This window comes from Pseudomonas japonica, from assembly GCF_900188455.1.
Classification (GTDB): Bacteria; Pseudomonadota; Gammaproteobacteria; order Pseudomonadales; family Pseudomonadaceae; genus Aquipseudomonas; species Aquipseudomonas japonica.
Window position 1 is genome coordinate 1 of record NZ_FZOL01000008.1, and the last position, 57,671, is coordinate 57,671.

Below are 57,671 nucleotides of genomic sequence, written 5' to 3' on the forward strand. Positions count from 1 at the left end.
TTCAACCTGACGAGAATAACCTCCTGCATCAGGTCAGACACAACATACAAGGAGCGAGCGTGCTCGCGATGCGCCGCGCGGGCGGCGCTCGATCTTGAGGGCACTGCAAGACTCAAGACAGACACCTGGCAGCCCTGATTCGGTGTCCCGGCAAGCCCACAACGGATTGCGGATCAGAAATGGCTGGTCACCGACACCCCATACGTCCGCCGATCCCCCCGCGCATCCCAGGCGACATCGAACGGCAGCGGCACGCTGTCGGTCTTGTAGCGCTTGTCGGTGAGGTTGTTCACGTAGGCACTGACGTCCAGGTCCTGGCGCCCGCCAAAATGGTAGGTCAGGCTGGCATTGCCCAGGGTATAGCCGCCCTGCGACACGCTGTGGTCCTCCTGCGCGGTCGGCAGGAAGTAGATGCGGCTCTGGTAGCGCCAGCTGTTGTCCAGGGTCACGGCATCACCCCCTTCCAATGGAATCCGATAGCTCGCCCCCACCGACAGGGTCCGCGACGGCGACCGGGCAATGCGGTTGCCGGAATAATCCGGCCCGCCCGGCGACGAGAAGTCCTTCAATTCGGTATGCAGCAACCCCAGCGAACCCCGCAGTTGCAGGTTCTGCAACGGCAGCGCCTGGACTTCGAACTCCGCCCCGCGAATCACCCCGGCGCCGCTGTTGGTCAGCAGCGAGATCACCTGACCGTTGCTGACCGAAACGTTGTTCACCTGGATATCGGCGTAGTCGTAGTAGAAGACGTTGGCGTTGGCGACCAGGCGCTCGTCGAACCATTCGCTCTTGATCCCCAGCTCGTAGGCATCGACGTTCTCCGGCGCCACCACCGAGGCCTCGACCTGCACCGTCGCCCCGCCGTTGAAGCCGCCGGAACGGAAGCCCTTGGCGTAGCGGAAATACACCCGGGCGTTGTCGTTGAGCTGGTACTCGGGGGTGAAATCGTAGGTCAGCTTGTTCCAGGTGCGCTTTTCGTCCTGGCTGGCGACCGTGGCCAGGGCACCGGTGTATTGCTTCCACCAGCCCTCGACGCCGCCGAAGGACACGTCGGCGGCATCCGTCGCGGCAACCCGGTGCAGGTCGATGTCCTTGGTCTCGCGGGTCCAGCGCAGGCCGAGGGTCAGGCTCAGGTCATCCGTGGCCTGCCAGGTCGAGCTGCCGAACAGCGCGTAGCTGGTGGTGGTCTGTTCGAGGTCGGTACGGCCATAGCTGGCAACGCCGAACGGCGCGTTGTAGGCCGTGGGCAGGATGGCGCTGCTGTTGGCGCTGTCGAGGTTCTCGTGGAACAGGTGGGTGCCGACGATCCAGCTCACCGGCTGGTTCCGCGCCGAGGACAGGCGCAGTTCCTGGGACACCTGGCGCCAGTGATCGTCGCCATGGGAACGGCCGAATTCGTAGATGCCCATGTTCGGCCCCTGGGCCTTTTCCTGGATATCGTCGAAGGCGGTGATCGAGTCCAGGGTCAGTTCGCCCAGCGCCCATTGCAGGTTCAACTGCACACCGTTGTGCTGGATACGGTCTTCGGCCTTGCCGGTGAACGCCGCTTCGTCGTCGTCCACCGCCGGCGCCGGGCCGAACAGCGTGGTCCCGCCGGGCCCGGCGCCCCAGGCGCGGGTGGCGATGCCCTGGCCCTTGTAGTCGCGGGAGCGCAGTTGCAGGGTGGCGTCGAGGTCATCGCTCAGGCGCGCGAGGAATTGCGCACGCACGGACTGGTCGTGAACATCGCCGACGGTGTGATCATCGACGATGTTCTTCAACTGGCCATCGCGGCTCTGGTCGACGAAGGCCACCCGCGCGGCCAGGCGATCCTCCACCAGCGTGCCGCCGTAGGCACCTTCGTACTGGCGCGCGTCGTAGTTGCCGGCATCGACCTTGAAGTAGCCGTTGCCCTCCTCGAACTGCGGCTTGCGCGAGACGAAGTTGATCGCCCCACCGGTGGTGTTCTTGCCCCACAGGGTGCCCTGCGGGCCGCGAAGGATTTCCACCCGTTCCAGGTCGTAGAGCGGAGCGCCGGTGGCGATATGCGGGCTGATATAGGTGTCGTCGAAGTAGATGCCCACCGGGTAGACCGTGGTCGAGGCCATGTCCCCCGAGCCCATGCCGCGGATGTACCAGCGTGGGCGCTGGTTGCCGGCGAACTCCGGGGCGATGGCGTTGGGCACATCGCGCAGGGCCTTGCCGGCGGTGAAGCCGCCACCGGTTTCAAGGATGCTCTTGCCGGAAACCGCGGACACCGCGGCGGCGACATCCTGCAGCGATTCCTCGCGCTTCTGCGCGGTGACGGTCACGGTGGGCAGGGCGTCCGGCTTTTTCTCCGGGGTGTCGTCAGGTTCGGCGGCCAGCAAGGGCTGGGCGGGCAGCAAGGCGGCAGTGATCAGAAGCGCCAGGCGATGGCGGCGAAACGGGAGGGTCATGGGCAGCTCTCTTTATACGGATGAGAGCAGCATGGCAATGGCCGTGCCAGGGGCTGGAGGCCTTGCAGGACGGGGGTTGTGCTGGTTATCGGGGGCGGATTGCTGCGTCAGGAGCAAGGGCTCAGCAACCCGTTGCTGCCTTGGACGCAGGTGAATGTGTGGGAGGGAGCTCTTCGAAGGCTTGTCGGGGGACCGCATCAAGGCGCCAGGTGCCTGTCTTGAGTGTTGTAGCGCTCTTGAGATCGAGCGCCGCCCGCGCGGCGCATCGCGAGCACGCTCGCTCCTACATTTTTTGCAACGTGCCATGGCCTGTGAGAGCGGCGTTGCCAGCCTTTGGCGCTTGGCGATTTATCGCGGGGAAGCTGTTGGGTCGACGCGATACCGCGTCGTGCACACAAGGCGGTCAACCATGGCCTGTCAGGCATAGGTACGTTGCAAAAAATGTAGGAGCGAGCGCGCTCGCGATGCGCCGCGCGGGCGGCGCTCGATCTCAAGAGCGCTGCAAGCCTCAAGACAGGCACCTGGCGGCCTTGATGCGGTCTCCATGAAAAACCCAAAAAAAACGCCCCGAAGGGCGCAAGAGGCAATTGCCCTCTCAATGGTCCGAAAGCGCCCTGGCCACCTGGTCCAGGTTGGATTCGTTAAGTCCGGCGACGCACATGCGCCCGCTGCGGATCAGGTACACACCATGCCGCTCGCGAATGCGATCGACCGCCGCAGCGCTCAATCCGGTGTAGCTGAACATGCCCTTCTGCCGCAGCAGATAGTCCAGGTCGAGAGGTTTCACCCGCTCGTACAACGCCCGCCGCATCGCCAGCATGCGCTCGCGCATGGCATCCAGCTCTTCGCGCCACAGCGCATTCAATCCGACATCCGAGAAAATCGTCGCCACCAGCTCCGCGCCATGCCGTGGCGGGTTGGAATAGTTGGTCCGCACCGTTCCCTTCAACTGCCCGGCCACCCGCCCGGCGATCTCGACGCTGTCGCAGACCACCGACAACGACCCGACCCGCTCGCCATACAGCGAGAACACCTTGGAAAACGAATTGCTCACCAACCCGGTGATCCCGGCCCTGGCCAGCGCGCGAATGGCGTAGGCGTCTTCATCCAGCCCCTCCCCCAGCCCCAGGTAGGCGGCGTCGAGAAACGGGATCAGCGAACGCTCGCGGCACACCGCGTACAACGCATCCCACTGCCCCGGCGCCAGGTCCACACCGGTGGGGTTGTGGCAGCAGGCATGCAGCAGCACGATGCTGTTGGCCGGCAGCGTGGCGAAGACCTGCAGCAGCCGCTGGAAATCTACCTGCTGGCCGCTGGCGTCAAGGTACGGATAGCGGTTCACCCCGAAGCCCGCGCCCTGGAAGATCGCCAGGTGGTTGTCCCAGGTCGGGTCGCTGACCCAGACCTGCGAATCCGGGTACCAGCGCTTGAGAAAATCCGCACCGACACGCAACGCTCCGGAGCCACCGACGCTTTGCAGGGTGACGATGCGCGGGTTGTCGCTGTCGGCGAACAGGTAGCGCTGCACCGCCTCGCGGAAGCCGCCGTGGCCGTCCATGGGCAGGTACAGGTTGGCCGTCTCCGCCCGCGCCTCCAGCAGCGCCCGGGCCTGGCGCACCGAGGACAGCACCGGCACCTGGCCCGCGCCGTCGTAGTAGAAGCCGATGCTGAGGTTGACCTTGTCCGCCCGCGGATCGCGCTGGTAGTCGTCCATCAACGACAGGATCGGGTCACCGGGATAGGTCTCGACATGTTCGAACATCTGCAACTCCTTACTGGGCAAAGGTCGGGTGGAGGAACTGCCACGGGCTGGCATCGCTGCCACGGGGCACGCTGACCTCGATCAGCACCGGACGCTCCGCGGCGAAGGCCTGCTCCAGCACCGGACGCAACTGCGCCGGCGAGGCCACGCGCAAGGCCTGCACGCCGAAGGACTCGGCGAAGCGGACGAAATCCGGATTGACCAGCTCCGAGCCGAGCAGGCGGCCGCCGAAGCTTTCCTGCTGGTCGCGGTAGACGTTGCCGAAGGCGTTGTTGTTGAACACGATGGTCACCAGGTTCAGCCCGTACTGCACCGCCGTGGCCAGTTCCTGCGCGGCGAACATGAAACCGCCGTCACCGCAGATCGACACCACCGCCTTGTGTGGATGCGCCGCCTTGACCCCCAGCGCGGTAGGGAAACCGAAGCCGAGGGTGCCCTGGTGCCCCGAGGTGACCAGGGTTCGCGGCTGGTACACCGGGAAACCGAAGATCGAGGTGAAGCCCACCTGGGAGATTTCCTCGACGAAGAAACCGTCCCGGGGCAGCACGTCGCGGATCACCCGCAGGTAATCCAGTTGCGGCTGTACGCACTGGATGGCCTGCTCCGCCGCGGCCTTGGCCTCGGCGACTTCGGCATCGCGACGCCGTGGCGGGCCGGCACGCAGCACCGCCTCGGCCAGGGCGCCGGCTCCTTCGGCGGCGTCCGCCAGCAGGTTCACCTCGGCGGGAATGCGCCGCACCTCGGCCGGGTCGATATCGATACGGATCAACTTCAGCCCGTCCGGGCGATGGCGCCAGCGAATATCCAGGAGCTCGAAGCGCGAGCCGATCACCACCGCCACATCGGTCTGTGGCCACAGGCGCGCACCGGCCGCCACGGTAAAGCCCAGCGGATGGTCGTCGGCGACCACGCCGCGACCGCCCCGGAAACTCACCACCGGCGCTCCCAGCACCTCCGCCAGTTGCCCGACCTCGGCGCTGGCCTCCAGGGCACCGGAACCGACGAAGATCATCGGCGCCTTCGCCGCGCTCAACAGCTTTGCCGCACGCTCCACCGCATCGGTATCCACGGGTGGCTTCGCTTGCAGGGCCAGCGGGGCCTGCAGGCGCACGGCGGCGCTGCGGGTGAAGAAGTCCCACGACGCCTGCAGCGACACCACGCCCGGGCGTCCGGACTGCATGGCCTGGAATGCCTGGGCCACCCGCCACGGCGCATCCGCCGGCTGCTCGATGTGGGCGGCGTGCTTGCCGATGCCCTGGAGGATTTCCAGCTGGCGCGGCAACTCGTGCAACTGGCCGCGACCGCGATCCTTGAAACCGCTCATCACATCGCCGGTCAGCGCCAGCACCGGCGCATTGCAGCCATGCGCCGTGAGCATCGCGGCGCTGGCATTGAGGATGCCGGGGCCGGGCACCACGCTGAACACGCCCGGGCGTCCGCTGGAACGGGCGTAGCCGAAGGCCATGTAAGCGCTGGTCTGCTCATGGCGGGCGCCAAGGGTGCGAATGCTGTCGGCATTGCGCGCCAGGGCATCGGTCAGGCCGTAGATCTGCGCACCGGGCAGTGCAAAGACGGTATCGACACCGTGCAGCTTGAGGCTTTCGACCAGGGCTTCGCCGCCCGTGAGCTGTTGAACAGCTGGGAGTTCGCTTTTCATCGTTATTACCTGTTGCGGATTATTCGAAATGCAGGGCGCCGGACTTGCTGGCGTGATATTTGCGGTACGTGCCGTATATCAACATCAGCCAGAGCGGAATCAACCAGACGGAAAGTTGCATCGAGGGAATGAAGGCCATGATCGCCATGATTGCGCCAATAAAAACGATGCACAGATAGTTGCTCAAGGGAAACAGCGGGGACTTGTAACTTGTACTCTCCCCCGCCACCTGTTTGGCCCGGCGAAACTTCAGGTGGGTATAACTGGTGAGCATCCAGTTCATGATCGTGGTGGCAACCACCAGGGCCATCAGCAGTTCCAGGGTACCGTTGGGTGAAACCCAGTTCAGCAGCACCGCCAGCGCCGTCACCGCGGCGGTGACGAACAACGCATTCACCGGAATCCCGTTGCGGTTGAGCTTGAGCAGACGCCGCGGCGCATGGCCCTGCCCGGCCATGGCGTGCAACTGGCGCACGGTGCAATAGACCACCCCGTTGTACACCGACAGCGCCGCGGTCAGCACCACCAGGTTGAGCACATGGGCGGCGGCGCCGATGCCCAGCAGGTCGAGGATCTTCACGAACGGGCTGGCGCTGTACGGATCGCCGCCGGCCGACAGCGAGGCCACCAGGTCGTCCCACGGCGTCAGGGCCAGCAGCACCGCCAGGGCGCCGATGTAGAACAGGCCGATGCGGTGCAGAACCTTGTTGATCGCGCTGGGAATGGTGCGCTGCGGATCACGGGCCTCGCCGGCGGTGAAGCCGATGAACTCCAGGCCGCCGAACGCGAACATGATCAGCGGCATGGCCAGCAGCAGGCCGCCGACGCCGTTGGGCACGAAGCCGCCATGGCTCCACAGGTTGCTGACCGCCGCGCCCGCGGGCGGTGTCGGACCGAACAGCAACCAGGCGCCGAGGGCGATCATCAGCAGCACCGCGGTCACCTTGATCACCGCGAACCAGAACTCGGTCTCGCCATAGATCTTCACCGCCAGCAGGTTGAGGCCGTTGACCAGCACGAAGAAGAACGCGGCACAGGCCCAGGTGGGGATTTCCGGCCACCAGAACTGCACGTACTTGCCCACCGCGGTGAGCTCGGCCATACCCACCAGGATGTAGCCGGCGGTGTAGTTCCAGCCGGCCAGGTAGCCGAGGAAGCCCGAACAATACTTGTTGGAGAAATGGCTGAGGGAGCCGGACACCGGCTCGTCCACCAGCATCTCGCCGAGCTGGCGCATGATCAGGAAGGCGATCAGGCCGGCGAAGGCGTAGCCCAGCAACAGCGAAGGCCCGGCCAGTTTCATCACCCCGGCACTGCCAAGGAACAGGCCGGTGCCGATGGCGCCGCCGAGGCCGATCATCTGGATATGGCGATTGGAAAGTCCCCGCGCCAGGGCGGAGTCGGAAGTTGTGGCTCTGCTCATCGTCTTGTTGTCCATATTGTTTTTTCGGGCGCGGCAGGGTCCGCACCCGACGATAGTTCGGCAGGTTGGATTGCAATGTCTTATTGGCTGCGAAGTTGTCGTTGCACTTCGTCGACGTTCAAGTTAACAGCAACGTGCTTGATGAACAGCCGGCAATATTGAATGGCAACTATGCGAGGGCTGGATAGTTTCAGGCACCGGGGCTGAGAAACTGCGAGCCCCGGCAATGGTCATGGATGAACTTGCGAAACCACTGCTGCTCCGCCGACCCATGGGTGCGGCTATGCCACACCACCCAGTAGCGGAATGCATGCTGGACAAAGGCCAGTGGCCGATAGCAGACCCCGGCCTGCTCGGCCCATTTGCGCGCAATGTGCTCCGGCAGCATCAGCAGCATGTCGCTGCCGCGCAGCACCGCCAGCGCCGCCGAGTAGTACGGCACCGTCAGCTTGAGGTCGCGGTGCAGGTTGTGCTTGCGCAGCCAGGCATCGACGAAGCTGTCCTTGTCGCCGCCGGTGCTGATCTTCAGGTGCGGCCAGGCGAGGAACTGCTCGACCCCCAGCGTCCCGGCCGTCGCCAGCGGATGGTCCTGGCGCATGCAGCACACCGCCATGTCCTCGCCGATGACCCGACCGTGAAACTCCGCCGGGGTGTCCTCGATCATGCTGGTGGCCAGGTCGATCTTGCCGCTGGCCAGCCAGTCGAAACGGTTGGCCTCCCACGGGCGGAAGTCGATGCTGACCCGTGGCGCCACCTGGGCCAGGTCGCGCAGCAATTCGGGAAGAATGTACTGGGCGACATGATCGGACCCGGCCAAGGCGAAACGCCGCTCGCAGGTAGCCGGGGCAAACCGCGACGGCGTCCCCAGATCCTCCAGTTGGCCAAGCACGGCCCTGACCGGCTCCAGCAACTCCAGGCCACGCTCGCTGAGGATGTACTGGCGGCCCTGGCGCACCAGCAGCGGATCGCCGAAGGCCTCGCGGAACTGCGCCAGATGCCGGCTCAGCGCCGACTGGCTGGTGCCCAGGCGCGTCGCCGCGTGGCTGAGGTTGCGCACTTCCAGCAGCGTCAGCAGCACCCGCAACTGACCGATGCTGAGGTTGTTGAAGGCCGGGCCCATGGCGGGTCCTCAGACGAGGTCGAGGGTCAGGGTCGGCTGCCCGCTGTGCAGCACCCCGTGGCCGACACACTCGCCGCCACAGAAGCGCGCCACCAGTTCCACCAGGTCGGCCATGGCCGCCTGCACATCGGCAGCGCTGGTGGGCGGCAGACCGTCGATATCGAAGAACACGCAATCGGTGTCGGCCAGGGTGCGGGTATCGGCGGCCTGGCGCCAGGTCCAGCGCCGGGTCAGGACGCGAGCACCGGCGGCCAGCACGATCTCGCCACTGGCGATGTTTTCCGGCTCCACGCCTTGTTCGACCAGGAAGCGGTCATCGTCACAGGCCTTGCGCAGCTCGATTTCGCGCGACTGCAGCGCGATGGGGTGCACGCCGGCCGGCAGCAGGTAACGCAAGGACAGCAGGTTGCCGATATCCACCAGCGGGTTGATGTCCGGCAGGCTGTCGGGCTTGAGCACGCGGCGGCTCAGGGCCTCGATGGCGCTGCGATGTTCCGACGGCTTGGCGCCGAAGCGTCGATAGGCCTCGCGCCAGGCGGCGATCTGCGGGAAGTCGGCGGGGTTGCCGGAGATGCGTTGGCGCAGGCCGTCTTCGCTGGCGCGCAACTGAGCGGTGAGTTCGACGTCGGGGTGGCGGTTGTCGAGGTTGCGGAACACCACGACGCCGCGGCGGTAGCCGGGGTGGTCGTGGAAGATCTCGGGGCTGACCGAATAGGTGAAGGTGCTCACAGGCGCTCCTTGTGCGAGGCGGGAATCAGGCAGCTTGGCCAAGCCGGGTGGCGCGACTATAGCACCCGTCCGGGTGCGGCGAAGTCACCGCTTCGTGCATGGCAGCTATGCGCGAAACGGATACTCCCTCGCTGCGGCACCTGATATTTCTGTCAGTTTCGCGGGGCTCGCCGCTCTGTTCCAATGGCGCTGTCGTCCACCCTACAGGAGCAGCGGAAATGGCGGACAAACACAGCGAAGAGGTCATCCGATTCCTCGTCGAGCACTTGAACCTGAACCGGACCCCGACAGCTCAGGACAGGTTGATGGACCTGGGGCTGGACTCACTGGACGTCGTGGAAGTGCTCCTGGAGCTCCAGGAGCAGATCGCAAGCAGGATCCCCGACAATGCCATTTCAGCGGAAACCACTGTCGGCCAGCTCATCGCCCTGACGAAAAAATAGTCCCTGTCCATCACGCTCAATAGTCGTACCGGTCAACGGCCCGCCTGCGCTCGTTGTCGTCGCGCATGTCGTAGTTGGCGGTGGTCTGGATGTTGCTGTGGTGCGCCAGCTTCTGCGCGATGGACAGGTCGTGCTCCTCGATCACCCGGGTGATGAACGAGCGGCGGAAGTCGTGGGGCATGATCTTCACCCCGACCTGCTGGCCGCGCTGGCGGGCGATGTAGTAGATGGCGTGCTTGGTGATGCGCTCGCGGGTGATATGGCTGCCGCGGCGGATGCGGTTGAACAGGAACGCATCGTCGGTCTGCCCCGCCGGCAGGTGCTCGCGGCGCAGCTTGAGCCAGGCATCGAGTTTTTCGAACGCCCACACCGGCGCGTACTTGACCAGCTGCTTGTTGCCCTTGCCCAGCACCCGCAGGCTGCGCTCGACGAAGTCGACCTGGTCCAGGTCGATGTTGACCGACTCCGACTTGCGCATGCCGGTGCCGTACAGCAGGGCGATCACCGCCGCATCGCGCAGGCCCTGGGGCCGCGGGTCGGCGGCGCAGACGTCCATCAGTTCGCGGATCAGGCTGCGCTTGAGGTTGCGCCCCACCGGCAGGCGGCTGCCCTGCACGCCCTTCACCTCTCGAATGCGCAGCAGCCGTTCCTGGTCGATCAGGCCCAGGCGCCAGGCTTCGTTCATCACCCCGCGAATGGCGTTGACGTACAGCGAGGTGCTGTTGGGCGCATAGCCGTCGCCACGCAGCGCCGCCACCAGGTCGGTGACATGGGCGGGATCGAGGCCGTGCCAGGGCACGTCGAGGATGTCGATGTCCGCGAAACCGAGGCGGTCGGCGGCATCCTGGAGCACGTACTTCATGGTCAACTGGCTGGAAGGTGCCAGTCGGGCGAGATATTGCGACAGCGGATTGGACAGTGACTCGGGCAAACCTTGGGGTTCCTCGACAGCGTGGGTGACCGAAGCGGCGCAGGATGACCGAGCGCGGCGGCAGCGGCAAGCCCCTGCGACGCAACGCCGACGCGCGGGGTAACGTCTACAGTTGCCGGAACCACCCGCGCACCGAGGTCACATGACATTCCACAAACTGGCTCGTACCCATCCCCGCCTGAGCATCGCCGCGCTGATCGGGCTCCTCGGCGGGCTGTTCATCCCCGCCGAGGACAGCGTCCAGCATGTGCTGCTGGGGTGGAACATCGCGGTGTGGATCTACCTGCTGCTGGTCCTGCACCTGACCCTGAAGGCCAGCGCCGACGCGGTCCGGCGCACCGCCGACGTGGAAGACGAGAACGCCGCGCTGGTGCTGTTCGTGGTCAGCATCGCCGCGATCGCCAGCCTCGCCGCGGTCACCCTGCAACTGGTCGGCAGCCAGCAACTGCACGGCCAGGCGCTGCTTCTGCACTACGCCTGCACCGGGCTGACCGTGGCCGGCTCGTGGCTGCTGATCGGCACCATCTTCAGCCTGCACTACGCCCGCCTGTTCTATACCTGCGACGGCAAGGAGCCACTGCTGCGCTTCGCCGACGGCGAGCGGCATCCCGATTACTGGGACTTCCACTACTTCTCCTTCACCATCAGCGTCGCCGTGCAGACCTCCGATGTCGGCATCGCTGGCCGCCGCATGCGGCGAGTGGTGCTGCTGCATTCGCTGATCGGCTTCCTGTTCAATACCGCGATTCTCGGCTTCACCGTGAACATCGCCGCCGGCCTTCTCAACTGAAACGTTTGCGCCGGAATGACAGGCATTTGCAATCACGCCATTGGTCGGAAACTTTGGATCCAATCAGTGGCGGCGACCGCCGGTATTCCGTCGCGGTGTCCCGGTCGGACGGATGAAAGCGGCGGAGAAAACGTTTGCGCAAAAAATCGCTAGCGGACGCGAATGTGACAACGGTCATGGAACGGTAAAAAGCAGCGGGAATTATTCCTTTTCCTACAAAGTAATACTGCTATGGTTAGCCTCGGGCTGGAAAAGGCCTACAGATTCATCCGAGGTCATCGTCGCGCGGTACAAGGAGGCCTGCATGAACAAACTCACGTTCCCTGGCGCATGCCAGATGATGCGCTGGCATTTTCACCCTCTGGGCTTCGAAGCGAGCATGGATGCGCCGCGCAGTATGGTCGCCCGCCTCTTCGACCGGGCCACCGGCGAAACCCTGCTGGCGATCGCCGGCATCCCCTGCTCCACCGTCATGGCCGCCCACGATGTGGAGCGGATCATCGAGGCGGTGGAAGACGAACTGGAAGCCTTCCAGCCGTCCTGCGCCATCAGGCGTTCGGCCTGACGCTCAGACGCGCGCCTGGGCCGCCTTCACCCGCTCGATATCCTTGAGAAAGCGCTCGGCCGGTACCGGCTGGCCGAGCAGATAGCCCTGCAGCGAATCGCAGCCCAGGCGGGTCAGGAAGTCCTGTTGGCGATCGGTTTCCACGCCTTCGGCGACGATACGCAGGCCCAGCGCCTGGCCCAGGGCGACGATGGCCGAGACGATCGCGGCATCGTCGCTGTCCTGCTCCAGGTCGCGAACGAAACCACGGTCGATCTTCAACTCGTTGGCCGGCAGGCGCTTGAGGTACATCAGGCTGGAATAGCCGGTGCCGAAGTCGTCGATCGACAGGTCCACGCCCATGTCCGACAGACTCTGCAGCACGCACAGGCTGGCGTCGGCATCGCGCATGGCGGTGGTCTCGGTGATTTCCAGGGTCAGGCTGTTGGGTGCCAGGCCGTTGCGCTGCAACGCCGCGGCGACGCTGTCGACCAGCCCGGCATGGCAGAACTGGATGGCCGAAAGGTTCACCGCGATGCGCCAGTCGCTGTAGCCCTGGTCGACCCACTCGCGCATCTGCCGGCAGGCCTCTTCCAGCACCCATTCGCCAATCGGGATGATCAGCCCGGTCTTTTCCGCCAGCACGATGAAACGGTCCGGCAACAGCAGGCCCATGCTCGGGTGATCCCAGCGCAGCAAGGCTTCGGCGCCGATCGGATGGCGGCCGATGGCGTCGTACTTGGGCTGGTAGAACAGGCGGAACTGCTTCTCTTCCACTGCGGTGCGCAGGTCCTGCAGCAGTTGCAGTTGCAGGCGCGCGTTGCTGTTCATCGACACGTCGAAGAAGCTGTAGCCGTTCTTGCCGCCGCTCTTGGCGTGGTACATGGCGGCATCGGCGTTGCGCAGCAGTTCGTGCTGGTCGAGGCCGTTGCCGGGGTAGAGAACGATGCCGATGCTCGCCGAGATCTGCAGGCTCTGCTCGGCCACCTTGAAGGCCCGGGATACCAGATTGACCTGCTTGGCGGCGACGTTGACCGCGTCGTCCGGGTCGTCCAGCTCCACCAGCAGGACGAATTCGTCGCCGCCGATACGCGCCAGGGTGTCCTGGCTGTGCAGGTGGCCGCGCAGGCGCACGGCCACTTCCTTGAGCAACTGGTCGCCGGTGTGATGGCCAAAGGCGTCGTTGACCGGCTTGAAACCGTCCAGGTCGATGAACATCAGGGCGAAGCAGCCGCCCTGCTCCGCCACCTTGCTCATCGCCTGGTCGATGCGGTCGGCCAGCAGGGTGCGGTTGGGCAGCCCGGTGAGGGTGTCGTGCAGGGCCAGTTGGGTCAGTTCCTGGTTGGCCAGGGTCAGCGAGCGCGCAAGCTCGGCGGTACGGGCCTCCAGGCGGGCATCCAGCACCGAGGTCAGCAGCGCCACCGCCAGCACCGCCAGGGTGGTGATCAGCACCAGGTAATCGAGGCCGTCACCGTTGAAACCGCTGTCGAAGGCGCCGCAGAAACTGCCTTCGGGGAAATTCGCCGCGGCCATGCCGGTGTAGTGCATGCCGACGATGGCCACGCCCATCAGTACCGCCGCGCCGCCGCGCACCTGACGCACGTAGGGGGTGTTGCGGCGCAGGCGGAAGGCGATCCACAACGCCGCCATCGAGGCACCGACGGCGATCAGCAGGGACAGGCCGAACAGCAGCGGGTCGTACTCGATCCCCGGCTGCATGCGCATCGCCGCCATGCCGGTGTAGTGCATGCAGGCGATCCCCGCGCCCATGATCGCGGCGCCGAGCAGCAACATGCGCAGCGGCAGGCTGCGCTGGCTGACCAGCCACAGGGCGAAGCCCGAGGACAGCACGGCGATGACCAGCGACAACAGGGTCAGGGTGATGTCGTAGCCCAACTGGATCGGCAGGCTGAAGGCGAGCATGCCGATGAAATGCATCGACCAGATACCCATGCCCATGGCCAGCGCACCACCCGCCATCCACAGGAAGGCGGCACGCCCCTTGGCGGTGGCCAGGCGTCCGGTGAGATCGAGGGCGGTATAGGAGGCGAGGATCGCCACGCACAGGGAAATCACTACCAGAGAGGGGGAATAACTGCCGATCAGCATGAAGGAATCCAGGACGGGTACGACGGGGGCAATGTGCCAGCCCAAAAATCCGATGATTGTACTCAAGCTTTGGCGAAACGCACGGAGTTTCAGTGATGGCCAGATGAAACGACTGCACGCTGGCGTTCACTGGCCGGCGTGCCTGCGAGGCTGGGCTGCGCGCCCCCTGTAGGAGCTGGCTCGCCTGCGAAGGCCTGCAGAGCAGGCCTAATCCAGTCTCCGCAGAATTGGGACCGCTGCGCGGTCCTTTCGCGGGCAAGCCACGCTCCTACAGCGCCGGTAGCCCGTCACTCCTCGGCGAACGCCGCCTGCGCATCCCAGCCGCCACCCAGCGCGGCGATCAACTGCACGCTGGCCACCAGCCTTCCCTGCAGCAGGGTCAGCACGCTGCGCTCGTTGCTCAGCGCGGTGGTCTGCACGTTGACCACATCCAGGTAGCCGATCAACCCGGCCTTGTACTGGTTCTCGGTCAGGCGCAGCGACTCCCGCGCCGATTCCAGTGCCTGCTGGCGTATCTCGGCCTCGTCGGCGTAGACCTTGAGCTGCACCAGGTAGTTCTCCACCTCGCGGAACCCGTCCAGCACGGCCTGCCGGTACTGCGCCACGGTCTGGTCATACACCGCCACGCTGCGGTCGACTTCCGCCGAACGCTTGCCGGCATCGAACAGGGTCATGGCCAGGCTCGGCCCCACCGACCAGAAGCGGTTCGGCAGGCTGATCCAGTCACTGAAGCTGCTACTGCTGTAGCCGCCGCTCAGGCTCAGGCTCAGGTCCGGGAAGTACGCGGCGCGGGCCACGCCGATGTTGGCGTTGGCCGCCATCACCTTGCGCTCCGCCGAGGCGATGTCCGGGCGCCGCTCCAGCAACTGCGAGGGCAAGGCCAGTGGCACCTGCGGCAGCCCCGGAATATCGCGGGTCGGCGCCACGGCGAACTCGGCCGGGAGCTTGCCGAGCAGCACGGCAATGGCGTTTTCCAGCTGCGCACGCTGCCAGACCAGGTCCACCAGGTCGGCCTCGGTGCTCTTCAGCTGGGTCCGCGCCTGGGCCACCGCGTCCTTGCCGGAAACCCCGGCCTGGTACTGGTTCTCGGTCATCTTCAGCGAACGCCGATACGCCGCCAGGGTGGCTTCGAGCAGACGCTTCTGTTCGTCCATCACCCGCAACTGCAGGTAGTTCTGCACCAGTTCCGACTGCAGGCTCAAGCGTATCGCCGCCAGGTCCGCGAGGCTGGCCTGGGCACTGGCCTGGTTGGCATCGAGGCCTTCGCGCAGCTTGCCCCACAGGTCGATTTCCCAGCTCACCCCCAGTTGCGCGTTGTAGGTGTCGCGGATCCCGCTGCTGCTGTTGCTCAGGCTCGAACTGCTGCTGCCGGTGCCCTGGCTGGAACGGGTCTTGCCCGCGCTCAGGTCGAGACTGGGAAACAGCGCCGCCCGCGAGCTGCGCACCAGAGCCTGGGCCTGGCGGTACTGGGCGGCGTACTGCTGCACGGTCTGGTTGCCGGCATTCAACTCCTCGACCAGGCCGTTGAGCTGCGCATCGCCGTACAGCTCCCACCAGGCGCCGCGGGCCAGGGCGTCGGAAGGATTGGCCCGGGTCCAGCCCTCGGCATGCTTGAACGGCACCTCGGTGTGCATCTCGGGGCGCTGGTAGTCCGGGCTCAGGGTACAGGCGCTGAGCATCGCCAGGCACAGCCCGGCGCCCAGCAGGCGCGAGCCGCGAGCACCGAGCAGGCGCATCAGCGAAGGGTCGGAAAGAAACGAACGTTGGCTCATAGCGGGGTTTCCAGGGCAGCGTCGGTCCGCACTCCGCGCCAGCGGTTGAAGCGATGGCGCAGGCGGTCCAGGTAGAGATAGACCACCGGGGTGGTGTAAAGCGTGAGCACCTGGCTGAAGACCAGGCCGCCGATGATGGTCAGCCCCAGCGGCTGGCGCATTTCCGAGCCTTCGGCGCTGCCCAGCAGCAGCGGCAAGGCGCCGAGGATCGCCGCCAGGGTGGTCATCAGGATCGGCCGCAGGCGCAGCAGGCAGGCGCGGCGGATCGATTCGTCCGGGCTCAGGCCGTCATTGCGCTCCAGTTGCAGGGCCAGGTCGATCATCAGGATGGCGTTCTTCTTCACCACGCCGATCAGCAGGAACAGGCCCAGCAGGGAGATCAGGCTGAACTCGCCTCCCGTCACGTACAGGGTGAGCAAGGCCCCTACTCCGGCCGACGGCAAGGTTGAAAGGATGGTCAGCGGATGAATGTAGCTCTCGTAGAGAATGCCCAGCACCAGGTACACCAGCACCAGGGCGCCGAGAATCATCAGCGGCTGGCCTTCCTGGGTCTTGGCGAAGGCGTTGGCGGTGCCGCCGAGCTTGGCGATCACCGCTTCCGGCAGGCCCAGTTTCGCCACCGCGCGCTCCACCGCGGCCAGGGCCTGGTCGGTGCTGTGGCCCTCGGCGACATCGAAGGAGATGTCCTCGGAGGCGAACTGCCCTTCGTGGCTGACGCGGTCGTTGGCCAGGCTGTTCTCGTAGCGGGCGAAGGTCGCCAGCGGCACCCGCGCGCCGTCGGCGGTGATCACCTGGACCTGCTCCAGGGTGCTCGGGTCCTGGGCGTATTTCGGGTTGATCTCCATCACCACCTGGTACTGGTTGAGGCTGTCGTAGATGGTCGAGATCTGCCGCTGGCTGTAGGCGTTGTTGAGCACCGCGGTGACCATGTTCATGTCGATGCCCAGGCGCTTGGCCTGTTCGCGGTCGACCACCAGGGTCACCTGCTGGGTACCGCTGCCGTCGCGGGCGTCGATGGCGGTCAGTTCCGGCAGCGCGCGCAGCGCCGCCACCACTTTCGGGTACCACTCGCGCAGGGCCGCGAGGTCGCCGCTCTGCAGGGTGTAGAGGTATTGCGAGGTGGTCTGGTCGCGACCGCCGCCGCCCAGTTGCAGGTCCTGGTCGGCCATCAGGAACAGGCGTCCGCCGGGGACCAGCGGCATGTTCTTGCGCAGCCGCTCGATCACCGCCTGGGCGTCGAGCTTGCGCTCCTTGATCGGCTTCAGGCGCACCAGGACCATGGCGTTGTTGGTGCCGCTGTTGCCGCCGATGAAGCCGGCCACGCTCTGCACCGCCGGGTCGGCGAGCAAGGCGCGGCGGTAGATCTCCATCTTCGGCTGCATGACGCTGAACGACAGGCCGTCGTCGCCCCGGATGAAACCCTGCAACTGGCCGGTGTCCTGCTGCGGCATCAGGGTCTTGGGCACCACCACGTAGAGGGCGATATTGACGCCGACGGCGACGAACAGGCTGAGCAGGGTCAGGCGCCGATGACGCAGGGCCCAGCCCAGGCTGCGGTCGTAGCCGGCGACCATGCGCTGGTTGACCCGGTCGCTCCAGCGCTGCAGGCGGGTCGGCCCGGCGTCGCGCGCATGGGGCTTGAGCCAGCGCGCGCAGAGCATCGGGGTCAGGGTCAGGGACACCAGCAGGGAGACGACGATCGCCGCCGCCATGGTGATCGAGAACTCGCGGAACAGCGCGTTGACGATGCCGCCCATGAACAGGATGGAAACGAACACCGCCACCAGCGAGACGTTCATCGACAGCAGGGTGAAGCCCACTTCCTGCGCGCCGAGGTAGGCCGCGCGCAGCGGCGGCTGGCCGTCCTCGATATGCCGGGAGATGTTCTCCAGCACCACGATGGCGTCGTCCACCACCAGGCCGGTGGCGAGGATCAGCGCCATCAGCGACAGGTTGTTCAGGGAGAAACCGCACAGGTACATGACCGCGAAGGTGCCCACCAGCGACACCGGCACCGCCAGGGTCGGGATCAGCGAGGCGCGGAAGTTGCCGAGGAACAGGTACACCACCAGCACCACCAGCACCACGGCGATCAGCAGGGTGTGCTCGGCTTCCTTGAGGGTCGCCTTGATCACCGGCGAGCGGTCCATGGCGATGTCCAGCTTGACGCTGGACGGCAGCAGCGACTGCAGGGCCGGCAACTGTGCCTTGATCTGCTCGACGGTCTCGATGATGTTGGCGTTGGTCTGCCGGTTGATCACGATCAGCACGGCCTGCTGGTCGTTGAAGAAGCCGCTGTTGTAGCGGTTCTCCACCCCGTCGCTGACCTTGGCCACATCGCTCAGGCGCAGCAGCGAACCGTCCTGGTAGCGGATCACCAGCGGCTCGTAGTCCCTGGCCTTCTCCAACTGGTCGTTGGCGCGGACCTGCCAGTTGCGCTCGCCGTCCTCGACGAAGCCCATGGGCCGGCGCTGGTTGGCCGCGGCCACGCTTTCGCGCACGTCCTCCAGGGCCAGGCCGTACTGGGCGAGCAGCTTCGGTTGCAACTCGATGCGCACCGCCGGCAGCGAACTGCCGCCGATCTGCACCTCGCCCACCCCGGCAACCTGGGACAGGCTCTGCGACAGGATGGTCGAGGCCAGGTCGTACAGCTGGCCCTTCTGCAGCACGTCGGAGGTCAGCGACAGGACCATGATCGGCGCCTGCGACGGGTTGATCTTCTTGTACGTGGGCATGCTTTTCATGCCGCTGGGCAGCAGGTTGCGCGTGGCGTTGATCGCCGCCTGCACTTCCCGCGCGGCGCCGTCGATGTCGCGACCGAGGTCGAAACCGAGGATCACCCGGGTCGAGCCCTGGCTGGAGCCGCTGGTCAGGGTGGTGACCCCGGCGATGGTGCCGAGCTTGCGCTCCAGCGGCGTCGCCACCGTGGCCGCCATCACTTCGGGGCTGGCCCCGGGCAGGCTGGCCGAGACCACGATCACCGGGAAGTCCATCTGCGGCAGCGGCGCCACCGGCAGCAGGCCGAAGCTCACACCGCCCAGGAGCATGATCGCCAGGCTCAGGAGCATGGTCGCCACCGGGCGACGGATGAAGGGCGCGGACAGGTTCACGACAGGCCCCCGCTCAGTCGGCGAACGGCGCTCATGCGTGTTCTCCCGCGGCATCGGCCTGCGGTTTGAAGCGCCGGGCCAGACGGTCGAAGTACAGGTAGATCACCGGCGTGGTGAACAGCGTCAGGACCTGGCTGACCAGCAGCCCGCCGACCATCACCAGGCCCAGCGGCTGGCGCAGCTCGGCGCCGGAGCCGGTGGCGAGCATCAGCGGCACGGCACCGAACAGCGCCGCCAGGGTGGTCATCAGGATCGGCCGGAAGCGCAGGAGCGCGGCCTGGTAGATCGCCGTGCGCGGGTCCAGGCCCTGGTGCCGCTCGGCCTCCAGGGCGAAGTCGATCATCATGATCGCGTTCTTCTTGACGATGCCGATCAGCAGGATGATGCCGATGATCGCGATCATGCCCAGGTCGTTGCCGCTGAGGATCAGCGCGAGCAAGGCGCCCACCGCCGCCGACGGCAGGGTCGAGAGGATGGTCACCGGGTGGATGTAGCTCTCGTAGAGCACGCCGAGGACGATGTACATGGTCACCACCGCGGCGAGGATCAGCAGCAGCGTGCTCGACAGCGAGGCCTGGAAGGCTTGCGCCGCGCCCTGGAAGCGGGTCTGCACGCCCAGCGGCATGCCGATGTCCTGCTGCACCTGCTCGATCAGTTGCACACCCTCGCCCAGGGACACGCCCTCGGCCAGGTTGAACGACATCATCACCGCCGGGAACTGGCCGATATGGGCGATCGCCAGTTGCGCCTGGCGCTCCTCGACCTTCGCCAGGGCCGACAGGCGCACCTGGCTGCCGGCGGCGGTCTTGACGTAGATCTGCTCCAGCGCCCTGGCCCCGAGGCTGGACGCCGCCTCGGCCTGCAGCACCACGCGGTACTGGCTGGCCTGGGTATAGATGGTGGAGATCTGCCGCTGGCCGAAGGCGTCGTACAGGGCGTTGGTGATTTCCGCAACGGTCACGCCCAGGCGGCTGGCGGCGTCGCGGTCGATCACCAGGTAGACCTGCAGGCCCTTGTCCTGCAGGTCGCTGGCCACATCGGTGAGCTGCGGGTACTGCTGCAGGGTGTGGACCAGCTTGTCGCTCCACTCGGCGAGCATCGCCGCGTCCGGCGAGGACAGGCTGAACTGGTACTGGGTGCGGCTGACCCGGTCCTCGATGCTCAGGTCCTGCACCGGCTGCATGAACAGGCGGATGCCGCTGAGGCGGTCGACCTGCGGTTGCAGGCGGGCGATCACCTGGGCCGCGGTCAGGTCGCGCTCACCGTGAGCCTTGAGGTTGATCAGCAGGCGTCCGCTGTTGAGCGTGGCGTTGTCGCCGTCGACGCCGATATAGGACGACAGGCTCTCCACCGCCGGGTCCTGCAGGATCAGCGCGGCGAGTTCCTGCTGGCGCTGGCTCATGGCGGCGAAGGACGTCGCCTGCGGCGCCTCGGAAATGCCCTGGATCACCCCGGTGTCCTGCACCGGGAAGAAGCCCTTGGGCACGGCGAGGTAGAGCAGCACGGTAAGCCCCAGGGTCGCCACCGCCACCAGCAGGGTCAGCGGCTGGTGCCGCAGCACCCACTGCAGGGCGCTGCCGTAGCGCTCGATCGACCAGTCGATCCAGGCACCGCTGGCGCGGTAGAAACGGCCCTGCTCCGCCTCTTTCGGCTCGCGCTTGAGCAGGCGCGCGCACATCATCGGGGTCAGGGTCAGGGACACCACCAGGGAAATCAGGATCGCCACCGCCAGGGTGATGGCGAACTCGCGGAACAGCCGCCCGACCACGTCGGCCATGAACAGCAGCGGAATCAGCACCGCGATCAGCGAGAAGGTCAGGGAAATCAGGGTGAAGCCGATCTGCTTCGCGCCCTTCAGCGCTGCCTGCAACGGCGTTTCGCCCTCTTCTATATGCCGGGAGATGTTCTCCAGCATGACGATGGCATCGTCCACCACGAAGCCGGTGGCGATGGTCAGGGCCATCAGGGTCAGGTTGTTGATGGAGAACCCGGCCAGGTACATGACGCCGAAGGTGCCGATCAGCGACAGCGGCACGGCGATGGACGGAATCAGGGTGGCGCTGACCCGGCGCAGGAACAGGAAGGTCACCATCACCACCAGGGCGATGGCGATCAGCAGTTCGTGCTGCACGTCCTTGACCGAGGCGCGAATGGTCTGGGTGCGGTCGGTGAGCACCACCACATCGAGGCCGGCCGGCAGGTTGTCGGTGATCTCCGGGAGCATGCTCTTGATCCGGTCCACCACCTCGATGACGTTGGCTCCCGGCTGGCGCTGGATGTTCAGCAGCACTGCCTGGTTCTGGTTGGCCCAGGCCGCCAGGCGCTCGTTCTCGGCGCCGTCGACGATCTCGGCGACATCCTTCAGGCGCAGCGGCGCGCCGTTGTTGTAGGCGAGGATGAGGTTGGCGTATTCCTCGGGGGAGCGCAGCTGGTCGTTGGCGTCGAGCATCGACACCCGGGTCGGGCCGTCGAAGTTGCCCTTGGGCTGGTTGACGTTGGAGGCGCCGATCAGGCTGCGCACGTCGGCCAGGTTGAGTCCCGCCGCGGCCAGGGCCTCGGGGTTGACCTTGATCCGCACCGCCTGGCGCTGGCCGCCGGCGATGCTGACCATGCCGACGCCGCTGATCTGGGCGATCTTCTGCGCCATGCGCGTGTCGACCAGGTCGTTGAGCTTGGGCAGCGGCATGGTCTTCGAGGAAACCGCCAAGGTCAGCACCGGGGTGTCCGCCGGGTTGACCTTGTTGTACACCGGCGGTGCCGGCAGGTCGCTGGGCAGCAAGTTGCTGGCGGCATTGATCGCCGCCTGGACCTGCTGCTCGGCGACGTCCATGTTCATTTCCAGGCTGAAGCGCAGGGTCAGCACCGAGGCGCCGCCGGAGCTGGTCGAAGCCATCTGCTCCAGGCCCGGCATCTGCCCGAACTGGCGTTCCAGCGGCGCGGTCACCGCGCTGGTCATCACCTGCGGGCTGGCGCCGGGGTACAGGGTCATGACCCGGATAGTCGGATAGTCGACCTGCGGCAAGGCCGCCACCGGCAGCAGCTGGTAAGCGATCAGGCCGGCCAGGACGATGGCCAGCATGCTCAGGGTGGTGGCGACCGGGCGGAGAATGAACAGGCGCGAGAGGTTCATGCGCCAGCCTTGCCGTTGCGCGCCGGGGCCTCGGACTCCGAGACATCGGGCTTGTCCTGGCCCTGCAGGTGCTGGCCGGGGCTGGCCGGGACCTGGGCGGGATCGTCGACCACATCCACCTTGGTGCCGTCACGCAGGCGGTCGGTGCCTTCCAGCACGACCCGCTCGCCCTTGGCCAGGCCTTCCTCGATCACGGTCTGGTCGCCATCGCTGGCGCCGACCTTGAGCTTGCGGATATGCACCTTGCTCTCCCCGTCGACGACATAGACGAAGGTGCCGTCGGTGCCGAACTGGATCGCCGCCGACGGGGCCAGGACCACGTCCTTGCGGGTGTCGGCGAGCAGCCGCACGTTGACGAACTGGTTGGGGAACAGCGCCTCGTCGTTGTTCTCGAAGCGTGCCTTGAACTTCAGGGTGCCGGTGGTGGTGTCGATCTGGTTGTCGATGCTGTTCAGCACGCCGCTGGCCTGCTGGCGGGTGTCGCCGCGGTCCCAGGCTTCCACCGGCAGCGGCGCGCCGCTGCGGAAGCGACCGAGCACGGTGTTCAGATCGTTTTCCGGCAGGGTGAAGGCCACGGTGATCGGCCGGGTCTGGGTGATCACCACCAGCGCGGTGGCGTCGTTGGCCGCCACCAGGTTGCCGAGGTCGAGCTGGCGCAGGCCGAGGCGGCCGCTGATCGGCGCGCGGATCCTGGTGAAGTCGAGATTCAGCCGGGCATCGCCGACCGCCGCCTGATTGGTCTTGATCGTGCCCTGGTACTGGGCGACCAGCGCCTCCTGGGTATCGAGGGTCTGCTTGGCGATGCTGTCTTCGGCGTACAGGCCCTTGTAGCGGGCCAGGTCGATCTGCGCGTTCTTCAGTTGCGCCTGGTTCTGCGCCAGGGTGCCTTCGGCCTGTTGCAGGGCGATCTGGTAGCTGCGCGGGTCGATTTCCGCGAGCAGGTCGCCGGCCTTGACCTGCTGGCCTTCCTGGAAGTGGATCTTGACCAGCTCCCCCGCCACCCGGCTGCGCACGTTGACCGTGTTGGTCGCGGTCACGGTACCGAGAGCCTTGTAGTAGAGCGGGAAGTCGCCGACCGTGGCCGGCGCCACGCGCACCGGCACACTGGCCGTGGACGAGCCGAAGCCCGGCCGTCCCGGACCGCCCATCGGACCGCGGCGACCGCCGCCCTGGGCCTTGGCTTCGCCCTTGGCGGCCGGCGCGGTGTGGCTCGCCGGCGCAGGCCACAGCCACCAGCACAGGCCGGCGATCACCAGGAGAATCAACAGGCTGAAGAGCCAGCGACGGGAGGAACGGGAGGAAGATTGCATCGGGTTCTCGACCATGAGTACGCAGGAAACTTTGAAGGAGGCTGAACGATAAGCACTTGAGACGCTTTAGCAAAGCGCCTTTACCGGCAATTTACCGATCGCTGACGTTGCCAAGGTCCTGAACTGTAAACAAAAACGGCCTGGACAGAGCCAGGCCGTTTCAATGTTTTACATTTGTCGGCGAAGGATGCCGACCGCGCCCTTTATTTCAGGGCAGCCAGCGCTGCGTCGTAGTTCGGCTCGTCGGCGATTTCACCAACCAGCTCGCTGTGCAGCACCTTGTCGTTCTCGTCGACCACGACCACCGCACGGGCAGCCAGGCCGGCCAGAGGACCGTTGGCGATGGCCACGCCGTAGTTTTCCAGGAACTCGCGGCCGCGCAGGGTCGACAGGTTCTTGACGTTGGTCAGGCCTTCGGCACCGCAGAAACGCGCCTGGGCGAACGGCAGGTCGGCGGAGATGCACAGCACGACGGTGTTGGCCAGATCGCTGGCCTGGGCGTTGAACTTGCGCACGGAAGTGGCGCAGGTCGGGGTGTCGACGCTCGGGAAGATGTTCAGCACTTTGCGCTTGCCGGCGAAGTCTTTCAGCGACACGTCGGCCAGGCCTTCGCCGACCAGCGAGAACGCCGGAGCCTGTGCGCCGGTCTTCGGCAGCTCGCCATTGACCTGAACCGGGTTGCCTTTGAGAGTCACTTGAGCCATGAGCGGAGTCCTTATGCGGGGATTGAAGGACCCAGAGTTAAGCACGAAAGTGCGCGCGCACCTATGGGGGAATGCAAATTGTTGAATTTCCAGACAATGTTTGTGGACAATCCGCCAGCTCATTGCCGAACAATCGGGCCTGCTGTCGCAGGCCTTCCCGAGCAAGCTCGCTCCCACAATGACCCGTTCGCCTGTGGGAGCGAGCTTGCTCGCGAAGGACCGCGACAGCGGGCCCGATACCTCAAGGCAACAGCGAGTACACCACCGACGACAACGCCACCAGCCCCACCACCACGACGAACACATTGGACAGCTTGCCGCTGTACTTGCGCATCGCCGGCACGCGGCGGATCGCGTACATCGGCATGAGGAACAGGATCGCCGCGATCACCGGGCCGCCCATGGACTCGATCATGCCGAGGATGCTCGGGTTGAGGGTGGCGACGATCCAGCACACCACCAGCATCAGCGCCGCGGTGACGCGGTCCAGGGTCTTCGCGTCGGGGCGCTTGCCGGTCTTCAGGATCATGCCCTTCAGGCCCTCGCTGGCACCGATGTAGTGACCGAGGAACGACTTGGCGATGGCGACGAAGGCGATCAGCGGCGCGGCGAAGGCAATGGTCGGGTTGCTGAAGTGGTTGGCCAGGTAGGACAGGATCGACAGGTTCTGTGCCTTGGCCTCGGCCAGTTGCGCCGGGGACAGGGTCAGCACGCAGCTGAAGACGAAGAACATGACCATGGCCACCATCAGCAGGTGGGCACGGACGAGGATCTGCCCGCTGCGCTCGTCGGCGTGGTCACCGTAGCGGCGTTTCTGGTCGACGGCGAAGGCCGAGATGATCGGCGAGTGGTTGAAGGAGAACACCATCACCGGGATCGCCAGCCACAGGGTGTGCAGCAAGGCGCTGCCGCCGGGCAGGCCGGTGGCGGTGCTGAGGATGCCGCCGTTCCAGTGCGGGATGAGGAACACCGCGAGGAACGCCAGGGCGACGATGAACGGATAGACCAGCAGGCTCATGGCCTTGACCGTGGCCTGCTCGCCGCAACGGACCACGCCCAGCAGGCCGAGGATCAGCACGAAGGACAGCAGCGCGCGCGGCGGCGGCTGGATGTGCAGTTGGTGCTCGAGGAAGCTGCCGACGGTGTTGGTCAGGGCCACCGAATAGATCAGCAGGATCGGGAAGATGGCGAGGAAATACAGGACGGTGATCAGTGCCCCGGCGCTGAGGCCGAAGTGCTCCTCGACCACCTCGGTGATATCGCCGCTGTCGCGTCCGGAAAGGACGAAGCGGGTCAGGCCGCGGTGCGCGTAGTAGGTCATCGGGAAGGCCAGCAGCGCCAGGATCAGCAGCGGCCAGAAGCCGCCGAGGCCGGCGTTGATCGGCAGGAACAGGGTTCCGGCGCCGATGGCGGTGCCGAACAGGCCGAGCATCCAGGTGGTGTCATGACGATCCCAGCTGGCGAGGCGCGCGGCGGGGGTGGATTCAAAGCGTTGTTCAACGCTCGGGGACTGCTCGTTCATTCCGGGTGCAACTCCACTCGCAAGACTGCAACAGCACCGGAAGCGGCTGAATAGACACCTCAGCACACCCCGGCCCTAAAAGAGGGGCGCGATTGTGCGCTGATTGGTTGCACTTGCAAAGCCCTGCCCGAGGAATGGTTGCACCTTTGCGCTGCATCCCCGGTTGCGCCCCGCGTTCCTACGGGGGAATGAACTGCGCCCCGGATGTTGGCGGGGCGCAGTTCAGAGGCGTGACAGCGCTTATTGCACGGCCGCGAACGCCTCGGCCACCTGCTGCAGGTTGTCCGGACGCAGGCCCGACATGCACACCCGGCCGCTGTCGATCAGGTACACGCCGAATTCGTCACGCAGGCGACGCACCTGGGCGACGCTGAAACCGGTGTAGCTGAACATGCCGCGCTGGCTGAGGAAGAACGAGAAGTCCTGCCCCGGCAGCAGCACCGCCAGCGCATCCACCAGGCCCTGGCGCATCTCCAGGATACGCAGGCGCATCTGCTCCACTTCCGCCGCCCACTGGGCATTCAGGCCGGTGTCGTTGAGCACCGCGGCCACCAGTTGCGCGCCGAAGGCGGGCGGGCTGGAGTAGTTGCGGCGCACGGTGGCCTTGAGCTGGCCGAGCACGCTCTGCTGGGTCTCGGCGTCGTCGCAGACCACCGACAGGCCGCCGACCCGCTCGCCGTACAGCGAGAAGATCTTCGAGAACGAGTTGCTGACCAGGCACGGCACACCGGCCCGGGCCGCTTCGCGGATGGCGAAGGCGTCGTCCACCAGGCCCGCGCCGAAGCCCTGGTAGGCGATGTCGAGGAACGGAATCAGGTTGCGCGCCTTGACCACCTCGATCACCTGTTGCCACTGGGCCTGGTCCAGGTCGACGCCGGTGGGGTTGTGGCAGCACGGGTGGAGCAGAACGATGCTGTTGGCCGCCAGGCTCTGCAGGCTGGCGAGCATGCCGGCGAAATCGACGCCGCGGGTGGTCGGCTCGAAGTACGGATAGGTGTGCACCTTGAAGCCGGCGCCTTCGAAGATCGCGCGGTGGTTGTCCCAGGTCGGATTGCTGACCCAGACCTCGGACTCGGGGAAGTAGCGCTTGAGGAAGTCGGCGCCGACCTTCAGCGCGCCGGAGCCGCCGACGGTCTGCACGGTGGCGACGCGACCGCTGGTGACCGCCGGGTGATCGGCGCCGAACAGCAGGTTCTGGATCGCCTGACGGTAGCCGGCGAGGCCTTCCATCGGCAGGTACAGCGAGGCTTCATGGGGCTTGGCGGCCAGGCGCCGCTCCGCCTCGCCCACCGCCGCCAGCTGTGGCACCACGCCGGCGGCGTCGTAATACAGGCCGATGCTCAGGTTGACCTTGTTGGCACGCGGATCGGTCTTGAAGGTTTCCATCAGGGACAGAATCGGGTCACCGGCATAGGCATCGACATGTTTGAACACAGCGCACAACTCCTTGGGAGAGGATCAATCGAACAAAGTGTGTCGAGAATACCCGGAGTAGGGCCCGAGGAACATGCCTCCTGCGCAACCGGTATGTGCATGAATGCATGAATTCGAAACGGCACAGATCCCACAGGGAATCCTGCCAGCCACACAGTCCTGGCCCGGCACGGAACCTGTGGGAGCTGGTCTTGCCAGCGATGAGGCCGGCAAGGACAAAGAGGTTGCCTGGTCGGGCCCTATCGCTGCATGGGTATCTACACATCTCTGAAAACCTGGCGGGAACCGCATCAAGGCCGCCAGGTGCCTGTCTTGAGCCTTGCAGCGCCCTCCAGATCGAGCGCCGCCCGCGCGGCGCATCGCGGGCAATGCCCGCTCCCACATCGGTTGCAACGTGCCATGGCCTGTGGGATTTGAGTTGTCAGCCTTTGTTTTTTCGGCGATGCATCGCGGGGAGGCTGTTGGGCTCGACTCGGTATCGAGTCGAACCAACAAGGCGGTCAACCATGGCCTGTCAGGCATAGGCACGTTGCAACCGATGTGGGAGCGGGCCTTGCCCGCGATGCGCCGCGCGGGCGGCGCTCGATCTCACAGGCGCTACAACACTCAAGACAGGCACCTGGCGGCCTTCATGCGGTTTCCCGCCAGGCCGTCAAAGTTGTGTAGATACCCATGCCGATCGCTGGCAAGCCAGCGCCCACAGGGATCAACTCAAGCCAGCGCCTGCAACTGCTCCCACTCCTCCGCCGTCACACTCACCCCCTCCCGCGCCGACTTCGCCCGTTCCTTGAACCGTCGCGCCCCCGGCATCCGCGTCACCCCCACCGCCTCCATCTGCCGCGCCAGCTCGCGGCTGCGCTCGGCGAAACGCTCACCCTGGGCCAGGCTCGGGTCAATGACGATCAGCAATTGCCCGGTCCACGGCGTCTTCGCCCCCGGGTGCTGCGACCAGTCGAACTCGAAGGAGAAGTTGCCCCCGGTCAGCGCCGCCGCCAGCAACTCCACCATCATCGACAGGGCCGAGCCCTTGTGCCCGCCGAACGGCAGCAGCGCGCCACCGTCGAGAATCGCCGCCGGATCGCGGGTCGGCTGGCCCGCACGGTCCACGCCCATGCCCTCCGGCAGCAGTTCGCCCTTGCGCGCGGCGATCTGCACGTCGCCATGGGCGATGGCGCTGGTGGCCATGTCGAAGACGATCGGCGCCCCACCCGCGCACGGCGCGGCGAAGGCGATCGGGTTGGTGCCGAACAACGGCCGCTGCGCGCCCTCGGGGACCACGCAGGTCATGCTGTTGACCACGCTCAGCGCCACCAGGCCCTCGTCGGCGAAAGGCTCGACATCCGGCCACAGCGCGGCGAAATGATGGGAATTGTGGATCGCCAGCACGGCGATGCCGGCACTGCGCGCCTTGCGCACCAGCAAGTCGCGCGCCGCCGCCAGGGCCGGCTGGGCGAAACCGCCGCCGGCATCGACGCTGACATAACCACTGGCGACATCCCGCACCACCGGCTCGGCCCGGCCGGCAACCCAGCCACTGGCCAGGGTCGAGACATACCCCGGAATACGGAATACCCCATGGCTGTGGGCGCCATCGCGCTGGGCACTGGCGCAGTTGGCGGCCAGCACGCCGGCTACCGACTCGCTGCAACCGTGGCGGACGAAGATGCGCTGCAACAGGTTGACCAGCTCGGCGAACGGAATCTGTCTGGCAGGTGCGGACATCTGAAGCTCCCTTGATTGGAATTGGACGGGGAACAGCGACAGCAATGAACAGGACTTTCCTCGCATGACAGTAATCTGTCAAATATTGACTTCATGACAGAAAACATTCATTTTCTGCCTCCAGCACCACCGCCAGCGAGAACGCGCCGTGAGCCAACCGATCAAGCAACGCCTGGAAAACAGCCTGCACGATGCCTCGGCCTCGGGTCGCAAGATCGCTACCTACATGCTCGCCCATCTCACCGACCTGCCCTTCGAAACCTCGGCCAGCCTGGCGCAGAAGATCGGGGTCAGCGAGTCCAGCGTCGGGCGCTTCTGCCGCGCCCTCGGCTACGAACACCTGAAAGCGCTGAAGCAGGACCTCAAGGACGACCTCGGTGACGGTCCGTGGCTGGTGGGCGATCGACTGCAAGAATTCCGCCAACAGCCTGGCGATGACGGCGAAGGCCGCAGCCTGGAACTGGAAATCGCCGCCCTGGTGCGGGTCCACGAATACCGCCGCACGCCCGAATGGGACATCGCCGCGCAGCGCCTGGCCGAACGCCCGCGGGTGTTCATCGCCGGTTTCCAGACCGAGCGCGGCATCGCCCAGTGCATGAGCCACCTGCTGCAGTACCTGCGCGACGGCGTGCAGGTGGTGGACGGCAGCGCCGGGCACTTCGGCGAAGTGCTGCTGGGCGACCCTGCCCGCTGCGCGCTGGTGGTCTTCGAGGCGCGCCGCTATTCGCGCCATGCCCTGCTGCTGTGTCGCAAGGCACGGGAAGCGGGCATCCCGGTAACACTGGTTACCGACACCTTCTGTGACTGGGCCGATGCCAACGCCGACGAGGTGTTCCGCATCCCCACCCAGTTCAACCTGTTCTGGGAGTCCACCGCGACGATGCTGTCGTGGGTACACCTGATGGTCAACGAGGTCTGCCGGAAACTCGGGCCTGATGTTGAAAAACGCTTGGACGCAACTGCCGCTCTACACAACGAGTTCGTTGGCTACACGTCAACGGCAAAACAATAGCCAGAGAGTGCATTCACAGATCGAGGTGTCAGATGAAACCTGTCATTCGTTTCGCGGGGGCCTGCGCATTGCTGCTGGCCGGCATCACGTCGGCCCAGGGCGAAACCCTGAAGATCGCCACGGAAGGCGCCTACCCACCCTTCAACTACGTTGATTCGGACAACACCCTGCACGGCTTCGATGTGGATATCGCCAAGGCGCTGTGCGAACGCATGAAAGTCGAGTGCACCCTGGTCGCCCAGGATTGGGAAGGCATCATTCCGGCGCTGATCGCGCGCAAGTACGACGCGGTGGTGGCGTCGATGATCGACACCGAGGAACGGCGCAAGAAGATTGCCTTCACCCAGCATTACTACCGCACCCCGCTGTCGGTGGCGGTCGCCAGGGACAGCGAGATCAGCGACGCGCAGACCGATTTCAAAGGCTACACCGTCGGCGCCCAGGCCTCCTCGACCCAGGCCATCTACGCCGAGGACGTCTACGGCAAGGCCGGCGCCGACGTGAAGCTGTACCCGACCCTCGACGAAGCCAACGCCGACCTCGCCGCCGGCCGCCTGGACGGGGTCATCGCCGACAAGTTCCCGCTGCTGGAATGGCTGAAAAAGACCGGCAAGGACTGCTGCAAGGCCCTGGGCGACGTCAATGGCACCCGCGCCGACGCGGCGATCGCCGTGCGCAAGGAAGACGATGCCCTGCGCGAGCGGCTGAACACGGCGCTGGCGGCGATCGTGGCGGATGGCACCTACCAGAAGATCGCCGGCAAGTACTTCGATTTCGATATCTACCACTGAAGCACTGGCATCCCCCTCTCCGTAGGAGCTGGCTCGTCGGAGTGCCGAACCACTGCGAAGGACCGCGAAGCGGTCCCCGATAGCGGTGAGGTCTGGGACCGCTATGCGGTCCTTCGCAGGCAAGCCAGCTCCTACAGGGTCATGCGCACAAGGGTTCCGACCATGCTCGACCAACTCTCCCTGCTCTCCTTCGCCAGCGGCGGCTGGGGCCAGGCGCTGCTCGCCGGGGCCCTGGTGACCGTGGCCCTGGCCCTGGCCTGCCTGCCCATCGGCCTGCCCCTGGGTCTGGCCGTGGCCCTCGCCGCGCGCTCGCAGAAACGCCTGCCACGGGCCTGGGCCACACTGTTCTCCACGGTGTTCCGCGGCCTGCCCGAACTGCTCACCCTGCTCATCATCTATTACGGCTGCCAGATCGCCGCGCAGAAACTCCTCGCCGCCCTCGGCTATGAAGGCGAGGTGCTGATCAACACCTTCCTCGCCGCCATGGTCGCCTTCAGCCTGGTGTTCGCCGCGTTCTCCAGCGAAATCTGGCTGGCCGCGTTCAAGACCGTGCCCAAGGGCCAGTACGAAGCCTGCGCCGCCCTCGGCCTGCGCAAGCACACCGCCTTCGCCACGGTGATCTTCCCGCAGTTGCTGCGCATCGCCCTGCCCGGCCTGTCGAACAACTGGCTGTCGCTGCTCAAGGACACCTCGCTGGTCTCGACCATTTCCCTGGTCGACCTGATGCGCCAGACCAACCTGGCGGTCAGCGTGACCAAGGAACCGATGCTGTTCTACGGCGTCGCCTGCCTGTGCTACCTGCTGTTCTCGGCGCTGTCGGGGCGAGTGTTCAACGCCATCGAGCGGCACTACAGTCGCCATCTGCGGAGCGCCCGGACATGACTTTCGACCAACTCCTGGCCCTGGTCGTCGATCCCGACCTGCTGGAACGCTACGGCCCGCGCTTCGTCGACGGGCTGCTGGTGACGGCAAAACTGGTGGCGATCTCCTTCACCCTCGGCGCCCTGCTCGGCCTGCTCCTGGCCCTGGCGCGGATGTCGCGCCACCGCCTCGTGCAGCGCCTGAGTGCCGGCTACATCTATTTCTTCCGCGGCTCGCCGCTGCTGGCGCAACTGTTCCTGCTGTACTACGGTCTCGGTTCGCTCAAGGCCTTCTGGCAGGACGTCGGCCTGTGGTGGTTCTTCCGCGATGCCTGGTACTGCACCCTGCTCGCCTTCACCCTGAACACCGCGGCCTACCAGGCGGAGATCTTCCGCGGCAGCCTGCTCGCCGTGGCCCCGGGGCAATACGAAGCCGCCGATGCGCTGGGCCTGAAACGCTCGACCACCTTCTTCAAGGTGATCCTGCCGCAGTCGCTGGTGATCGCCGTCGGGCCGCTGGGCAACGAACTGATCCTGATGATCAAGGCCAGCGCCATCGCCTCGCTGGTGACCATCTACGATCTGATGGGCGTGACCAAACTGGCCTTCTCGCGCAGTTTCGACTTCCAGATCTATCTCTGGGCCGCCGTGCTCTACCTGCTGATCGTCGAGGCCGTGCGCCGCGGCCTGAAACTCATCGAGGCCCGCCTGGGCCGTCACCTGCGCTGAACCCTGCCGTAGAGGAACCTTTCACATGCACTGCCAAACCATCGTTCTCGGCGCCGGAATCGTCGGCGTCAGCACCGCCCTGCATCTGCAGGCGCGCGGCCGCAAGGTCGTCCTGATCGACCGCGACGAACCCGGCAGCGGCACCAGCCATGGCAACGCCGGGCTGATCGAACGCTCCAGCGTGATTCCCTATTCGTTCCCGCGCCAACTGTCGAAACTGGCCCGCTACGGTCTCAACCAGCAGTCCGACGTGCGCTTCAGCTGGCGCTACCTGCCCAAGGTCGCGCCCTGGCTGCTGAGCTACTGGCGCAACTCGGCACCGGCGCCGCTGGCCGAAGCGACCCGCGCCATGCTGCCGCTGGTGCAGCGCTGCGTGGAAGAACACGACCAGTTGATCGAAGCCGCCGGCGCCCAGGCCCTGGTCAAGGCCAACGGCTGGATCGAGGTGTACCGCGACGAGGCGGCGTTCGCCGCGGCCAAGGCCGATGCCGAGTCGCTGCGCGCCTACGGCCTGGCCTTCGAGATCCTCGACCGCCAGCAACTGCATGCGCGTGAAGGCGACCTCAGCCAGGGCGCCATCGGCGGCATCCACTGGCTCGATCCCAAGACCGTGAGCAACCCCAGCGCGCTGGTGCGCGCCTATGTGGCGCTGTTCGTGCAACGTGGCGGCCAGTTCATCCACGGCGATGCACGCAGCCTGCGCCAGGTCGGCAGTGACTGGCAGGTAGACAGCCGCCGCGGCCCGATCAGCGCCGAAGAGGTGGTGATCGCCCTCGGTCCGCAGGCCGCCGAGCTGTTCAAGCCGCTGGGCTATCGCATTCCGCTGGAAATCAAGCGTGGTTACCACGCCCATTACCGCGCGCGCCCCGGCGCGCACCTGCACCACTCGATCTGCGATGCCCAGGCCGGCTATGTCCTGGCGCCGATGGAACAGGGCATCCGCCTGACCACCGGGATCGAGTTCGCCGCCAGCGACGATGCCGCCAACGAGATCCAGTTGCAGCGCTGCGAAGCCGTGGCCCGTGGCCTGTTTCCCCTCGGCGAGCGGATCGACGAAACGCCATGGCTGGGCCGTCGCCCGTGCCTGCCGGACATGCGCCCGGTGATCGGCCCGGCCAGTCGGCACAAAGGCCTGTGGTTCAACTTCGGCCACGCCCACCACGGTCTGACCCTCGGCCCGGTAAGCGGTCGGCTGCTGGCGGAAATGATGACCGGCGCGACCCCATTCACCGACCCAGCACCTTACAGCGCCGAACGTTTCCACTGAGGCAACGAAAAAGGCCGACGCGGATGAGGCGTCGGCCTTTTTTCATCTGACCGGTTTCAATCTTCCAACGGTTTGGGTGGCGGCAGCGGCTTGGCCGGTTTCACCGGTTTCGCCGCCTCACCCGGCTTGCCGCCCTTGCCCGGCTTGGCCTCGGCCACCGGCGCGGGCTCGGGAACCGGGGTGGCGACGGCCTTCTCTTCGGCCGGCAGCGCATCCACCGCGGCGAAGATCTTCGCCACCTCCAGCGAGCCGTCGTTGTCGAGCGGGTGCTGAGTACCGTCCTTGCCCACCAGGGTGACCTGGGTCCCGGTCCGCGCGCCGCGGCTGACCTGGCGGATCAGCGCCATGGTGGTCTGCTGTTCGAGGTTCTTGTCCTCCCGTTTGCCGACCATCCCGGCGATGCTGTAGAGCACCAGGTTGCGCTCCTTGAACCCCGCCTGGTTCGCCGGGTCCTTGAGGGCCTCATTGATGCCGCGCAGCAGCGGGTCGGCGGAGGTGGGAGCGATGATCACCAGCGGACGGGCCCTGCCCAGATCCTGATCCAGAGGTTTGTCATCGGCGAACAGCGGACCGGCGATGGCCAGCAGGACGGCAAGGGTCAGAGACCGGGCGAGCATGTGTTTCTCCTTCTTCAATCCTCGTAACAATGACTGCAGACCTCCTGGAAAGATCCGAAGGTCGGAGCCTAAACGACTGCCATGGCCCATTGCCCAGGACAAAGGTAACTTTCAGTGTCACGGCAAGGAAAATTCCCACTACTAGACAGGAGGATAGCTGAAGGATCTCAGGCTGCCGCGCGCCGCAACCGCAATAGCAGACTGCCTTTACCCGGCCTAATATCTACCTTCAGCGGCCCTGATTCCTGTCGGCGGGCACGCCGTCTTTCGGAAGGCCCCGGGGAGAAGCGGCATGCGTGAAAAATGCGATCTGGTCATGAAAGGCGGCATTACCAGCGGGGTGGTCTACCCGCGGTTGATCGCCCACCTGGCCACGGAATACGACTTCGTCAACATCGGCGGCACCTCCGCCGGTGCCATCGCCGCCGCGGGCTGTGCTGCCGCGCAGTACGCGAAGTACCACCACCGCGCAAGCAACGCCTTCGGCACCTTGAACGAGTTGCCGGAGTTCCTCGGCAAGATCGACGAACGCAGCGGCAAGTCCCGGCTGTTCAGCCTGTTCCAGCCGGCCGCGGCACTGCGCGCGCATTTCACGGTGCTCAGCGGTCTGCTCGGTCAGCCCCCGGGCCAGGCCGTGCTGACGCTGCTCAAGGGCATCGTCGGGATGTACAGCGGGTTGCTGCTCGCCGGCCTGCTGCTGGGCAGCCTGTTGCTCACCCCGTTCGTCAGCGTCGTGCAGGCGAACCCGGATGTCGTCACCACGCTGCTGACCGCCCTGCTCCTGATGCTCACGGTCAGCGCAATCGTCGCCCTGGGCCTGGCCGGTGCCGCCAGCGGCGAATGTTCGTGCGCGCTGCTGTTCCTGCCGCCGCTGCTGTGGTCCGTGATGACACTGATCCTGTCGGGCATCGGCGGCCAGCCCGTGAGCGGGCGGATATTCGCGAGCGCACTGGCGATGTCGCTGGTCGCCGTGCTGATTCTCGGCCTCCTGCTGCTGGTCATGGTCGCGCTGTTCGCCCGCGGTCTGCTCAAGGGCCTGCATGGCAACGGCTACGGGCTGTGCAGCGGCCGCACCGCGGAGGGCGCCGCCGCCGACGACCAGGGCCTGACCGACTGGCTCACGGGCTATCTCAATGACCTCGCCCAGCTCGACGCCAAGGGCCGGCCGCTGACCTTCGGCGATCTGTGGGGCGATGATCCCAACAACCGTGATATCAACCTGGAAATGATGACCACCGCGGTCAGCCAGCAGATGGTCTACAGCCTGCCGTTTCGCGACGGCGCCGACTCGTTCTTCTACCTGCGGGAGGAATGGCAGCGCCTGTTTCCGGCGCAGGTCATGGACTACCTGGATCAGCTCCACGCCAATGGCAAGAGGGGCCTCGACGTGCGCAACGCGCAGGGCCAGCCCCTGCGTCCGCTCCCCCGCGATGGAGCCCTGCCCGTGGTGGTGGCGGTACGCATGAGCCTGAGCTTTCCGCTGCTGCTGTCGGCCATCCCGCTGTACGCGGTCGACTGGAGCATGGAGAGCGCCGGCAGCCACGACAAGGACCGCCAGGTGAACGCCAAGCGGGTCTGGTTCTCCGATGGCGGCATCGGCAGCAACCTGCCCTTGCACATGTTCGATGCCATGCTGCCGGGACATCCGACGTTCGCCATCAACCTCAAGGCGGAGCATCCGAAATACCCGATCCGCAGCAATGACGACGGCAGCAACGCGGGCGGGCGCATCTACCTGCCCGACACCGGCAAGGGCGGTCGCCAGCGCTTCTGGGAGCCCCCGGATGACAGCCGCGCGCTGGGTGGCCTGGTGGGTTTCTTCGTCGGCATGATCAATACCATGCAGAACTGGCGCGACGAGCTGATGTTCCCCACCCCCGGTTTTCGCGACCGTATCGTGCAGATCAGCCTGCGCTCGAACGAAGGTGGGCTGAATCTGAACATGCCAGAGCCGCACATCATTGCCCTCGGCAAGGCCGGGCAACTGGCGGCGCAGCGCCTGATCGACCGTTTCCATCCCAACGGGCAACAGCATGGCGAGGGCTGGCGGGTGCACTGCGATACACGTCTGCGGACCTTTCTCGGCGTCATGCAACCCGCCTGCGTCGCCCTCAACCCGTCATTGCAGCAGGGTAAATGGCACTTCCTGCCCAAGGAGTACAACCGCCGTGAGCATCAGGCCGCCCTGGCGCTTCTCGTCGGCCTCCGGGCCGCCGGCGCGGTGCAAGCCGACGTCGGCGTAAACCTGGCGAAGAAAGCACCGCCCCCCCTGGGACAGCTGAAAATCACCCCGAAGATCTGAACCGTCCAGCGCCGGGAGCCCGCCATGCGCTACATCGAACGATCGGTCAAAGCACCCGCGATTCTCACCGATGAGCAGGCACGCAAGCACAAATACGCCACGGCCAGATTCATGGCCCGCAGTCAGGAACAGCTGTCCCAGCAACAGGCGGTCAAATCCTCGCTCAACCTCGGCCACGCCAGCCTGCGCGAGCAATTGAACACGCTGTTCGTCAAGCGCTGCGCCTTTTGCGAAGCCCGGGTGCCGACCCAGCCCTATCGCTTTCGTCCCGCGGCAAATGCCCTGCCGCACCAGGCCAGCGAGCAGGCGCACCTCTATTACTGCTGGCTGGACGTCGCCTGGCAGAACTTCTACGCCATCTGCACCTCCTGCCTGCCGCAAGAGGCCGAATACTTCCCCGTGTACGGCAAGCGCGCGGCAATCCCCGACCTGCCGGTGTTCAAGCGGTATGCCGAGATGACCACGGGACTCTGGCCGGACTACCCCCTGCAGGAACGGCCGGTGCTGCTCGATCCCTGCGAGGACCGCGATCTGCACAAGCACATCGGCGCACAGACCGACGGGCGCCTGATCGGTCTCAGCGAACGCGGTGTGCTGACCCTCCAGCACTTTTCGCTGAATGCCCCGGAGCGGATCCAGCAGCGCGCGACGGCCTATCGGCTGTATTTCGAGAAGCTGGTCGACTGGATGAAAGTGCCAGGCAGCGCCGATACGGGGGCGATCTTCGACTTCGCCCAATTCGAGTTCGGTGGATCCTGGTATTTGCTGCTGCGTCGCCTGGCGGCCTCGATAGGTGCGAAACGGGGCGCGAAGCCGGTGCTCTCCGCGAGCCGAATAGATCGCGTGTTCAAGCAACTGCATGAAGGCAATGCCGGTCCGCGGACCTTGCAGCAGTGCTGGCAACAGGTGGTCCTGGAGGACCTGATGGAGTTTTCCGGTACCCGGCAGCAGTTCAGCCGGCAGAGCGATGCCAGCCTCACCAGCGTGCGGATCGAGAACTTCAAGTCCCTCGAACATCTCGAGATCAGCCTGCCGACACCCAGGCCGACGCTGCCGAGCGAGCCTGCGCCGCGCACTCCGGCCTTGCTGATCCTCGGCGAAAATGCCGCGGGCAAGAGCTCGATTCTCGAAGCCATCGCCCTCGGGCTGTCGACGGATTCGGCGGTCAGGGCGCTGGGGCTCACCGCGCGCAATTTCATTCTCAACACGCAGTATCTGGGCGCGCAGGCGCCGTCCGAGATCACTCAAGCGGTGGTCGAGATCCGTCTCTCCGACCAGTCCAGGCGCGTGCGCAGCATCGCGCCGACGAGCATCAACCCGGCCAAGGGCAGCCAGGAGCATATCCCCGTGTTCGCCTACGGCGCCTTTCGCCAGTACCAGTACAAGGGGCGCAGCAACGTCGCCACGCAGACCTTCGTCAACAACCTGTTCGACGGCAGCGTCCTGCCCAATCCGGAAAAATGGCTGCTGAGCCTGAAGCCGGACCGTTTCGCCATGGTGATCCGTGCCCTGAGCCACATCCTCTCCATCGATGGCAACTTCGAAGTGGTGCGCCGCGACCCGCAGGGCCAGCAGTGCTTCGTCGTCACCGCCTTCAGGAGCGACGGCAGCGTTCTCTCGCAAAGCTCGCTGAATGTCGCCTCGTCCGGTTTTCGCTCGGTGCTCGCCATGGCCTGCGACATCATGCGCGGGATGATGGACCGCAAGGTCTATCCGCACTTCGACAACCTGGAGAGCGCCCGCGGGGTGGTGCTGATCGACGAAGTCGAGGCACACCTTCATCCACGCTGGAAAATGCAGATCATGCGCGGCCTGCGCCGGGCCCTGCCGAACGTCACGTTCATCGCCACGACCCATGATCCGCTGTGCCTGCGCGGCATGGACGACGGCGAAACCGTGGTGCTGCGCCGGGTCAGGGTCAACGACGGCATGACCGACTCCGGTCTGCCGATACGCACCGAACTGTTGATCGAGCTGCCCCCGGCCTCGGAACTGCGCCTCGAACAGTTACTGACCTCGGACCTGTTCCAGCTGCACTCCACCGACGATCCGGCGATGGACAAGCAACTGGCGAAGATCGCCGACCTGCTGCGAAAACCGGACCCTGACGCGACCGAACAACTGAGCATCGAGCAGTTCCGCAACGACATCGTGTCCGCGCTGCCGATCGGCACCTCGGAAGTCCACCGTATCGTCCAGGAGGCGGTGGCCGAGTACCTGAAAACACGCCGGCACCAGCCGGCGGGCGAGCCGAGGCGGTCAAGCAGCACATCGTCGCGGCCCTGCGGAGCGTGCTCTGATGCGCGCCGTCAAACGCCCCGCCGACAGCGCCCCGGCCTGCCTGGGCGCCCTCGACAAGGACGGCCACAGCGAACGCGACCGGGCCCGGGCACATCAGCACGACCCGAACCCGGACAAAGGCAGCTTCGCCTACCAGGCCTACCGGCATGACCAGGTCAAGCGCAAGCTGGCCCAGCTGTTTCACAACAAGTGCGCGTACTGCGAGACCTTCTACTCGGCCTCGGCACCGATGGATGTGGAGCACTATCGACCGAAAGCCGCCGTCAGCGAAGCCGACGGGCACCCCGGCTACTGGTGGCTGGCCATGAGCTGGGACAACCTGCTGCCCAGTTGCATCGATTGCAACCGCCGGCGCAAGCAGCATGTCGCCGACCCCTCGACCCGCCTCGAAGACCTGTACGACCACAGCCGCACGCACCTTGCCCTGTGCGACGCCGGCAAGAAGGACAGCTTCCCGCTCAAGGACAACGACAAGCGCCTGCTGGCCGAAAGCGACCAGTACGACGACGAGGATGCCCTGCTGCTCGACCCGACCCGCGACGATCCGCGGCTGCACCTGCGCTTTCATATCGACCGCGACTCGCCCATCGGCCTGGTCCTGCCCGGTGGCGACCCGCAGCAACCCAGTGAACAGGGAGCGGTGTCGATCCAGACCTACGGGCTCAATCGCCTCGGCCTGGTCCAGGACCGCACCCGGCTGCTGCGCAGCCTCGAATTTCTCGGCGACCTGGTGGTCGAGCTCGGCGAAATCATCGCCGACCTCGACCAGCAAGCGCCGCAGCCGACGGGCGCGCCCCTGGACAAGATCGGCAAACGCCTGCGCCTGATGCAGGAGCGCATCCTCCTGGAGATGCGCGGCATGGCCGCCCCCGAGGCGCCGTACTCGGAGATGGTCAGGGCCTGGCTCAAGCAGTTCACCGACGACCTGTGAGGCCGATGCAGCCGCTCGCGCACGGCCGGAAGCGGTTGGGCAAAGATTTTCTTGTACCGGAGTTAATAGGAAGCATTATCATGCGTGTCATCCCGCTCCCGTCTGGTCTGGAACCGCGCGCATGCCTTCTTCCACTTCACCGCATCACGCCGTTGGCGAACTCTACGTGGCGCACCACGCCTGGATCGTCCAGTTGCTGCGTCGCCGCCTGGGCAATCACCAGCAAGCCCAGGACCTGGCGCAGGACACCTTCCTGCGCCTGATGCGCCAGGATGTCTTCCCGGTCTTTCGCGAACCCCGCGCCTACCTGGCGACCGTGGCCACCCGCCTCTGCGCGGAGTTCTTCCGCCGCCGGGCGCTGGAGCAGGCCTATGTGCAATCGCTGGCGGCCCTCGACCCGGAAGAGGCGCCCTCGCCGGAAACCCGCCTGCTGGTCCTGGAAACCCTCGACGCCGTGGGCCGGGTGCTCGACGGCCTGGGCGCACGCGGGCGGGAGATTTTCCTGTTGTCGCAACTCGATGGCCTGACCTATCCGCAGATCGCCGAATGCCTGGGGATCAGCGTGAACGTGGTGCAGAAGGCCATGCTCAAGGCCTATCGCGTGTGCTACGCGGCGGTCTACGCGCCGTGAAGCTGTTCCAGCCGCTGGATCGGCAGGCCGTCGATCCCCAGGTCCTGGAACAGGCCCTGCACTGGATGGTGCTCCTGCAATCCGGGGTCTGCGGTGCCGGGGAGCACCAGGCCTGCGCGGCCTGGCGCGCGCAGAACGAAGCCCATGAACTGGCCTGGCAACGCCTGGTCGGACTGAATCAGGACCTGCGCCAGACCACCCAGGCCATGCCGGCGGCCGATGCCCGCGGCCTGCTGCGGGTGCGTGGTGGCAGTTCACGGCGCGCGCTGCTCAAGGGCCTGGCCGGCTTCGCGGTACTGGGCGCCGCCGGCCTCGGCGTGCGCGAGCGAACCCTGCTGCCGGAGCTGTTCAGCGATCACCACACCGGCACCGGCGAACGCCAAAGCCTGCAGGTGGCCGCTGGGGTCGACGTGCAACTGGACACGCGCACCGCGCTGGATGGGCGGATGAGCGCAACGGGGCTGGAACTGGCGCTGAATCTCGGCCGTGTGCTGGTCAGCACGGACAGCGCGAGTGCTGTGCGCATTCGCACCGCCGAGGGCTGGGTGCAGGCGGCGGCGTCGAGCCGGCTGGTGATCGCGCGCGACCTGCCCGGGATGGCCGGCAGCCAGGTGCAGGTGTTCGCCGGCACCGCGACCCTGGCCCTGCCCCAGGGCGACAGCCTGGTGCTGGGGGCCGGGCGCCAGGCGGATTTCCGTGGCGCGCAGCAGGCGCTGAATCCCGCGGCCCTGGCCTGGAGCGACGGCCTGCTGGTGGCCGAGCGCATGCCCCTGCGGCTGCTCCTGGCCCACCTCGACCGCTACCGCCGCGGCGTGCTGCGCTGCGCGCCGGAAGTGGCCGGGCTGGCGGTGTCGGGGTCGTACTCGCTGGCGCAGCCGGAGGCCAGCCTGGAGCTGCTGACCCGGGTCTTGCCGGTCAAAGTGGAGCGGGTGCTGGGGCTGTGGGCGACGGTGGTGGCGGCCTGATTGCCGCGCGGTATCAGCGAAATGAAAATAATTTCGCTTCACCCCGGCAGTTTTCCTCGACTCGTGCATCAAGACAGACAGAACGCTGAAAAACAGCGCCCGTCCCCTGATGCCGGTCAGTCAAGCCCATTGGGGCCGCTTTGCGGCCCTTCGCGAGCAAGCTCGCTCCCACAAGAATTGTGCAGTGCGATACCTGTGGGAGCGAGCTTGCTCGCGAAGGGCTGCGAAGCAGCCCCAGCACCATGACTGATCAGCATTGGTCCATCCTCTGCCAACCAACGGATCGTCTTCATGCACAACCGCCCCACCCCACTGGCCCGGGCCCTGCGCCTGGCCCTGCTTGGCCTGACCCTGGGCAGCGCTGCCCAACCGCTGCTCGCCGTCGCCGACAGCACCCAGCAGCAGACCCGCAGCTACCGGATCCCCGCCGGCAGCCTGGACAGCGTCCTCGGCGCCTTCGGCCAGCAGGCCGGGGTGATGATCGGCGTCGATGCGGCGCTCACCGCCGGCCTGCGCAGCGACGGTCTGAGCGGCGACTATTCGGTGGCCGACGGCCTCGCCCGCATCCTCCAGGCCACCCGCCTGCAGGCGCTCGGCGACGGCCCCGGCTATCGCCTGGTGCCGCGTCCGGACCCCCTCTCCAACGCCCTGGAGCTGGGCACCACCACCATCAGCGGCCAGGGCATGGGCGAGATGACCGAGAACTCCGGGTCCTACACCACCGGCCTGGTCAGCGTCGGCTCGAAGACCCCGCTCAGCCTCAAGGACACCCCGCAGTCGGTCTCGGTCATCACCCGCAGGATGATCGAGGACCAGCGCATGACCGTCCTGCCCGACGCCATGAAGCGCACCCCGGGCATCGTCACCCGCAACGCCAGCTACCACACCCAGCAGTACTACTCCCGAGGCTTCGGCATCGACAACGTGCAGATCGACGGCGCCGCGCCGATGGACATCGGCAACGGCATCGGCACCTTCTACAGCGATCGCATATACGACATGGCCGCCTACGACCACGTCGAAGTGCTGCGCGGCGCCAGCGGCCTGCTCGGCGGCACCGGCGACCCGGGCGGCATCGTCAACCTGGTGCGCAAGCGCCCGCTGGATCACTACCAGCTCAAGCTCGACACCTCCGCCGGCTCCTGGGACAACTACCGCAGCGAAGTCGACGTCACCGGCCCACTGGCCTTCGACGGCGCGCTGCGCGGACGCCTGGTCGCCGCCTACACCGACCGCCAGTACTTCATGGACAACCGCGGCACGGAAAAGCCCATGCTCTACGGCATCCTCGAAGCCGATCTGGGCAGCGACACCACGCTGACCCTCGGCGGCAGCTACGACAAGGTCAAGGAAAACGGCACTGGCGACGGCCTGCCGCGCTACAGCACCGGCGGCGACCTGCACCTGCCGCGGCATACCTGGTACACCACCGATCAGGCCTGGAGCGACAGCTACAGCCGCGAGTGGTTCGCCAAGATAGACCATTACTTCAACGACGACTGGAAACTCAACACCTCCTACACCTACTCCTACAACCACGCCACCACCGAGGGCGTGATTCCCTACGGCTCGGTGGACGAGACCACCAACAACGGCCCGTACTGGTGGGGCAGCTACGTGTCGAGCTGGAGCAAGCAGTCGGTGTTCGACGTCAACCTGTCCGGCGGCTTCGATGCCTTCGGCCGGCGTCATGAGGTGCTGCTCGGCGCCGACTACCAGAAGGTCACCAGCCGCTGGCGCAGCGCCCCCGGCATGCGCGGCAAAGGCGGCCTGATCGACCTGTGGAATCCGGGTGCGACGCCGCTGGACGGCGACGAAACCAGCCATGTGTTCTGGCGCGACTACTCGCCCAACACCCGCGAGCAGTACGGCGTCTACTCGACCCTGCGCCTGCAGTTGAGCGACCCGCTCAAACTGGTCGCCGGCGCCCGCGCCCAGCGCTACAAGTTCGAGCAGGCCTACCAGATGCGCAACAGCGACGGCAGCGGCGACTGGGCCCTGCGCGACCGCGTCGCCGATCGCGAGCCGACCACCCTGGTGCCCTTCGGCGGCCTGATCTACGCCCTCGACGAGCAGTGGTCGACCTACGTCAGCTACGCCGAGGTGTTCAAGCCCCAGGCGCAGAAGCTGCAAGGCCCGAAAGACGCGCCCAGCTCGATCCAGCCGATGACTGGCAGGACCTGGGAAACCGGGATCAAGGGCGAGCTGTTCGACGGCGCGCTGAACCTCAGTGCCGCGCTGTTCCACACCACCCGGGAGAACCAGGCGGCCATCGACCCGGCCTACCCCGATCCGGTGTTCAGCTACAGCGGCGCCTGCTGCTACCTGGCCCAGGACAAGATCACCAGCAAGGGCATCGACCTGGAGGCCAGCGGCAAAATCGCCCCGGGCTGGGACATCCTCGCCGGCTACACCTGGAACCGGGTGCAGAACGACACCGAGGAAACCCTCTACAGCACCGTCACGCCCAAGCACCTGTTCAAGCTGTGGAGCACCTACACCCTGCCCGGCGCCTTCTCCGACCTGCGCGTCGGCGGCGGCGTGACCGTGCAGAGCCCGACCTACGTGTCCGGCCAGGCCTACCGCTTCGACAGCGTGGGCAACGTCATCGACAGCCGCGACTACGACTTCAGCCAATCCGGCTACGCGGTGTATGACGCCCTGGTGGAATACAAGGTCGACGCCAACTGGACCGTGGCGCTCAAGGGCAACAACCTGTTCGATCGGCGCTACTACGAAAGCGTCGGCACCTCCGAGTACGGCAACTACTACGGCGAGCCGCGCAATTTCGTCCTGACCTTGCGCGGGGTATTCGACTGACCCTCGGCCGCGCGCGCAGCATCACCGCCGCGCGCACCCGCTGCAGGGCGAAGGCGCTGGCGCCTGGCTCAGGATGGTTTTTTCGTAGCGCAGGGCCTGGGCATGGTCTTCGTAGTAGTCCTCGACCACGGCGAAGCGCCGATAGCCATGGGCTTCGTAGAGGCCGATGGCGGCAGGATTGTCCGCCCGCACCTCAAGACGCAGCCCGCGGCAATCGCGCGCCAGCGCGCCGGCTTCCGCCGCCCGCAGCAACCGCGGGCCCAGGCCATGTCCGCGCCAGCGCGGGTGCACCGCGATGGAATACAGGCGGGCCAGGGAGGTCCGCCGACGGAACAGCAGCAACGCATAACCGGCCAGTTGCCCGTCACGCACCGCGACGATCAGGCTGGCGTTGCCACGCCCGAGCAGCCAGTGGAAGTTGCGCGCACGCAGGCGATCGAAGGTGAAGCACTCCTGTTCCAGGGCCGCCAGGGGGGCGATATCGGCCGTGGATGCAACGCGAAAATCAAAGGACATGGTGACACCGTAAAGAGTGAGTAACGAAACGGGACAGCCCGTACGGTTCGTGGTTTATGGAAGCGGCGTGTTCTTCCAACCAGGGATCGTCAACTCATGTCAGCGGTGCAGACCAAGGTGGCCGAAGTATTGGACAAAACCCGGCAAGCCACAATCACTCTCGGCGAGGAACCTCCCGGTCGACAGCGCGGCGGCAGCCGCCTGCTGATCCTCGTCGAACGCAAGGAAGACTGGGCCAGCTACCTGCCCAGTGAAAGCCTGATGCTCGCCCAGGACTACCTGGAGCACAGCGACCACAGCGCCAGCCGCACCCAGGTGATCAACCTGTGCCGCAACTACAAGTACCTCGGCCAGGGCTACTACTGCTCGCTGCTGGCCGAGGCCCGCGGGCACAAGGTCCTGCCCTCGGTGCGGACCCTCAGCGAACTGGCGCGCAAGTCGCTGTACGGGGTCGGCCTCGACGACCTCGAACGGGTCATCCAGCGCGCCCTGGCCAACCACCCCTACGCCAGTACCGAGGCCTTCACCCTGACCCTGTACTTCGGCAAGACCCGCATCGAGCCACTGCAGGAAATCGGTCGCCAGTTGTTCGAGACCTTCCCCTGCCCGGTGCTGCTGGTGGAGTTCCGCCGTGGCGAGACCTGGCAGATCGCCGGGATCAAGCCCGGCGCCCTGCACAAGTTGCGCGACGAACAGCAGCACCTGTTCGCCGATGCCCTCGACGCCTTCAACCGGCGCACCTGGCGCCAGCCGGCGTCCAGGCGCGTGGCCCGCTACGACCTGGCGATCCTGCGCGATCCGGCGGAAGATCTGCCGCCCTCCAACCCGCTGGCGCTGCAACGCTTCGTCGAGATCGGCGCGCAACTGGGCATCGATGTCGAGCTGATCGAGAAGAAGGACTATGCGCGCCTGGCCGAGTACGACGCGCTGTTCATCCGCGAAACGACCCGACTCGACGACCACACCTACCGCTTCGCCAAGAAGGCCGAGAGCGAGGGGCTGGTGGTGATCGACGACCCGTCCTCGATCCTGCGCTGCACCAACAAGGTCTACCTCGCCGACCTGCTGCGCCGTCACGGCCTCGGCAGTCCGGCCACGGAAATCCTCTACAAGGACCGCCCCCAGGAGCTGGAGCAGGTCGGCCGGCGCCTGGGTTTCCCGCTGGTGCTGAAGATCCCCGACGGCTGCTTTTCCCGCGGCGTGATCAAGGTCGCCGATGCACCGGCGCTGGTCGCCGCCGCCGAGGAACTGTTCCAGCACTCGGTCCTGCTGCTGGCCCAGGAATACTGCTACACCGAGTTCGACTGGCGCATCGGCGTGCTCAATGGCGAGGCCCTGTATGCCTGCCAGTACTTCATGTCCAAGGGCCATTGGCAGATCTACAACCACAAGGCGGTGGCCGGCGAAGTCAACGGCGAATGCCGGGCACTGGCGGTGCAGCAGGTGCCGCCCGCGGTGCTGCAACTGGCGCTGGACACCGCGCGGCTGATCGGCGACGGGCTGTACGGCGTCGACCTGAAACAGACCGGCGAGCAGGTAGTGGTGATCGAAGTCAACGACAACCCCAACCTCGACGCCGGCATCGAGGACGCCGTGCTCGGCGACGAACTGTACCGCCGGGTGCTCCAGGCATTCGTCACCCGCCTCGAATCCAAGCACCGCGGGCAGGCGTGCTAGCCCATGATCGAGAGCTACGAGATCGCCGCCGGCGAACTGCGCGAAGCCGCACCGGAGCGGGCCAGCATCTGCTTCTGCATCGCCCCGGACCACGACGAACAGTCGCGGCTGCACCAGCACCTGGGCATCGGCGGGCATGTGCTGGAGTCGTCGCTGGACCCGGACGAAGTCGCGCGCATCGAGATCAAGCCGGACCACCTGTTCCTGGTCTGGAAGCGCCCGCGAAGTTTCGACGGGCGCGCCTTCCAGGTCGCCTCGTTCGGCGTGGTGCTCAACGAGCGGCGCCTGGTGGTGATCTGCGCGAGCGATTCGCTGCTCGCCGGCCTGCGTGGCGGGCAAGGCCTGAACAGTCCGCTGGACGTGCTGATGGCCCTGCTGGAGGAAAGCGTGCACCACTACCTGGGCCATCTGCGGGTGGTCAAGCAGGTCGCGCGGGACATCCAGCAGCAGTTCACCCGCGGCATGGACAACGCCCACCTGGTGCAGATGTACAACCTCAGCGAGAGCCTGGTGTATTACGTCAATGCCATCCACAGCAACGGCGCGGTCCTCGCCCTGCTGCGCAGCCACGGCCAGCGCCACGGCTTCAGCGCCGGCCAGTTGCAGATGCTCGATGACCTGGTCATCGAGAACGAGCAGAGCTACCAGCAGGCGAAGATCCACGCGAGGATCTTCGCCAACCTGATCGAGGCCCGCGGCAACCTGGCCAACAACAGCATGAACCTGGCCCTGCGCAACCTGACCCTGATCAACGTGGTGTTCCTGCCCCTCAACCTGATCGCCAGCATCGGCGGCATGTCGGAATTCAGCATGATGACCGCCGGCGTGCCCTGGTGGCTGGCGTTTCCCGCGCTGCTGGCGGGCATGGCCGTGCTCGGCGTCGGCATGGTCGTCGCCCTGCGGCGCATGACCTGAGCCCTTTTCAACCTCACTGGAGCCTGTTCATGGAACCTTCGCAGATCGGCCTGGCGCTGCTGGTCGTCATCGCCATCACCGGCAGCGTCATCAGCCTGCTGGATCACCGTATCGAATCCAGGCCCCCGCGCCCGGACGATCGCCCGTCAGGCCCGCGTGGCGACTGACGCGGGGCTGTGCATTTCACTCGATGCGCAGCCGCCAGCGCCCGTAGTGGCTGAAGTGGACCTGGGCAAGGGGCAGCACATCGATCTGATGGAAGGCTTCCAGCGGCGCCTCCAGCACATGCAGCAGTGTCGCGCGGATCACCATCGGGTGGGTCACCGCCAGCCATTCGCCCTGCCGTGGCAGCTCGCTCAGCCACTGCGCCACCCGCGCGCACAGCTGGCTCACCGATTCACCGCCATGCGGCGCGGCGTCCGGGCTGCCCAGCCATAGGCCAAGACCAGCGGGATCCTGCTGCTCCAGGTGCTTGATGCTCATCCCCTGCCAGCGGCCGAAATCACAATCGCGCAGCGCCGAATCCAGTGGCCCGACCAGGCCCAGTGCTTCGGCGGTCTGCCGCGCGCGCAGCTCCGGGGCGATCAGCACGCGGGCCGCATCGGGTCTCGTCGGCGGCGGGTCGAGCGGCAGCAGCGGGTCTTCGCCCAGATGAAAGCGGCCGATCCGCTGGGCATCGGTGCGGGCGTGACAGATCAAGGTGAGGTGGGTGTGCTTCATGGCCGGGCCTGTGCGCGAGGGCAGATGATTCGGGGCAAGGCCTCCATGCTGCGACTTCGACGCCGCCGGAGCAACCTCGATTCAGCGCAAGCGCTGCGCCCGGCGGGCCAGGATCACTTTGATGCACACCAGCAACGGCGCGGCGACGACGAACAGCGCGGCCACCGCGAGGAAGGCCGAATCGAAGGCCAGGACCGCGGCCTGCTCGCCCAGGGCCCGGCCCAGCAGGCCCAGCGCGGCGCGCCCCGCCGCCAGGCGGTCCAGGCCTTCGCCGGCGAGCAGCGCGCTGCTCTGCGCGAGGCGCTCGACCAGCGCCGGGTCTCCGGCATTCAGATGGCTGCCGAGAATCACCCGGTTGGCGGCCTGCTGGTGGTCGATCAGGGTCTGCAAACCGGCCACGCCGATCAGCCCGCCCAGTTGCCGGCCGATGTTGAACAGGGCGATACCGCTGGCCAGGTGGTCGCGGTCCAGTTGGCTGAAGGCGATCAGGGTGATCGAGAGAAACAGGAAGCCGAGCCCCAACCCGCGCAGCAGCACCGCCGCCTGCATGTCGTCGACCCCGCTGTCGAGGCCGGAACCGGCGAGCAGCCACATCGCCGCCATGATCAGGAGGATGCCCAACGGCACCGTGGCGAACGGCGCCAGCCCCCGTCCGCGCACCAGCCAGGCGGTGAGCAGCAGCGCCGCGATGAACGGCAGCGCACCGGGCAGCAACAGGGCGCCGGCAGCCATCGGGGTGAAGTCGAGCAGGCTCAGGGCGAATGCCGGAATCAGGAAGGCACTGCCGAACAGTGCCGCGCCGGCGACGAAACTGACGATGAAGGCGAAGCTGAAATCGCTGCAGCGGAACAGCCCGACCTCCAGCACCCCCGGTCTGAAGCACTGCAGGGCCAGGAAACCGAGCAGGCTGGTCAGGCCGAACGCACTGAGCCAGAGCACCCGCGGCTCTTCGAACCAGTCCCAGCGACTGCCTTGGCTCAGCACCCAGGTGGCGCAACACAGGGCGATCGCCGCCAGCAACGTACCGGGCCAGTCACCCGGGCGCGGCGCCAGCCCCAGGCGCCCGGCCCCGCCGCCCAGCAGCAGGCCGCTGGCGGCGCAGGCCAGAGGGACCACGGCAAGAAAGCTCCAGGGCCACGACTGGCTGTCGATCAACCAGCCCGACAATGCCGGAGCCAGGGCCGCCGGCGCGACCACCGAGGCCATGGCGAACAGGGCCTGCAGCAACGCTTGCTGACTGCGGGGAAAGAGCAGAAAGAGCGTCGCCTGCCCGGCCACCAGCAGTACGCCGCCGGCCAGCCCCTGGAGCACCCGCCAGGAGCTCAACGGCAGCAGCTCGCTGCTGCCGGCGCAGGCCGCGCAGGCCACGCCCATCAGCACGCTGGCGGCCACCAGCAGATTGCCCGGCGCCAGCCTCGACAGCAGCCAGGGCGCCAGGAGGAAACCAGACAGCTTGCCGGCGATGTAACCGACATCGAGCCAGGCGAACTCGTCCGGCGTGGCATGGGCGGCGCCCATGATCTCGCCCCGGCCGAAGGCCAGCACGCTGCTGGCGATGGCCTCGGTCAGGGTTGCCAGGAGGATGCCGGCGAGCAGCAGCAGGCCGGCCCGCGAGCGCCCGTCGAGGCAGTTCACCAGGCGCTCCCGACGTCCACCGACACCCGCGCCGACAACCCCGGCACGATGCGCCCCGGCAGCGGGTTGTGCAGCAGGCGGATCTTCACCGGCACACGCTGCACCACGCGGACGAAATTGCCAGTGGCGTTGTCCACCGGCAGCAGGCTGAAGGCCGAACCGCTGCCCGGCGCGAAGCTGTCCAGCACACCGTCGAGGCGCTGGTCCGGGTAGCCGTCGATATCGATCCGCACCGTCTGCCCCGGCTGCAGCCGCGCCAGCTGGGTTTCCTTGAAGTTGGCCACGACCCACACACCGTCCACCGGTACCAGATCGAGCAGCGCCACGCCCGGGGTAACGAAGCGCCCTGGACGCACCTGACGGTTGCCGACCACCCCGGCCAGCGGCGCGCGCACCACCGTGTGCTCCAGCTCGATACGCGCCAGCTCCCGCGCCGCCTCGGCCTGGACGATGGCCGCCTGGGCCGCCTCGCGCTGCGCCGCCAGCACGCCGATGCGCAGGGTCTGCGCATCCAGCGTCGCCGCCGCCGCGCTGACGGTGGCCTGGGCGCTGCTGCGGGCGGCGGCGGTCTGGTCGACCAGGGCCTGGCTGACCGCACTGTGCGAAATCAGCTTGAGATTGCGTTCGTGGGTCTTCTCGGCCAGGCCCCGCTCGGCCCGGGCCGCCTGGGCGCCCGCCGCGGCCTGGCGGATCTGCGCCTGCTGCAGGCGGGTTTCGGCGTCGATGTCGCCCAGCCGCGCTTCGGCCGCGCGGACATTGACCTCGGCCTGGGCCAGGTGCGCGCGGTAGTCGCGGTCATCGATGCGAAACAGCACGTCGCCGGCGCTCACGCGCTGGTTGTCGGCGACCTCGACCGCCACGACATAACCCGCCACCTTGGCCGCCAGCGCGGTCACTTCGCCGCGGACATAGGCGTTGTCGGTGCTTGTCGTGCTGCCCGTGCGCAGCATCAGCCAGGCAGCGCCCGGCACGACCAGGGCGCACAGGCACAACAACACGCCGAGACGCCGGGCGCCGCGGCTGCGCGCCACGGCGGGGCTGGCGCCGTCGGCGCTGGCGACGGCTTGCTCGGGCAGGTTCATGATGCTCGATCCTCCTCTGTCGCCCCGGCGCGCACGCGCCGCCGGGGCCATGGTTCACTTGTCGCTGGGGGTGACCAGCTGTTTCTCGGTGCTGTCGAGGACGAACACGGCCATCAGCTTCGCCGGCTTGCTGTCGCTGGCATTGGCGCTGACCCCATGGAACGCGCCGGGCGTCTCGAACCAGTGCTCGCCGGCCTTGTAGACCTTCTCCGGCGAACCGTCGACACTGCTGCGCACCTCGCCTTCGAGCACCGTGGCATAGATGAACGCCGACTTCGGATGGCGGTGCGACGGCGAGGCCGCGCCCGGTGCGTAGTCGACGATCACCCCGCGCATGCTCTTGCCGGGGACGTTCGGCAGCGGCTGGTCGAAGACCAGCGAAACCTTGCTCGCCGGGCGCTCGTCGGCGGACACGGCAGTGAGGGACAGGGCCGCCAACGCGGCGGCCAGAACGATGCGACTGAACATGACGATGCTCCTGTTCAAGAATGGAAGGACGACGGGCGTGCTCAACGCAAACGCGCCAGCCACTGTTCGAAATCGATCGCGCCCAGGCGCGCACCCGCTCCCGGGGTCAGCGAACGGTCGTCGAGCTCGTCGCCGAAGTAGCGGGCGTGGACATCCGCCACCACTTCACGCGGATCGCCGGTGACCTGGAGGAAACGCCGGACCATTTCGTCCAGCGGCGCGGCTTCCGGGCCGGCGACTTCCAGGGTGCGATTGGCCGGCGCGGCCTGGGCGATATCGGCCAGGGCGGCGACCACGTCGGCCGAGGCCACCGGCTGGAACAGCGCCGGCGACAACAGGATCCGCTCGCCGACCACACCCGCCTCGGCGATGCCGCCGACGAATTCGAAGAACTGCGTGGCACGCAGAATGGTGAACGGCACGCCGGAGGCCTGGATCAGGTTTTCCTGCATGACCTTGGCGCGGAAATAGCCGTTGTGCGGCAGGCGCTCGCTGCCGACGATCGACAGCGCGACATGGTGGCGAACCCCGGCGGCCGCTTCGGCGGCGAGCAGGTTGAGGCTCGAGGTACGGAAGAAATCCAGTACCGCCTGGTCTTCCCAGGACGGTGCGTTGGCCACATCGACCACCACGTCGGTGCCCTGCATGGCGTTGTCCAGGCCCTCGCGGGTGATGCTGTTGACACCAGTGCTCGGCGCTGCCGCAACGACCTCGTGACCACCTGCGCGCAGGCTGTCGACCAGTTGCGAACCGATGAGGCCGGTGCCTCCGATGACGACGATCTTCATGGGCTGACTCCTCTTGTCGACGGCACCATTGCCGCCGGGATGGAACAACGATGCGCCCGCGGCGCGGACAAGTCCTTGCCGGGCCCATGGATTTACCTCCAGAACGGCGTGCTTTTTCGTCCAGAACCGCGCAGCGGCGACCGGGCACCCTGTGCAGCCCGGGTGCGCGGTCGTATCATCGAACACCGGTACATTCCAGCAGCCGCCTCGGACACGACGCCCAGGGCATCGGGTAGAGGACAGGGCATGCCATTCACCTTCGACGACTATGTGCTCGATCAGCAGCGCCGCGAGCTGACCCTGCACGGCCAGGTGGTGTGCATCGGCCCGCAAGTGTTCGACCTGTTGCTGCTTCTGCTCGACAACCGCGAGCGGGTGGTCAGCAAGCACGAACTGCTGAGCACGGTGTGGGCCGGGCGCATCGTCTCCGAATCGACCATCACCAGCCATATCAACGCCCTGCGCAAGGCCATCGGCGATTCCGGGGAGCAACAGCGCCTGGTGCGCACCGTGGCGCGCAAGGGCTACCGCTTCGTCGGCGAGGTTCGCGAGGATGGCAGCGACGCGCCGGCGCCGACGCCGGACGAGCCCATGGCGCGGCATGCCCTGGTGCTGCCGGACAAACCGTCGATCAGCGTCCTGCCCTTTCACAACCTCAGCGGCGACCCCGAACAGGACTACTTCGCCGACGGCATGGTCGAGGACATCATCGCCGCCCTGTCGCGGATTCGCTGGCTGTTCGTCATCGCCCGCAACTCCAGCTTCACCTTCAAGGGACGGCCGGTCGACATCCAGCAGGTCGGTCGCGAACTGGGCGTGCGTTACGTCCTCGAAGGCAGCATCCGCAAGGCCGGCAACCGTGTGCGCATCACCGGCCAGCTGATCGATGCCAGCAGCGGCGCGCATATCTGGGCCGAGCGCTTCGAAGGCGAACTGGACGATGTCTTCGCCCTGCAGGACCGCATCGCCGAGCGCGTGGTCGGCGCCATCGCCCCGCAACTGGAGCGGGCCGAGACCGAACGGGCCAAGGGCAAGCCGACCGACAGCCTGGGCGCCTACGACTACTACCTGCGCGGCACGGCCAGGCTGTACAACGGCACCCGCGAGGCCATCGAAGAGGCGCTGCCGCTGCTGTACAAAGCCATCGAACTGGATCCGGAATACGCCTCCGCCTACGGCATGGCCGCCTGGTGCTATTTCTGGCGCAAGCTCAACGGCTGGATGCGCGACCGTCCCGGCGAAATCGCCGAAGGCGCGCGCCTGGCACGCCTGGCGGTGGCGTTCGGCCGCGACGATGCCGTGGCCCTGACCCGTGGCGGTCATGCCCTGGGCCATCTGGCCGGCGATATCGACGGCGCCATCGCCCTGCTCGACCGCGCGCGCCTGCTCAATCCCAACCTGGCTCCGGCCTGGTACCTGGGCGGCATCCTGCGTGCCCTGCGCGGCGAGACCGAGACCGCGATCGACAACCTCAACCACGCCGCGCGCCTCAGCCCGCTGGATCCGGAGATGTTCCGCATGCAGGTGGGCATGGCCCTGGCGCATTTCTTCGCCGGGCGCTACGACTGCGCGGTGAGCTGGGCGGAAAAGGCCCTGGGCAACCTGCCCAGCCTGCTGGCCGCCATCGTCCTGGTGACCGCCAGCCATGCCCACTGCGACCGCCAGCGTGAAGCGCATCAGGCCCTGGCACGCCTGCGCCAACTGGATCCGAGCCTGCGTGCCTCGCGCCTGCGCGAATGGCTGCCGATCCAGCGCGACCAGGACCTCGCCCGCCTGGCCGACGGGCTGCGCCTGGCCGGCTTGCCCGACTGAGACCGCGGCCGACCGGCCTGCTGCTTCAAGCTTTGCCAAGGCCTGCCGATACAGTCGGAACACGTACGGAAACAACGGGTATTCAGCATGACCCTCAACATTTCAGGATTGCGCATCACTGCGCCCCTTGTCGCACCCCAGGCGACGCAGAGCGTCAGCCGCGACAATGCGGCCACGGCGTCGGTCCGCGTCATCCCCAGCACCACCGTCAGCCTCGGCCAGACCGCCCGCAACGCCGACCCCAGCCTCTACACGGCGCGCGGCACCCTGGCCTCCTCGGCGACCCGCTATGCCCTGGAACAGGACAGCACGGACAAGCTCAACATCGCCCTGCTGACCGGGGTCCAGTCCGCCGCCAACAACGCGCGGTTCCAGGGCGTCGGCGCGGCCTTGCTGGAACAGCTGGTGCTCAAGGGCGGCCAGAACGTCTCGCAATCGGTATTCACCTACGCCGACGGCACGCAGCCCAGCACCGAGGCCTTGAAACTGCAGGCCGACAAGCTGCGCCAGGAACCCACCAACGCCATCAGCCTGAGCCTGACCACCGCCTCCGGGGCCACGGTGCGCCTGTCCCTGGCCAGCAGCGACGAGGGGCTGGCGGTCAGCGCCGAGGTGCTCGACGGCGAACTCGACAGCCGTCAGCTCAGCGGCCTCGCCGACCTGGCCGGCAGCTTCCAGGCGGCGATCAACGGCCTGACCGAGGAGCCGCCGAAACTCAAGCTCGGTAGCCTGGTCAAGCTCGACCCGGCGCTGTTCAGCTCGCTGAAAATGGACGCGCGCCTGCAGACCGCCAGTGGCGAGCCGCAGACCTTCGCCCTGAACATCAGCGACAGCGCCCGCTCGCTGAACGTCAACGGCCCGTCCGGCAACCTCGAACTCAACCTCGATACCCGCGATGCCTCGCTGCTCGGCAATGCCAGCCAGCGCCAGGCGGCTGTACGCAACTACCTCGGCCAGTTCGATGCCGCGCAGGCACGGGGCAAGGGCGACAAGGAGCTGATGGGGCTGTTCAAGGACGCCTTCGTCCAGCTCAACGGTGCCGACGACGACCGTGCCTCGGACACGGGTGGCAAGGTGCTGACCGGCAACGACCGGGTCCTGCTCAGCGGCCTGGCGGACTTCACCGCCAAGGTCGGCAAGGCCGAGCAGACGGTCAATCCGCTGCGGCTGACGGAGACCGACCGCTTCGACTACGAGGTGTCGCAGACCACCAAGGTCAACGGTACTGCCCTGTCGAGCCGTTCGGTGCAGCAGGACCAGCAGTCACGCCTGAGCGCCGCCTGGCATGAAGGCCTCAACCCGCTGGTGCCCCTGGCGCTCGGCACCGACTTCAAGTCGCAGAACTACCGCTACCACGAGATCGACGACCGCGCGAGCAGCAGCACACGCCTTGCGTACAACAAGGACAACAAGCTGGTGGAAGCCAGCGCCAGCCAGCAGGCCAGCCAGAACGAGCGGGTTCGCACCTATGTGGATGGCGTGCTGAGCGATGACGTGAACACGCCGCGCTCGACCGCGCAGAGCCGCAACCTGCTGGGCTTGATCGACGGCGCCTTCCAGCGCGAACGGACCTCGTTGCGCGAGCGTGGGGTGTCGATCCTGGAAGCCGAGCTGGCGAGCAAGCGTGAAAGCTGGTTGCTGCAGGCAGATCCGAGCGGAATCAGGCGCTGACCGCCTGATCTCACGCTGAACTCCCGTAGGAGCTGGCTTGCCTGCGAAAGGACTGCGAAGCAGGCCCAATCGAGTCGTTACCCATTTGGGACCGCTGCGCGGTCCTTTCGCAGGCAAGCCAGCTCCTACGGGGATTGCTGACAACCTGCAGCGCCTTGAGCGCCCACACGACCCGCCCTGGTCCTTGAAGGCGTGACTCAGCCCTGTTCAACGACGGCGGACGTCCGCGAAGCACGCTGCATGACCAGGGTCAGCAGCAGCGCCGCGGCGGCGATGGCGGCGGCGAGCCAGAGGTTGGCGAGCAGGCTCACGCCATCCACCATGCTGCCCCCCAGCAACGAGCCCAGGCCGATGGCGGCGTTGAACACCGCCACGTACAGCGCGGTGGCAACCTCGATGGCCCGTGGCGCGGCGTGCATCACCCAGGTCATCAGGCCCACGGACACACCGCCGTAGGCCAGTCCCCAGCCCAGCAGCAACAGGGCGCCGCCGAGGTTGGAGTGACCGAGACTGGCGAACAGCAGCGGCGTCAGCAGCAGCCCCAGGGCAATGCAGGTCAGTACCCGTGCCGGTTGGCGGGCGGCACGGGTGCCGCTGAGGAAATTGCCGACGATACCGGCGATGCCGTAGCCCAGCAGCAACACACCGATCCATTGCCCGTCGAAGCCGGAGAACGACGACAGCAACGGGCGGACGAAGGTGAAGGCCATGAAGTGGCTGACCACCAGCAACAGGGTCAATACCAGGCCGGCGAGCAACGCGCGATTGCCCAGTTGCTCGACGAACTGGCGCAACGTCGCCGAGCCGCTGACCGGCAGCGGCGGCACTACGGCGAGGAACAGCAGCAGCACTGCCACGCTGAACCCGGCCATGGCGGCGAAGGCCCAGCGCCAGCCGGCAAAATCACCCACCAGCGCGCCCAGCGGCACCCCCAGCACGGAGGCAGCGGCCACACCGCCGAAGATGATCGAAGTCGCCAGCCCCAGCGAACGCGCCTCCACCAGGCGCACCGCCAGGCCGCCGGCGATGGCCCAGGTGCCACCGATGCAGAAACCGACCAGCACCCGCGCGGCCAGCATCCAGTGCCAGGTCGGTGCCAGGGCCGACGCCAGGTTGGCCAGGACCAGCAGACCCAGCAACACCGCGAGGATGACGCGCCGGTCCGTGCCGCCGGCACCGATCACCACCAGCGGGGCGAACAGCGCGGCCAGCAAGGCGGGCAGCGAGAGCATCAGGCCGGCCGTGCCCAGGGAGGTGTCGAGTGCTTCGGCGACGGGGTTGAGCAGCCCGACCGGGAGCATTTCCGTGGTCACTACGGAGAAGATGGTGAGGGCGACGGCGGCGACTGCCAGCCAGGGGTTGCGCGGGGACGTTGATGGCGTCATGACTCGGTCCTTGAATCGGCAGGATGGGATACGCCGGGGAGTCTGCTGGTCTGCGGGCGCATAGGGAAATGATTGAATTGCATAGGGGGTATCGACGCTGTCGATGGGGCGAAAGGATCCGAGCCAGGCGGCGCCCTTGAGATCGCATCGCGGGCAACGCCCGCTCCCACAGGGGCCAAGGTCAGCCTTGAAAAAGCACTTCGGCAATACCCGGCGAGGTCACTGGCACACCGCGAAATCCGGGCTGGGTACTGGCCCTGTGGGAGCTGGCTTGCCAGCGATGAGGCCCTGGAAGTCACCGGTGGAGTCAGCTGAATTCACCGGTGTCTGGATAGGCCAATCGCTGGCAAGCCAGCTCCCACACGGTCCTGCGCCAAACCTCGCTATCGAGCACGACACGGAACCTTGTGGCTGGCCGGGCGGCGCCCGATTCCACGGCACAAAGATGGCAAATTGACACCCTCCTCCGCCCAAGGCTACGCTCACCCGCTGGCCCGCCACGAACCCACTCCGCCATGACCCCGCGCGACCAGCTCCACCGAGACGGCTACATCCTCCTGCGCCAGGCCATCCCCGACGCCTGGCTGGACACCTTGCGCGCCACCTTCGATGCCGGCGCCAGGCCCTCGGACCAATGGTCGACCCCACGTGGCAAGGACTGGCTTCATTCGCAACTGGATACCGACCCCACCATCCAGCAGGTGTGCCGCTTGCCCCAGGTGCTGGCGGCGGTCGGCGAGCTGATCGGCGAGCGCTTCTTCATCTCCCAGATAGACGGCCGCGACCCCCTGGCCGGAGGGGGCCACCAGCAACTGCACCGCGACCTGTCGATACAACGACCGGGCGACATCGCCAACGCCCTGGTCTTCTTCGATGACTACGGCCCGCAGAACGGCGCGACGCGCCTCATACCCGGCAGTCATCGCCCCGCCCCGGAAGCCCCGCCCTGCGATTTCAGCGACGAGTCCGGGGTCATCCAGCTCAGCGGCTCGGCGGGCGACATCCTGGTGTTCGATGTCGACCTGATCCACGCCGGCAGCCTGAACCTCTCCGGCGCACGCCGACGCTCCATCCTGGTCGGCTACTTCTCCGAGCCCCTGTATGCCTCGCACCTGGAAACGGTGACCTTGCGCAATATCCACATGGA

The 57,671-nt window shown here is 66.6% G+C and carries 43 protein-coding genes and 1 pseudogene (1 of these 44 running past the window's edge); 20 read left to right on the top strand and 24 right to left on the bottom strand.

Annotated features, from left to right (window positions below; translation table 11 throughout):
- Positions 1-173: 173 nt before the first annotated feature.
- From CHB99_RS11780 to CHB99_RS11805, 6 genes are all read right to left on the bottom strand, one after another.
- Positions 174-2,417, bottom strand: coding sequence for a TonB-dependent receptor (locus CHB99_RS11780; protein WP_042130757.1), 2,244 nt, complete (start codon positions 2,415-2,417; stop codon positions 174-176).
- 595 nt (positions 2,418-3,012) lie between these two features.
- Entirely contained in the window at positions 3,013-4,179 is a 1,167-nt protein-coding gene (locus CHB99_RS11785; RefSeq protein WP_042129836.1) for an amino acid aminotransferase, read from the bottom strand.
- A gap of 10 nt (positions 4,180-4,189) precedes the next feature.
- Positions 4,190-5,836 (bottom strand): thiamine pyrophosphate-dependent enzyme, encoded by a 1,647-nt coding sequence (locus CHB99_RS11790; RefSeq protein WP_042129834.1) that lies wholly within the window; start codon positions 5,834-5,836, stop codon positions 4,190-4,192.
- A 19-nt stretch (positions 5,837-5,855) separates the two neighbouring features.
- Complete coding sequence (locus tag CHB99_RS11795; protein WP_042129843.1) at positions 5,856-7,259, bottom strand: amino acid permease; 1,404 nt, start codon at positions 7,257-7,259, stop codon at positions 5,856-5,858.
- 190 nt (positions 7,260-7,449) lie between these two features.
- Entirely contained in the window at positions 7,450-8,379 is a 930-nt protein-coding gene (locus CHB99_RS11800; RefSeq protein ID WP_042129832.1) for a LysR family transcriptional regulator, read from the bottom strand.
- 9 nt (positions 8,380-8,388) lie between these two features.
- Positions 8,389-9,108, bottom strand: a complete 720-nt coding sequence (locus CHB99_RS11805) for a B3/B4 domain-containing protein (RefSeq protein WP_052419553.1) — start codon at positions 9,106-9,108, stop codon at positions 8,389-8,391.
- Between the two features lie 218 nt (positions 9,109-9,326).
- On the opposite strand from CHB99_RS11805, the gene CHB99_RS11810 reads away from it, so the two are divergent.
- Positions 9,327-9,551 (top strand): phosphopantetheine-binding protein, encoded by a 225-nt coding sequence (locus CHB99_RS11810; RefSeq protein WP_042129829.1) that lies wholly within the window; start codon positions 9,327-9,329, stop codon positions 9,549-9,551.
- A 16-nt stretch (positions 9,552-9,567) separates the two neighbouring features.
- On the opposite strand, the gene CHB99_RS11815 is transcribed toward CHB99_RS11810, so the two are convergent.
- Positions 9,568-10,482: a site-specific integrase gene (locus tag CHB99_RS11815; protein ID WP_042129827.1), complete on the bottom strand. Its 915-nt coding sequence runs from the start codon at positions 10,480-10,482 to the stop codon at positions 9,568-9,570.
- Positions 10,483-10,624: 142 nt separating this feature from the next.
- On the opposite strand from CHB99_RS11815, the gene CHB99_RS11820 reads away from it, so the two are divergent.
- Together CHB99_RS11820 and CHB99_RS11825 are read left to right on the top strand one after the other, a co-directional pair.
- Positions 10,625-11,272 carry a DUF1345 domain-containing protein gene (locus CHB99_RS11820; RefSeq protein ID WP_042129826.1) on the top strand — a complete coding sequence of 216 codons (648 nt, stop codon included), beginning with the start codon at positions 10,625-10,627 and terminating at the stop codon, positions 11,270-11,272.
- Positions 11,273-11,576: 304 nt separating this feature from the next.
- Positions 11,577-11,837: a DUF1652 domain-containing protein gene (locus tag CHB99_RS11825; protein ID WP_042129824.1), complete on the top strand. Its 261-nt coding sequence runs from the start codon at positions 11,577-11,579 to the stop codon at positions 11,835-11,837.
- 3 nt (positions 11,838-11,840) lie between these two features.
- On the opposite strand, the gene CHB99_RS11830 is transcribed toward CHB99_RS11825, so the two are convergent.
- From CHB99_RS11830 to CHB99_RS11870, 9 genes are all read right to left on the bottom strand, one after another.
- Positions 11,841-13,925: a putative bifunctional diguanylate cyclase/phosphodiesterase gene (locus CHB99_RS11830; RefSeq protein WP_042129822.1), complete on the bottom strand. Its 2,085-nt coding sequence runs from the start codon at positions 13,923-13,925 to the stop codon at positions 11,841-11,843.
- Positions 13,926-14,212: 287 nt separating this feature from the next.
- Positions 14,213-15,697, bottom strand: coding sequence for an efflux transporter outer membrane subunit (locus tag CHB99_RS11835; RefSeq protein WP_042129820.1), 1,485 nt, complete (start codon positions 15,695-15,697; stop codon positions 14,213-14,215).
- Positions 15,694-18,807, bottom strand: coding sequence for an efflux RND transporter permease subunit (locus CHB99_RS11840; RefSeq protein ID WP_042129819.1), 3,114 nt, complete (start codon positions 18,805-18,807; stop codon positions 15,694-15,696). The genes CHB99_RS11835 and CHB99_RS11840 overlap by 4 nt, the downstream gene beginning before the upstream one ends.
- A 31-nt stretch (positions 18,808-18,838) precedes the next feature.
- Positions 18,839-21,937 (bottom strand): MdtB/MuxB family multidrug efflux RND transporter permease subunit, encoded by a 3,099-nt coding sequence (locus tag CHB99_RS11845; protein WP_042129817.1) that lies wholly within the window; start codon positions 21,935-21,937, stop codon positions 18,839-18,841.
- Positions 21,934-23,247: an MdtA/MuxA family multidrug efflux RND transporter periplasmic adaptor subunit gene (locus CHB99_RS11850; protein ID WP_042129838.1), complete on the bottom strand. Its 1,314-nt coding sequence runs from the start codon at positions 23,245-23,247 to the stop codon at positions 21,934-21,936. The genes CHB99_RS11845 and CHB99_RS11850 overlap by 4 nt, the downstream gene beginning before the upstream one ends.
- Positions 23,248-23,450: 203 nt before the next feature.
- Entirely contained in the window at positions 23,451-23,951 is a 501-nt protein-coding gene (tpx, locus tag CHB99_RS11855) for a thiol peroxidase (protein ID WP_042129815.1), read from the bottom strand.
- Positions 23,952-24,192: 241 nt separating this feature from the next.
- Positions 24,193-25,473, bottom strand: coding sequence for a serine/threonine transporter (locus CHB99_RS11860; RefSeq protein WP_042129812.1), 1,281 nt, complete (start codon positions 25,471-25,473; stop codon positions 24,193-24,195).
- A 240-nt stretch (positions 25,474-25,713) separates the two neighbouring features.
- Positions 25,714-26,907 carry an amino acid aminotransferase gene (locus CHB99_RS11865; RefSeq protein ID WP_042129809.1) on the bottom strand — a complete coding sequence of 398 codons (1,194 nt, stop codon included), beginning with the start codon at positions 26,905-26,907 and terminating at the stop codon, positions 25,714-25,716.
- A gap of 711 nt (positions 26,908-27,618) precedes the next feature.
- Positions 27,619-28,629: an Ldh family oxidoreductase gene (locus CHB99_RS11870; protein ID WP_042129363.1), complete on the bottom strand. Its 1,011-nt coding sequence runs from the start codon at positions 28,627-28,629 to the stop codon at positions 27,619-27,621.
- Between the two features lie 148 nt (positions 28,630-28,777).
- Between CHB99_RS11870 and CHB99_RS11875 the strand changes: the two genes are divergently transcribed.
- The 5 genes from CHB99_RS11875 to CHB99_RS11895 all read left to right on the top strand — a co-directional run bounded on the left by CHB99_RS11875 (position 28,778) and on the right by CHB99_RS11895 (position 33,288).
- The gene (locus CHB99_RS11875; protein WP_042129361.1) at positions 28,778-29,641 is read left to right on the top strand and encodes a MurR/RpiR family transcriptional regulator; all 864 of its coding nucleotides are present in this window, start codon (positions 28,778-28,780) and stop codon (positions 29,639-29,641) included.
- A gap of 32 nt (positions 29,642-29,673) precedes the next feature.
- Positions 29,674-30,432, top strand: a complete 759-nt coding sequence (locus CHB99_RS11880) for a transporter substrate-binding domain-containing protein (RefSeq protein WP_042129359.1) — start codon at positions 29,674-29,676, stop codon at positions 30,430-30,432.
- 162 nt (positions 30,433-30,594) lie between these two features.
- Positions 30,595-31,314, top strand: a complete 720-nt coding sequence (locus CHB99_RS11885; RefSeq protein ID WP_042129357.1) for an ABC transporter permease — start codon at positions 30,595-30,597, stop codon at positions 31,312-31,314.
- Entirely contained in the window at positions 31,311-32,021 is a 711-nt protein-coding gene (locus CHB99_RS11890) for an ABC transporter permease (RefSeq protein WP_042129355.1), read from the top strand. Before CHB99_RS11885 ends, CHB99_RS11890 begins: the two co-directional genes overlap by 4 nt.
- 25 nt (positions 32,022-32,046) lie before the next feature.
- Positions 32,047-33,288 carry an NAD(P)/FAD-dependent oxidoreductase gene (locus CHB99_RS11895; protein WP_042129353.1) on the top strand — a complete coding sequence of 414 codons (1,242 nt, stop codon included), beginning with the start codon at positions 32,047-32,049 and terminating at the stop codon, positions 33,286-33,288.
- Positions 33,289-33,344: 56 nt separating this feature from the next.
- On the opposite strand, the gene CHB99_RS11900 is transcribed toward CHB99_RS11895, so the two are convergent.
- Positions 33,345-33,905: a DUF4174 domain-containing protein gene (locus CHB99_RS11900; RefSeq protein WP_042129351.1), complete on the bottom strand. Its 561-nt coding sequence runs from the start codon at positions 33,903-33,905 to the stop codon at positions 33,345-33,347.
- A gap of 292 nt (positions 33,906-34,197) precedes the next feature.
- Between CHB99_RS11900 and CHB99_RS11905 the strand changes: the two genes are divergently transcribed.
- The 6 genes from CHB99_RS11905 (at position 34,198) to CHB99_RS11930 (ending at position 43,855) form a co-directional block, all read left to right on the top strand.
- Positions 34,198-36,207, top strand: coding sequence for a patatin-like phospholipase domain-containing protein (locus CHB99_RS11905; RefSeq protein WP_042129350.1), 2,010 nt, complete (start codon positions 34,198-34,200; stop codon positions 36,205-36,207).
- Positions 36,208-36,231: 24 nt separating this feature from the next.
- A complete protein-coding gene (locus CHB99_RS11910) occupies positions 36,232-38,658 on the top strand; it encodes an AAA family ATPase (protein WP_084702959.1) in 2,427 nt (808 codons plus the stop codon).
- A complete protein-coding gene (locus tag CHB99_RS30565) occupies positions 38,549-39,439 on the top strand; it encodes an HNH endonuclease family protein (protein WP_377697298.1) in 891 nt (296 codons plus the stop codon). Before CHB99_RS11910 ends, CHB99_RS30565 begins: the two co-directional genes overlap by 110 nt.
- A gap of 121 nt (positions 39,440-39,560) precedes the next feature.
- Positions 39,561-40,070: a sigma-70 family RNA polymerase sigma factor gene (locus CHB99_RS11920; RefSeq protein ID WP_042129346.1), complete on the top strand. Its 510-nt coding sequence runs from the start codon at positions 39,561-39,563 to the stop codon at positions 40,068-40,070.
- Positions 40,067-41,035, top strand: coding sequence for a DUF4880 domain-containing protein (locus tag CHB99_RS11925; RefSeq protein ID WP_042129344.1), 969 nt, complete (start codon positions 40,067-40,069; stop codon positions 41,033-41,035). The genes CHB99_RS11920 and CHB99_RS11925 overlap by 4 nt, the downstream gene beginning before the upstream one ends.
- Positions 41,036-41,326: 291 nt before the next feature.
- The gene (locus tag CHB99_RS11930) at positions 41,327-43,855 is read left to right on the top strand and encodes a TonB-dependent siderophore receptor (RefSeq protein ID WP_042129342.1); all 2,529 of its coding nucleotides are present in this window, start codon (positions 41,327-41,329) and stop codon (positions 43,853-43,855) included.
- Positions 43,856-43,903: 48 nt separating this feature from the next.
- Here the strand turns inward: CHB99_RS11930 and CHB99_RS11935 are convergent.
- Positions 43,904-44,371: pseudogene (locus CHB99_RS11935) on the bottom strand (GNAT family N-acetyltransferase); the annotation flags it as partial.
- Between the two features lie 96 nt (positions 44,372-44,467).
- Here CHB99_RS11935 and CHB99_RS11940 point away from each other — a divergent pair.
- The 3 genes from CHB99_RS11940 to CHB99_RS29770 are packed head-to-tail and all read left to right on the top strand — an operon-like array spanning position 44,468 to position 47,130.
- Entirely contained in the window at positions 44,468-46,048 is a 1,581-nt protein-coding gene (locus tag CHB99_RS11940) for a RimK family ATP-grasp domain-containing protein (protein WP_042129337.1), read from the top strand.
- A gap of 3 nt (positions 46,049-46,051) precedes the next feature.
- Positions 46,052-46,963, top strand: a complete 912-nt coding sequence (locus CHB99_RS11945) for a magnesium transporter CorA family protein (protein WP_042129335.1) — start codon at positions 46,052-46,054, stop codon at positions 46,961-46,963.
- A 29-nt stretch (positions 46,964-46,992) separates the two neighbouring features.
- Positions 46,993-47,130, top strand: a complete 138-nt coding sequence (locus tag CHB99_RS29770; protein ID WP_156994716.1) for a hypothetical protein — start codon at positions 46,993-46,995, stop codon at positions 47,128-47,130.
- A gap of 16 nt (positions 47,131-47,146) precedes the next feature.
- Here the strand turns inward: CHB99_RS29770 and CHB99_RS11950 are convergent, their stop codons facing one another.
- The 5 genes from CHB99_RS11950 to CHB99_RS11970 form a co-directional block, all read right to left on the bottom strand.
- Positions 47,147-47,683, bottom strand: coding sequence for a histidine phosphatase family protein (locus tag CHB99_RS11950; protein ID WP_042129333.1), 537 nt, complete (start codon positions 47,681-47,683; stop codon positions 47,147-47,149).
- 81 nt (positions 47,684-47,764) lie between these two features.
- Entirely contained in the window at positions 47,765-49,318 is a 1,554-nt protein-coding gene (locus CHB99_RS11955) for an MFS transporter (RefSeq protein WP_245655660.1), read from the bottom strand.
- Positions 49,315-50,400 carry an HlyD family secretion protein gene (locus tag CHB99_RS11960; RefSeq protein ID WP_042129330.1) on the bottom strand — a complete coding sequence of 362 codons (1,086 nt, stop codon included), beginning with the start codon at positions 50,398-50,400 and terminating at the stop codon, positions 49,315-49,317. Before CHB99_RS11960 ends, CHB99_RS11955 begins: the two co-directional genes overlap by 4 nt.
- A gap of 54 nt (positions 50,401-50,454) precedes the next feature.
- Positions 50,455-50,868 carry a cupin domain-containing protein gene (locus tag CHB99_RS11965; RefSeq protein ID WP_042129328.1) on the bottom strand — a complete coding sequence of 138 codons (414 nt, stop codon included), beginning with the start codon at positions 50,866-50,868 and terminating at the stop codon, positions 50,455-50,457.
- 41 nt (positions 50,869-50,909) lie between these two features.
- Positions 50,910-51,656 carry an SDR family oxidoreductase gene (locus CHB99_RS11970; RefSeq protein ID WP_042129326.1) on the bottom strand — a complete coding sequence of 249 codons (747 nt, stop codon included), beginning with the start codon at positions 51,654-51,656 and terminating at the stop codon, positions 50,910-50,912.
- 246 nt (positions 51,657-51,902) lie between these two features.
- Here CHB99_RS11970 and CHB99_RS11975 point away from each other — a divergent pair, with 246 nt between their 5' ends.
- Together CHB99_RS11975 and CHB99_RS11980 are read left to right on the top strand one after the other, a co-directional pair.
- A complete protein-coding gene (locus CHB99_RS11975; RefSeq protein WP_042129324.1) occupies positions 51,903-53,468 on the top strand; it encodes a winged helix-turn-helix domain-containing tetratricopeptide repeat protein in 1,566 nt (521 codons plus the stop codon).
- A gap of 87 nt (positions 53,469-53,555) precedes the next feature.
- On the top strand, positions 53,556-55,139 hold the full coding sequence (locus CHB99_RS11980; RefSeq protein ID WP_042129322.1) for a hypothetical protein: 1,584 nt from the start codon (positions 53,556-53,558) through the stop codon (positions 55,137-55,139).
- A 197-nt stretch (positions 55,140-55,336) separates the two neighbouring features.
- On the opposite strand, the gene CHB99_RS11985 is transcribed toward CHB99_RS11980, so the two are convergent.
- A complete protein-coding gene (locus CHB99_RS11985) occupies positions 55,337-56,524 on the bottom strand; it encodes an MFS transporter (protein ID WP_042129319.1) in 1,188 nt (395 codons plus the stop codon).
- Positions 56,525-57,039: 515 nt separating this feature from the next.
- Between CHB99_RS11985 and CHB99_RS11990 the strand changes: the two genes are divergently transcribed.
- Positions 57,040-57,671, top strand: partial view of a phytanoyl-CoA dioxygenase family protein gene (locus CHB99_RS11990; RefSeq protein WP_042129317.1) — the 5' portion only. Its footprint extends 43 nt past the window's final position; 632 of the gene's 675 nt are visible here — the first part of the coding sequence; its start codon is at positions 57,040-57,042; its stop codon lies beyond the right edge, outside the window.

Bases quoted from the DNA above. Each gene is read 5' to 3' on its own strand.
- CHB99_RS11780 (WP_042130757.1), bottom strand. From the start codon at position 2,417: ATGACCCTCCCGTTTCGCCGCCATCGCCTGGCGCTTCTGATCACTGCC.
- CHB99_RS11785 (WP_042129836.1), bottom strand. From the start codon at position 4,179: ATGTTCGAACATGTCGAGACCTATCCCGGTGACCCGATCCTGTCGTTG.
- CHB99_RS11790 (WP_042129834.1), bottom strand. From the start codon at position 5,836: ATGAAAAGCGAACTCCCAGCTGTTCAACAGCTCACGGGCGGCGAAGCC.
- CHB99_RS11795 (WP_042129843.1), bottom strand. From the start codon at position 7,259: ATGAGCAGAGCCACAACTTCCGACTCCGCCCTGGCGCGGGGACTTTCC.
- CHB99_RS11800 (WP_042129832.1), bottom strand. From the start codon at position 8,379: ATGGGCCCGGCCTTCAACAACCTCAGCATCGGTCAGTTGCGGGTGCTG.
- CHB99_RS11810 (WP_042129829.1), top strand. From the start codon at position 9,327: ATGGCGGACAAACACAGCGAAGAGGTCATCCGATTCCTCGTCGAGCAC.
- CHB99_RS11820 (WP_042129826.1), top strand. From the start codon at position 10,625: ATGACATTCCACAAACTGGCTCGTACCCATCCCCGCCTGAGCATCGCC.
- CHB99_RS11825 (WP_042129824.1), top strand. From the start codon at position 11,577: ATGAACAAACTCACGTTCCCTGGCGCATGCCAGATGATGCGCTGGCAT.
- CHB99_RS11830 (WP_042129822.1), bottom strand. From the start codon at position 13,925: ATGCTGATCGGCAGTTATTCCCCCTCTCTGGTAGTGATTTCCCTGTGC.
- CHB99_RS11835 (WP_042129820.1), bottom strand. From the start codon at position 15,697: ATGAGCCAACGTTCGTTTCTTTCCGACCCTTCGCTGATGCGCCTGCTC.
- CHB99_RS11845 (WP_042129817.1), bottom strand. From the start codon at position 21,937: ATGAACCTCTCGCGCCTGTTCATTCTCCGCCCGGTCGCCACCACCCTG.
- CHB99_RS11850 (WP_042129838.1), bottom strand. From the start codon at position 23,247: ATGCAATCTTCCTCCCGTTCCTCCCGTCGCTGGCTCTTCAGCCTGTTG.
- tpx (WP_042129815.1), bottom strand. From the start codon at position 23,951: ATGGCTCAAGTGACTCTCAAAGGCAACCCGGTTCAGGTCAATGGCGAG.
- CHB99_RS11860 (WP_042129812.1), bottom strand. From the start codon at position 25,473: ATGAACGAGCAGTCCCCGAGCGTTGAACAACGCTTTGAATCCACCCCC.
- CHB99_RS11870 (WP_042129363.1), bottom strand. From the start codon at position 28,629: ATGTCCGCACCTGCCAGACAGATTCCGTTCGCCGAGCTGGTCAACCTG.
- CHB99_RS11880 (WP_042129359.1), top strand. From the start codon at position 29,674: ATGAAACCTGTCATTCGTTTCGCGGGGGCCTGCGCATTGCTGCTGGCC.
- CHB99_RS11885 (WP_042129357.1), top strand. From the start codon at position 30,595: ATGCTCGACCAACTCTCCCTGCTCTCCTTCGCCAGCGGCGGCTGGGGC.
- CHB99_RS11890 (WP_042129355.1), top strand. From the start codon at position 31,311: ATGACTTTCGACCAACTCCTGGCCCTGGTCGTCGATCCCGACCTGCTG.
- CHB99_RS11895 (WP_042129353.1), top strand. From the start codon at position 32,047: ATGCACTGCCAAACCATCGTTCTCGGCGCCGGAATCGTCGGCGTCAGC.
- CHB99_RS11900 (WP_042129351.1), bottom strand. From the start codon at position 33,905: ATGCTCGCCCGGTCTCTGACCCTTGCCGTCCTGCTGGCCATCGCCGGT.
- CHB99_RS11905 (WP_042129350.1), top strand. From the start codon at position 34,198: ATGCGTGAAAAATGCGATCTGGTCATGAAAGGCGGCATTACCAGCGGG.
- CHB99_RS11910 (WP_084702959.1), top strand. From the start codon at position 36,232: ATGCGCTACATCGAACGATCGGTCAAAGCACCCGCGATTCTCACCGAT.
- CHB99_RS11920 (WP_042129346.1), top strand. From the start codon at position 39,561: ATGCCTTCTTCCACTTCACCGCATCACGCCGTTGGCGAACTCTACGTG.
- CHB99_RS11930 (WP_042129342.1), top strand. From the start codon at position 41,327: ATGCACAACCGCCCCACCCCACTGGCCCGGGCCCTGCGCCTGGCCCTG.
- CHB99_RS11940 (WP_042129337.1), top strand. From the start codon at position 44,468: ATGTCAGCGGTGCAGACCAAGGTGGCCGAAGTATTGGACAAAACCCGG.
- CHB99_RS11945 (WP_042129335.1), top strand. From the start codon at position 46,052: ATGATCGAGAGCTACGAGATCGCCGCCGGCGAACTGCGCGAAGCCGCA.
- CHB99_RS29770 (WP_156994716.1), top strand. From the start codon at position 46,993: ATGGAACCTTCGCAGATCGGCCTGGCGCTGCTGGTCGTCATCGCCATC.
- CHB99_RS11950 (WP_042129333.1), bottom strand. From the start codon at position 47,683: ATGAAGCACACCCACCTCACCTTGATCTGTCACGCCCGCACCGATGCC.
- CHB99_RS11960 (WP_042129330.1), bottom strand. From the start codon at position 50,400: ATGAACCTGCCCGAGCAAGCCGTCGCCAGCGCCGACGGCGCCAGCCCC.
- CHB99_RS11965 (WP_042129328.1), bottom strand. From the start codon at position 50,868: ATGTTCAGTCGCATCGTTCTGGCCGCCGCGTTGGCGGCCCTGTCCCTC.
- CHB99_RS11970 (WP_042129326.1), bottom strand. From the start codon at position 51,656: ATGAAGATCGTCGTCATCGGAGGCACCGGCCTCATCGGTTCGCAACTG.
- CHB99_RS11975 (WP_042129324.1), top strand. From the start codon at position 51,903: ATGCCATTCACCTTCGACGACTATGTGCTCGATCAGCAGCGCCGCGAG.
- CHB99_RS11980 (WP_042129322.1), top strand. From the start codon at position 53,556: ATGACCCTCAACATTTCAGGATTGCGCATCACTGCGCCCCTTGTCGCA.
- CHB99_RS11985 (WP_042129319.1), bottom strand. From the start codon at position 56,524: ATGACGCCATCAACGTCCCCGCGCAACCCCTGGCTGGCAGTCGCCGCC.